The organism is Pantoea sp. SGAir0183 (assembly GCF_043545505.1).
On the sequence record NZ_CP028053.1, the window covers coordinates 3,904,494 to 3,961,122 of the forward strand.

Consider the following 56,629-nt stretch of genomic DNA (forward strand, 5'->3'; position numbering starts at 1 on the left):
CAGTCTGCGCGTTGTAACCGTAGTTACCGTCGCCCGCTTTCACGTTGTTGGCAACAACAGAAGGCTCTTCACCGGCGTTAGAAACGATTTGACGCAGCGGAGCTTCCATTGCGCGCAGCGCAACTTTGATACCCACGTTCTGGTCTTCGTTCTGGCCACGCAGTTCTGACAGCTGTGCTGCCACACGAACCAGCGCCACACCACCACCAGCAACCACGCCTTCCTCAACCGCAGCACGGGTTGCGTGCAGGGCATCTTCAACGCGCGCTTTCTTCTCTTTCATTTCAACTTCAGTCGCTGCGCCTACTTTCAGTACGGCTACGCCGCCTGCCAGTTTAGCCACACGCTCCTGCAGTTTTTCTTTGTCGTAGTCAGAGGTCGCTTCTTCGATCTGCTGACGAATCTGGGTAACGCGGCCCTGGATGGTGCTTTCTTCACCCACGCCATCGATGATAGTGGTGGTGTCTTTATTGATAACCACACGCTTCGCCTGACCCAGATCTTCCAGCGCAGCTTTTTCCAGCTCCATACCGATCTCTTCAGAGATAACGGTACCGCCAGTCAGGATAGCGATATCCTGCAGCATCGCTTTACGACGATCGCCGAAGCCAGGTGCTTTAACCGCAGCCACTTTCACGATACCACGCATGGTGTTCACCACCAGGGTAGCCAGCGCTTCGCCTTCTACGTCTTCCGCGATGATCAGCAGCGGTTTGCCTGCTTTCGCAACGGCTTCCAGCACTGGCAGCATTTCGCGAATGTTAGAAATTTTCTTGTCAGCCAGCAGGATGAACGGGGATTCCAGTTCTACTGCGCCTGTTTCTGGCTTGTTGATGAAGTACGGAGACAGGTAACCGCGGTCGAACTGCATACCTTCAACCACGTCCAGCTCGTCTTGCAGACCGGTGCCTTCTTCAACGGTGATAACGCCTTCTTTACCCACTTTTTCCATCGCCTGCGCGATCAGGGTACCGACGGTTTCATCAGAGTTTGCAGAGATGGTCCCCACCTGCGCAATCGCTTTAGAGTCTGAGCAAGGCACAGACAGTTTTTTCAGTTCTTCAACTGCAGCAACAACCGCCTGGTCGATACCGCGCTTCAGATCCATCGGGTTCATGCCCGCCGCAACGGCCTTCAGGCCTTCGGTGATGATGGACTGCGCCAGTACGGTTGCCGTGGTGGTACCGTCGCCCGCCGCATCGTTGGCTTTAGAGGCAACTTCTTTCACCATCTGCGCACCCATGTTTTCGAACTTGTCTTCCAGCTCGATTTCACGCGCAACAGAAACGCCATCTTTCGTGATGGTCGGTGCACCAAAAGATTTATCCAGAACTACGTTACGGCCTTTAGGACCCAGGGTAACTTTTACTGCATCTGCCAGTACGTTTACGCCACGCAACATTTTTACGCGTGCGTCATTACCGAATTTTACGTCTTTAGCTGCCATTTCAAATTTCCCTTAAATTCGTTTCGTTCAGTGAATTACGCGTAAAACTTACGCTTCAACAATCGCCAGAATGTCGCTTTCAGAGATGATCAGGACTTCTTCATTGTCGATTTTCTCAGTTTTGGCACCGTAGCCTTCGCTGAAAATCACAACGTCACCCACTTTCACATCCAGCGGCTTCACTTCGCCACTTTCAAGAATACGGCCTTTACCCACAGCCAGCACTTCACCGCGCGTGGATTTGCCTGCAGCAGAACCGGTCAGCACGATGCCACCCGCTGACTTAGCTTCCACTTCTTTACGCTTCACGATTACGCGATCGTGTAATGGACGAATTTTCATTTGATAGCTCTCCTTTGAGAAGTCCAATCATTCATTTTTGGGTTGAATACCGGGCTGTGTGGCTTCCGGCCTCGTGACCAGAGAGATAGGGCCGCACTTTCCCTCTTTCAAGGGGGGAACCTACAAATTTTTTTTGCCTGATGATGCGACTGATGACTTTTTGAACAAAGGTGGCAAACGGGCGGGCGAACAAACAAAAAGCGCGACCCGACGTCGCGCAGGGTGGGGATTAACGATCCTTAGGATCGTCATGGTGTTCAAGACGATCGGTATCTTTACGTTCGTACTCGCCATCCATGGTATAGCCACTGTCCGGGCCCGCTCCCGGCCCGCGCCAGACGCGCAAATGCGGCATCAGCTTCAGCGTGAGGTGCTTTTGCACCGGTGGCAGCAGCAGAAGCAGCCCCAGCATATCGGTAAAGAAACCAGGCAGCAGCAGCAGGAAACCGGCAATGATCAGCGAAACGCTTTTGATCATCTCCTGTGCCGGGCTTTCATTACGTGCCAGCTTCTCCTGCATCAGCATAAAGTTTTTCATGCCCTGATTTTTGACTAAAGACACGCCAATGCAGGAGGTGAAAACCACCAGCAGCATGGTGAGCAGCACGCCCAGGACGTGTGCAACCTGAATGAAAAGTGAGATCTCAATCCAGGCCAGTACGAAAAAGATCACTAACGGTAACCAGCGCACCGGATTCTCCTGTGAGTCAGGCTGCCCGGTCGTTAACCCGACAGCGTGGAATATGAATGTGAAAAAGGTAAAAAACAGAGATGGTTATTCTGATCGTCAATTTCAACCGCACCCGGCAAATTTTTGCTTACGGGTTATTTTTGTGAGCAATTTCACATATTGTTAACGTAACGCGGCCAGACAGGTGATCTCTGTTCGCGCTTTGCGTCTCTGTCAGAATAGGATCGTGCTCACCTGCCTGAATACGGATAAAATAGCGGTTCTGGCGCTTCCCCACAAAACAAACACATCATCTGCGATGGTTAGCAGTGACAACAAGAAGGTTATCATGGCGAACAACATTCGTATCGAAGAAGACCTGTTAGGCATGCGTGAAGTTCCGGCGGATGCTTACTATGGCGTTCATACTTTGCGTGCGATTGAAAACTTTTACATCAGCAACAGCAAAATCAGTGACATTCCTGAGTTTGTTCGCGGCATGGTGATGGTGAAAAAAGCCGCGGCGATGGCAAACAAAGAGCTACAAACCTTACCGCGTGATATCGCCAACACCATTATTCAGGCCTGCGATGAAGTGCTGAACAACGGTCGCTGCATGGATCAGTTTCCGGTTGATGTTTATCAGGGCGGCGCAGGCACCTCGGTGAATATGAATACCAATGAGGTACTGGCGAATATTGGTCTGGAACTGATGGGGCATCAAAAAGGCGAATATCAGTACCTGAACCCGAACGACCACGTGAATAAATGCCAGTCCACTAACGATGCCTATCCGACGGGTTTTCGTATTGCCGTTTACAGCTCACTGCTGAAACTGCTCGACGGTATCAGTCAGTTAGCGGACGGGTTTCAGCGTAAAGCGGATGAATTCCAGACCATTTTAAAAATGGGTCGTACCCAGCTACAGGATGCGGTGCCGATGACGCTGGGCCAGGAGTTCCATGCCTACAGCGTTCTGCTGAATGAAGAGACGAAAAGCATTTTGCGCACTGGCGAACTGCTGCTGGAAGTGAACCTGGGCGCAACCGCTATCGGTACGCGCCTGAACACGCCGGACGGTTACCAGCAGCTGGCGGTGCAGAAACTGGCGGAAGTCAGCAACCTCGCGGTCGTGCCCGCCGAAGACCTGATCGAAGCCACTTCAGACTGCGGTGCCTATGTCATGGTGCATTCATCGCTCAAACGCCTGGCTGTCAAACTGTCGAAGATCTGTAATGACCTGCGCCTGCTTTCTTCCGGCCCACGCGCGGGCCTGAACGAAATTAACCTGCCGGAGCTGCAAGCCGGTTCCTCCATCATGCCTGCTAAAGTGAATCCGGTGGTGCCTGAAGTCGTCAATCAGGTGTGCTTCAAGGTGATTGGTAACGATACGACGGTCACGATGGCGTCGGAAGCCGGCCAGCTTCAGCTCAACGTCATGGAGCCGGTCATCGGTCAGGCGCTGTTTGAATCGATCAGCATTCTGACCAACGCCTGCTATAACCTGCTGGAAAAATGCGTCAACGGTATCACGGCGAACAAAGCGGTCTGCGAAGCCTACGTGTTTAACTCCATTGGGATTGTGACCTATCTGAACCCCTATATCGGCCACCACAATGGTGACATCGTCGGTAAAATTTGCGCCGAAACCGGCAAAAGCGTGCGCGAGGTGGTGCTGGATCGCGGCCTGCTGACCGAAAGCGAGCTGGATGATATTTTCTCTGTGCAAAACCTGATGTACCCGGTTTACAAGGCGAAACGCTATACCGATGAAAACGAACAGTAAGGCGTAATTGCGCTTACTGGTGTAAAAGGCACATCGTAATCAAAACGATGTGCCTTTTTGTTTGTTAAAAGGATGGGTTTGCTTTTCGGCTCATCATCATTTCGGGAGTGGCACATGTTCCTGGTTGAACTGTTTATCGTGGTACTGGCGATCTGGCTGGGCGCGCGTCTTGGCGGGATCGGTATTGGCTTTGCGGGCGGCATGGGCGTGCTCATCCTGACGCTTGGCTTTGGTATGAAGCCAGGTGCCATTCCGTTTGATGTGATTGAAATCATCATGGCGGTCATCGCGGCGATTGCGGCCATGCAGGTTGCTGGCGGCATGGACTACCTGGTCAGCCTTGCCGAACGCCTGCTGCGTCGTCATCCCCGTTATGTCACCTTTCTTGCCCCGCTGGTCACCTATGTGATGACGCTGCTGGCGGGCACCGGTCATACCGCCTTCTCTACCCTACCGGTCATCGCCGAGGTGGCGAAAGAGCAAGGCGTGCGTCCTTCTCGTCCGCTGTCGATGGCGGTTGTCGCATCTCAGGTTGCCATTACCGCCTCGCCAATCTCGGCGGCGGTCGTCTTCTTTGCCACGCTGCTCGAACCGCGCGGCGTAAGCTATATCATGCTGCTGGCCATCGCCATTCCGGCTACCATGGTTGGGCTGTTTCTTGCCGCGCTGGTCACTAACTTCCTGGGAAAAGAGCTGAAAGGTTTGTGTTACCGACCTATCCCACACTGTTAGCCGCCGTTGAGATGGATGACACTGGCTCGACCCGAATCGGTAAGTTCGTGTTCAACCATGCCTTTATCATTCCCGGCGTGCTGGCCATCACCCTGTCTGTCGTGTTCGGCTTTATTTTTGGTGGGCTTCTGCTGTAGTCCCGGCCGCACAGTGAACGTGCTATCATCGACGCGATTTTCAACAGGAGCCTCATGATGAATGCCGTTGTCATCCTCTGCACCGCCCCTGACCAGGCGTGCGCGCAGCAGCTTGCCACCCAGGTGCTGAAGGCCAGACTGGCCGCCTGTGTCACCCTTTTACCGGGTGCCACCTCGTACTACGTCTGGCAGGGCCAGTTGGAGCAGGCCAGCGAAGTTCAGATGTTACTCAAATGCGATACAGCTCATCAGCAGGCATTGCTCGATCTGCTTAAGCGCTCACATCCTTATGACGTACCAGAACTGCTGGTGCTTCCGGTTCAACATGGAGACAGTGAATACTTGTCATGGCTGCACGCATCGCTCGCTTAATTACCCTGATACTGGCCCTGTTTATCTGCCTGCAGGCGCAGGCTGACCTGTTTGCCCCCAAAACCACCAGCCGCTTTTTGCCCGTCGACCAGGCTTTTGCTTTTGATTTCGACCAACAGGGCGCACAGCTCAATCTGCACTGGAAGGTTAAAGACGGCTACTATCTCTACCGCCAGCAAATCAGGGTCGTCGCCAACAATGCGCGTATCGCGCCTGTGGCCTTGCCAGCGGGTCAGCCACACGAAGATGAATTTTTTGGTAAGAGCGAGATTTATCCGCAGAACCTGAACGTGCCCGTCACGCTACAACAGGCTGCCAGGGGCAGTACGCTGAGCGTGACGTATCAGGGCTGTGCTGCCGCAGGCTTCTGTTATCCACCTGAAACGCGCAGCATTCCACTCACGCCCGTTGTCGCCAGCGCGGATGCAGACTCAGGGGAGCGCCCGCCCGCCACCGCCAGCCCGCTCCCCTTTTCGCCATTGTGGGCGTTGCTGATTGGTATCGGTGTGGCATTTACGCCCTGCGTCTTACCGATGTATCCCCTGATTTCGGGCATTATCCTTGGCGGTAAGCGTAACAACTCGCTGGGTCGCCTGTTCGCGCTGGCCCTGGTTTATGTGCAAGGAATGGCGCTTACCTATACCTTGCTCGGCGTGACAGTCGCCGCGGCTGGCCTGCGTTTTCAGGCGGCCTTACAGCATCCCTATGTCCTGATCGGTTTATCCGTGCTGTTTGTAGTGCTGGCCATGTCGATGTTTGGCCTGTTTTCGCTACAGTTACCCGCCAGCGTACAAACCCGTCTGACGCTGTGGAGCAACCGTCAGCAGGGCGGCTCACTGCCCGGCGTTTTCCTGATGGGCGCGCTGGCAGGTTTAATTTGTTCCCCCTGCACCACCGCGCCGCTCAGTGCCATCCTGCTCTATATCGCACAGAGCGGTAACCTGCTGGCGGGTGCCGGTACATTGTGGCTGTATGCCATCGGCATGGGCTTACCGCTGATTGCCGTGACGCTGTTCGGTAGCCGCTTCCTGCCTAAAAGCGGCCCCTGGATGCAGACCGTCAAGAAAGGGTTTGGGTTCGTTATTCTCGCGCTGCCGGTTTTCCTGCTGGAACGGGTGCTGGGTGAGCTGTGGGGCGTGCGCTTATGGAGCCTGCTGGGCGTCGCCTTTTTTGCGTGGGCCTTCAGTGCCAGCCTGCGCGCAAGCAGCGGCAAATGGCGTATCGTGCAAATGCTCATGCTGATCGCCGCCCTGATCAGCGCCCGCCCTTTGCAGGACTGGGCGTTTGGCAATGACGCGCCACAACAAACTATCGCGCACCTTCCCTTTCAGTCTGTTCAAACGGTTAGCCAGTTAGATCAGGCGCTGCAACAGACACAGAGCCGCATGACGATGGTGGATTTGTACGCGGACTGGTGCGTGGCCTGTAAAGAGTTTGAGAAGTACACCTTTAGCGACAGTGCGGTACGTGCCAGTCTTAAAGATGTCCAGTTGTTACAGGCTAACGTCACGGCGAACACGGCCACCGATAATGCGCTGTTGCAACATCTTCACGTGCTGGGGCTGCCCACGATTTTATTCTTTGATGCTCAGGGAAAAGAAATTCCCGGTTCACGTATCACCGGTTTCCTGAAGCCAAAGGATTTTGACGAACATTTGCAGAAACTGCGTGAGTAAACAACACTGGAACCTGGACACAGCCCGTTGACCTGAACGGGCCTGCATCGCAGAGGAGAACGGTTTGCAACGTGAACAGATACTTGACCATGCATTAAACGTGCTTGAACAAAATGGCTTAGCGTCCACCTCGTCGCTGAAAATCCTGGCCGAAGAGATGCGACTCAGCGAGCAGCAACTTGAGCAGTTCTGGGCTGACCGCGACGCACTGCTCTACGACGCATTGCAGTTTCATGCCCAGCAAATCGACAGCTGGCGACAAGAGGTATTACAAAACAGCGCACTGCGACCCGAACAGAAGTTAATGGCGCGCTACGAAGGGTTAAATGAGCATGTCACCAAGGGACGCTTTCCCGGCTGCCTGTTTATCGCCGCCTGCAGCTTCTATCCGCATCCCGATCAACCCATTCATCAACTGGCAGAAAAACAGAAGCGCGCCTCCTGGGAATTTACCCACACTATTTTAAATGCGCTGGGTCTGGATAACCCGAGTATGGTGGCCGATCAAATGGAGCTGGTGCTGGAAGGCTGCTTAAGCAAGCTACTGATCAAGCGCAATGTGCAGGATGTGGATGTCGCCAAACGTCTGGCGGAAGATATATTAAGCATTGCCCTGTGCCGTAAAAATGGCGCACTGGCGTGAGTTTCAACGCCTTTGACTGAAATTCAGGCAATCAGTCACGTTTTGCAGGGTTTTTTCATGAAAGCCGTTGACGGCCTGCGGCCTTTACGGTTTAATGCGCCCCGTTGCCCGAATAGCTCAGTTGGTAGAGCAGGGGATTGAAAATCCCCGTGTCCCTGGTTCGATTCCGGGTTCGGGCACCACTCTTCAGAGCCTGTTCGTTAAGAGATGAGATCCTTAACGGGCAAGACAGAGATCCCTTTTCGTCATCGTGCAGGATGAGTCGCATTCGTTCTACACTTGAAGATTATGGGATTAAGAATCCGGATGATGCTGTAACATCATCCGGATTTCTCGCATCCCGAGTATTTCAATTACAGGTTTTTACCTTTTCACAAGGTTTGTGTCAACGATCTGTAAATGAAACCGCGCTAATTTTCCTCCACTGATATCAATCCGTTAGAAATTTGACTTAGGAATAGTCCTAGAGCATAAATGCGCTTTCAAGATTCCTTCGAAGATGATCCATATTCGCTTCAACATACTCCAGAGTGACCGCAACACTTGAATGCCCCAGCAACATTTTCACGTCATTCAGGCTTCGTTCCGGTGTTTTCATCAGGTCTGTAGCGATGGTATGCCTGAAACGGTGCGGGCTGATATCACACTGACACTCGCGTGAAAGCCGCCTGAAAAACGCCCGCATTGGGGGATGATCCATGTTACCGCCTGTGACGGTTTTCTTTTTTAAACGACTGAAACGGTTGATATTAAACAGTTGATCCTTCGGCCTTGCGCCCATTTGTTTAGCCTGACGGTACAGATCTTCAAGGCGAGGCCTCAGCTTGTCCGTGACAGGCACCCGGTGTTCTCGATGATTTTTTGAGCCTTCAGGTCTCAGCTCAATAACACCCTGCTTAAGATCCACATCGCACAGCCTTATATGCAGCAGCTGGTTTTGACGCATGCCCGTAAACTTTAGCGTTTCAATCACTGTCATCCAGAACCATGCGGGTTCAAGCGCGTTCGGCCGGGGATCATGAATACCGATCTGCTCCTGTTCAATTTTTCGATGCATTACGAGATCAATTTTCTTCATTTGTTCCCGGGTAAGCGTTTTCTTTCGTTTACGGTCTGGCTTAACGACCACGCCATTGAACGGATTGTCCCGGGCAGTAACGAGAGAGTGTGTTATAGCGTGGTTAAACAGCGCTCTCATATGTGCAACTTTATTATTCCATGTCCGTTTACTGCAGTTTTGTTCGTTCAAAACGTGACGTCGCCATTTAAGAACATCAAGGCGACATATACTTTCAGGCAATATTTTACCTTCACTGAATTCTGTGAAAGTTTTTACAACCTTTCTGTAGCTCCATTCACTGGCTGGACGGAGAACCTTACTGAAAAAATAGTCGTTCAGAATGTCATCGAAGGTCGTTTTTTCAGACATGGTAACCTCGTATTTTATTAACCCTGTAATTACTCTTTTTTTGGAAAGAGCCATTTGCTGTCTGAAAGACAGCTTCCTTTCTTTAAAATAATGTCAGACTTAATCATGTAGCCCGACAGTTTGGTGAACTGACCGCGTTTATCCGGCGAGTCATATTTATGGTAAGAGTAAAGACCCTTACCATTTCGTGAGTGATGAAGGCCCAGTGATTCAAAGTTTTTCTGCAGCTTGTTTTTTTCGTATTTATTTTCTGGCTGCGAGGAAATAAACCGGAAAAACACATCGGGCGATATCATATAAATAAAACCGGACAGTACATGCAGAAGACTGTCGGACTCATTAACGGTAATTTTTCCGGCCTCCACGCTCTCCCGCAGCCAGTCCAGAAAAACACTGCCCTCAGAGGGTTCACTGTCGTACGCCGGCTTCCCGTCTTCCGTTTGCTCCTGCTTCGTTAACTCAGTAGATTGTCCGGCTGATAAAACGGGTGCCTCCCCTTTAGCCATCAGGTCCAGCACGGAAAGTAAATCTACTCCCTGCTTAACTTCTGTATCTTCCTTTTCATTTCCACTGTCTGAACCATACTCAGTGGCTTCGTTCCCGCCGATTGCAGACTGCAGCGCGGAGCTCAGTACCGGTAATTCAGGTTTTTCTGTTCCGGGACTGGCCTCCTCTCCGGCTGCCTGTGAGGGAGTATACGTTGCCGCTTCGTTTTCAATTGGCTCTGAAACATTTGCTGAAATGATGTGACTCGACAAAAGAACAGGTGCGTTATCTGCTAAATTTGGGTAATTATCAGCATGTTGCATTTCCGGTGCCGGGTTTACAGAAGACGTGCCAGTAATATCTGAAAGACCACCCATTTCCAGACCCGCCCCCTCCCGCGCCTGCATGATGATGCTGTAAAGCACTCCGGCACCGGCACGCTCACCCGACAGAAACTGAAGAAGACAGCGTGACGCTTCCGGCCACTGGTGAAGCCACAGCATGCCGGTCTCAGGCAGCAGCTTTGCCGCCATATACTGACCTGTCAGGGCCTGAGCCCGGGCAGTCTTTGCGGGCCGGACCCGCCACGGGCCGTCCGGCGTGTGCAGCCCCGGATACCAGATTTTTCCGGACTGCGTCGCGCCTTCCACCTGCGTCAGCCAGGGCAGATGATGAAACAGGCCTGCCCAGAATACCGCGCAGACCCAGCCCGGGGCCTGAGCCGACTGCTCTTCAGGTGTGGCGCCGGGCGGCAGCATCATTCCTCTGACGAGCCTGACCGCCCGGACGGCCACGCCGAGGCTCAGGTCGCCAAATCCCCCCGGTGACGAATATGCACCGTTCCATGCGGCCGGGCAGTCCTGCACACGCTCAAGCATTGCCTGCGCTGGCTTCAGCCACCACGCATCAGTCACGGACTGTGAAAGCGGGCTGTTATCTGCCAGCATTCTGACAAACCTGCGTCGCTCCTCCGTCTGCAAAAGCGTACTGCCCTCCAGAACCGGGCGAAAAGCCACCTCTCTGACGACCGTATCCGCCGGCTGCCCTGAATGCCTGTTGTTTCCCCGCCCCGTCAGCCACTTCATCACCCGTTCCATCAACACCCGCTCTTTATCTGAAATGACGTAACGCTAAGAGACGGGGTGTCATTTGCAACGTTAATCCTGGATTCAGTGCAGAGAGATATTCTGCTTGCGTTAATTTTCAGGAACGGATTCAGGATTAACGGCGGACGGTTTTAACGTCCCGTGCTTTTCTTGCGCAACCATCCTTTAATTAAACTGAACACACTCATGCAGCAACGTCTGGTAGCGCTGTACCTTCTGCTGTTGCTGACGCTGTCCGGCAGCATCAGCCTTTTTATTTCATCCATCCGTGACGCATTCTTTTTTGTGTGGCTGCTTACGGCACTCTCTCCGTTTCTGCTCAGACCCCTCGACTGGCTGACCCGTCAGGTGCTCAGGAAGCCCTGCATGCTGAGCCGCAGAAAACGCATCACCGTTCATCTGTCCCCCTGGCAGCCAACCGTCGGGCTCACGCCTGAGCGCGTGCGCTGGTTCTGGTCGGGGGTGTTTGAGTTAACGGAAGCCGCCTTAGCCGGGGGAAAAACCGTCGTGGTTGCTTCGCACCTTCTGACGCCTGCCCGTGCGGCCAGGCTCAGGACATACCTTAAGGTGCGGGGCTGGTCTTACCGCAGCAGGCTGACCAGCGTCCCTTTCCGGGATTCAGCCCGCGCGCTGATGCAGCTGGAAATCCTCTTCCGGCAGTGGCACTGGCGCTGTCCGTCCCGGACCCGGTGGCCGGTGATGCTGCTGAAAAAAACTTCTGAACCGGAAAAATAATTTCGGGTGTTAAGTCACAAAGGGAATGTTCACACTGATTACACATATGTATTCGATCTGAACGATCGAAATATCGCGTTATACAACACGCGGTTTTGCCAGGTACTGTATTCACACCGAATACAGAAAAGATTAACAAAATATTTTCTCATTCAGCCAACACCAGGGCCTTTATGAAACGCATGAATCTGACAGAAGTCCTGTCCCGGGTCGCCTTAGAGCAGACCGATGAACAGAGGCAGCTGCTTGAGCAGTTTGCGGAAGGGAAGAAAACGGTAAGTCCGCCAGTGACCATTCGTTTCCGGCCGGCATCACGGGAATTTGTGAATCAGGTATCACACAAGCTTGGCATCTCCGTTTCAGAGCTGGTCAATGTGATTGTTGAGGGCGTCATGACAGAAACCACAGCGCCCCGCAATGCCTCGGTAAACCGCGTTTATGAGCGCTTCTGGCACCTGATGGACCGCCACAGCCTTAATGTCGCGCAGGTGGCCACAATACTCTCTGAGCTGAACATTGGCATGAGCGTGCTTGAGAACCGGGAGCGCACGCTTGATCACCTTACCCTGCCTGTGCTGGAGCAGATTGCGTCATGGTTCGGTGTTCAGTCCGGCTGGCTCGCCGGAGAAGACATCCTTCCGGTTCCGTCCGTGGTACTGCGTGACTTCTGGCAGGCAGCTGAATGCCTTCTGCCGCATAAAGATACAGTGATTAACTCCTTACGTTTTTACAGACGTCAGCATAATGAAGGTGAGCCAGCACTGAATTTCAGACACGAGATGGTAATCACTGCGACCCGGGATAAATATATCAATGGCGTGTCCTTTGAAAGTAATTATTTAACCGGCGTGGTCCCTCTTGCGGTCAGCAATGAATCAGAGACAAACGCTTTTCTCTCTTTCTGTGAATTACTGCGGTTAAAAGGAAGGGTTGCTCAAATTTCTTTTCGAAAATTACCAGGCAGATTATTTGACAGTCTTAGAGAGGGCTCTGAGTTGCCGTTTTCGGTCTCATGCGTTACTGATGAAAGTATTATGGGCAAGCTCAGACCTGGGAAAAATTTCATGTGGAACAAGGAGGCATTAATACCCTTCATAAATCCGGCGTTTCATATTACGCCTGAATGGGAAGACTATCTGAAAGAAGTCATGAGCTTCGGTTAACCGTATTTAAATAACAAAAACCAGGTCTGTTTATTTAACTGGTGCGTCAGCATCAGGGAAACCCCTTTGTCAAAAACAAGAAAAAGGAAATAAGTGATGAAAGCAAAACTGTTAACCCGCAGCATTATCCTGGCATTACTGGCTTCAGCCGTGCCGTCAGTCAATGCCGCAACAACATGGATCGAAGCACGTAACGACGCCATGGGGGGAACCGGCGTGGCCTCTTCAGATTATCTGGCAGCAGCGTTGGCCAACCCCGCGCTGATGACCGGCCACGCTGCCGGTGACGACGTCGGGCTCATTCTGCCGGGCGTGGGGGCACAAATCAGCGATCCGGATAATCTGCGTGACGGACTGGACAGGGTAAAAAGCACCTTTGACAACTTCCGCGATTCAGCAGGCACCGGCAACAGCTCACGACAGGCGGCCGCGCTTAAACAGGCCCTGCAGGACGTCGACGGCGACAGCGGGCATGCCAGTGCCGGGCTTTCTGCGGTGATTGCCATTCCCAGTGACACCCTCCCTTTCGCCTTTGTGGCCAAAGGCTGGGGACAGGCGAAGGTCCGCACCGATATCACACAGCGTGACCTGGCGTATCTCGATGCGGCACAGAGCGGCATTTTCTCGCCGGCTCAGACGGATACTGACCAGATGACCTCCCGGGCGCAGGGCGTCGCCGCACTGGTCACGGAATACGGTATCGCCGCAGCGCATCAGTTTACCCTGGCTGACACGCCGGTTTCTGTCGGCATCACGCCAAAGGTCCAGCGCGTGGATACCTGGAACTACAACGTTTCCGTCGGTAACTACAGCGCGTCAGATTTTCGCAGCGGCGACTGGAAGCGTTCCGAAAGCGGCGCAAATGTCGATGTCGGCTTTGCGGTTCAGCTGACGCCAGAGTGGACAGTCGGACTGACCGGACAGAACCTTGTGGCACGTAACATCAGTACGCTTGAAATCAACGGCATCACGGACACGTTCCAGATCCGCCCGCAGGCGACTGCCGGCACGGCGTGGAGCAATGGTTTTGTCACGCTGGCCACAGACGTTGACCTGACACCGGCCAGCGGTTTTGCCTCGGATGAAAAAGCGCAGTATGCCGGCGTGGGTGCTGAGCTGAATGCCTGGAACTGGGCGCAGCTGCGTGCCGGTTACCGCGCAGACATGCGCAACAGCGATCGCAGCATGTTTACCGCCGGTGTGGGGATTTCACCCTTCAACGTCGTGCATCTCGACCTGACCGGAATGGCCGGCACAGACCGCAGCTATGGCGCTGCCGCGCAGCTTTCTTTCACTTTCTGATTATGAACAACGCGGGCTGCCGGGTGCAGCCCGCCTGTTAACCGGAGAATAGCATGTCAAAAAAAGCCCTCAAACTGTCTGCCATTGTGCTGGCGACCACGCTTACAGGCTGCAGCAGCTTCATGAGCGGTATCGGCCAGTTTGGTTCGCTGAATGACGGCAATCAGATGCCTTCAGACGTGAAAGACCAGACCACAGTGGAAAAACGCAATCAGGTGAGTGATGCCTACGGCCCCATTGCCATACCAGCCGATACCGTGGCGATGCGTCTGAAAGAAAAGTTTGGCTTCGTATCCGACGGGGATGTGGCTGCAGCACGCAACAGCGGCCAGGAGAATTCGGGCTGGTCAGCCTCAGCCATTTCAGAGGGCACCAGCTGGTCGGCAGATCCCGGCAGTTATTACCGAATGTCCAGGAACTGGGCCGGAAATGACAGGCTGACGATTGAGGTTCGCCGGACGTTCAAAGGCACGGTTGCCACCGGCAACAAAGCCGGGAGCTTTGTTGTATCAACGTATATCTCATCCGATCCAAAGCACGTCACTGATGCATGGACGAAGCGACTTTTCAGTCAGATTCATGCGGGAGCACGCGGTGAAGCGGAGTAAGGCTGTCAGCTGGCACCGGACTATCCGGTGCCTAAGAACCATGAAAGAGCATACTGTCTATGAGGTGTTTTGCACGGATGAGGCTCATATTCATACGGTGATCCGTTTATCAAACGAGACTTTATTTACTAATATCTCAGGGGAGCATCGGGAGGGGTTAGCCCTGTAATGGCGTTTAAGAAATCTGCCGTGCAGCCGCAGCCGGCTGTCCAGGCACCAATCGTCTCCCCTGCCCATTGCGGCGGATTTGCATCTAATTTGGCCAGAAACTCGCTCATGGCTTAGCCTCCCTGCTTATCTAGTAAATTGCAACCGCGACCAGACCACACGACATCGTAAATTCCCGGCTTAAGACATGCCGGGCCGGGCGCTCAGCAGATGATCTGCCTCCCGCATATGTGTACATATCGATGCTGTCACTGTCTGCTTATGGCACAAAGTGGATCTTCAACGCCAATCGTCCGCTTTGAGCGAAAAGCGGACATGCTGGTTGATCTTGTTATTGCACCCCGAGCAACTATTTCACATGCCCCACAGTTATCGTGGGGCATGGCCATATTCACAGTGACGGATGAGAACCTTTAACGGGACTCACTGCTTCGAGCAGAGAAGCAATATGGAGAATAACGTGTTCATCATGCCATTTACCTATAATCTGCACGTTGATGGGCAACCCCTCACGACTCTTACCGAACGGCAGCGCGATCCCCGGCAGGCCGGTTACGTTCAGTGGAACCGTGGCACCCTGCAGATAGGTGGCATCAACGCTCTGACCGTCGATGACAAACCTGTCTGCGCCGTGTTTGTGCGCCGGGATGGGGAGTACATGCGTAATAAGCGCGTCGTAACGTGAAAAGTATTCCGCAAATCCATCACGCAGCCTTTCTGCGGCCTGCTCTGCATCAATGAAGTCCGACATCGGCGTATCAGGCAGTGACAGCATGGTTTTTGCCATTTTATAGATTTCATCGGGGCGGCAACCGACCGTTGCCGCTGCAAAAGCCGGCTTCATCTCCATAACGTGCAAACGGTTGAAGACGTCCAGTGCAAAATCCTGCTCCAGCGCGGGAATTCCGACGTGCTCCACCACAACGCCAGGCTCTTTCAGCGCATCCGCTGCCGCCTTAACTACCGCTGCGACTTCCGGATCAACCGGACCGAAGCCCGGGCCTGTCATCCAGCCAATTCGTAAAGGGCGTGACGGCACTGGCGGCAGACCGCCTGAATGCAGTGGTGCGGCGCTGGAGAACGCATCATGGCCATCGGGTCCGGAAAGCTGAGAGAATGCCAGTGCAATGTCGCGTACCGAGCGGGCCATTGGGCCGACATGCCAGAAGCGACGCGGCGCGCGAGGCCAGATGCCTGTCATGGGCACGCTTCCGTGGGTGGCTTTCATTGAGGTGATACCTGTCTGCGCGGCGGGTCCACGCACTGAAATGGCCAAATCCGTTCCCAGTCCCAGCGGGGACATGCCTGCGGCTATTGCAGCAGATTCGCCGCCACTCGAGCCGCCGGGCGTGCGGGTCAGGTCCCAGGGATTATTAGAGCGGCCGGACAGCAGATTATCGCTTTCAATCCAGTACGAAAATTCCGGCAGGTTGGTTTTTGCCAGCACGATCCCGCCCGCTTTTTTAAGACGCGCCACGCTGGTCGCGTCTGCATCCGGCAGACGACCTTTGAAGATGGGTGAGCCGCGCTGAGTCAGCACGCCGGCAGTGTCGATAGAATCCTTTACGGTGAAGGGAACGCCGTGTAGTGGGCCAAGTTTCTCACCCTTCATCACAGCAGCTTCCGCCGCTTCGGCCTGTTTCAGTGCGTCCTCTGCGAGCGTGACTATCGCGTTGACGTCCGGGTTGGTGGCAGCGATGCGATCGAGATGCGCCTGCATCACTTCAACCGGCGTAACGTCGCGGTTACGTATCATGCTGGCCAGGTCGGTAGCATCTGAATAATAAATTTCTTTGCTCATGATAAACCCTCGGTTCGATAATCTAACTAGCAGTTGGTAGGTTTAATCTAGAACCCTTAAATCAGACTGTCAATACTTACCTAACAAATGTTAGAATTGTTGCCTGAGCTACCGGAGAAAAGAAATTATGAGCAAAACATCCCGTGACGAAATTCTTAACGCAGCCCGGCTGGCGGCGCAGGCGCACGGCTACACTGGCCTGAATATACGCGGACTGGCCGACGAGGTGGGAATTAAGGCTGCCAGCATTTACTACCACTTCCCGAGTAAGGCCGAGCTAGGTGCAGCGGTAGCCCGGCGTTACTGGGAGGACACCGCGCGTGACCTAGAAATGCTGAGGGAAAGTGAAGGTGATGCGCAGAAAAGTCTGCGCCGCTACCCGCAGATATTTCGCCGATCCCTCGAGAGCGGGAACCGGCTCTGTTTGGGGAGCTTTATGTCGGCTGAGTACGATGACCTGCCGCAACCGGTCAGGGATGAGGTGCAAAAGTTTGCTGACATCAACATCGACTGGCTGGCAGGGCAGCTGCATGAGGCCGGTATTGCCGCGTCAGGAGAGAGTAGAGTCCGTGCCGGCTCCATTTTTTCTGCCGTTGCGGGCGCGCAGCTGATGGCCAGAAGCCGTAACAATATTCTGCTGTTTGATGAGCTCATTGAGGGCTACAAGCTTGCGGGTCTGCTACCACAGTAAAAATCAGGCGGCCGTCCGCTTCAGCTGGCGCTGCCTGAACCTCTTTCAGAAAATCCATACGGGCGCGCTGCGGTCTGGTATAAAACGGCTGGCACCACTCTGCCGCTCAGGCGGGCAAATTAACTCAGGCGCCTCACCGGTTACACTCGCGGCTTGTTGCGCTATCGAAACAATAGTACTCCTCCCTGCCGGTCCCTTAATCGAATTAAGGACGTCCCGGAAAGATCGAATAAAAAAAACTAACAATCGTAAGGTAGGTATTGACAGCCATCCGAAATTGCCTCAATCTTTGTCGCATAACTACCTACCGTTAGTTAGTTAGTTTTGCTACTTAGACCTGAACTTACTCACACAAAGGAAACATTTGCTGATGAAAATTTATGACTGGTATGACGGTCCTTATCCCGCACGCGTTCGCATTGCACTTGCTGAGAAAGGACTGCTTTCTGATACAGAGTTTGTGCCTGTTAACTTATGGACGGGCGAACACAAGAAAAACGAATTTCTTGCCATTAACTACTCTGGCACGCTTCCCGTTCTGGAGCTTGATGACGGTACGCTTATCGCAGAGTGTACGGCCATCACGCAGTATCTGGACGCGCTGACTGCACCACGTTCTCTGACGGGCACCACTCCGGCGGAACAGGGCGTCATTCATATGATGACCAAGCGCGCTGAAATTGAGTTCCTTGACGCAGTGAGCGTGTATTTCCATCACGCCACTCCGGGTTTAGGCCCTGAGGTTGAACTTTATCAGAACCCTGAGTGGGGCAACCGGATGCAGGACAAGGCGGTCCGGGGAATGCATTATTTTGACCGCGTTCTGCAGAAACAACCTTATGTGGCCGGTGAGAACTTCTCAATGGCAGATATAGCGGTTATCGGAGGGATGATTTTCTCTGAGTTAGTGAACCTGCAGGTACCTTCAGAGTGCGCCGCGTTACGCGAGTGGTATGAGCGTATGCAGGCAAGGCCGTCCTTCCAGCAGTGGAAGGCGCTGGTAGAAGAGGAGCGTTTACGCAGAAAGGCGTAATTATTCTGCCGGGCAAATCCGTTTAATCCTCCACACCATCGGTGTGCAGTGGCGGGAACAGGACAGGCTAAAATGTAACGGTAACTAAAAAACTGACCTAAATCACGTCACTGTGCACCGGTAATGTCCGCTTCTGGCACAAAGCGGACAGGCTGACTGAGATGAAGGTCCGCTTTGAGCGAAAAGGGAACGTCTGTAGTGTCATTAGGCCTGGAGATTTTGCTTCCATAGCTGTGTATTCGTTGGTCGGGAGCAGATCAATGATTCACCATAATCCGGACTATAATTTTTCTCCGTAAAAAGCTATATTTCTCCAGTTCGTTCTCCCCGTATTATCGCGGCTGCTGACCCGATTAATCTGAGAGAGTGGAACAATGGAAACTAAACGTACTAGAGATTGGCGCAATGCACAGAAGCGACGTAACAAGTCTCGTGATATCCGCAAGACTTTATTGAACTTCCGTGGCGAAAAAAACTGGAAGATGCTTTACACGCGGTCGGATAAATTGTTGCGTGCCGCACAACTCGGGCTTGAGTATCCACGTATTACTAACCAACAGCTTGCCTTGAGAGGTCTGGAAGAGTACTACTATTCTGATGAACGTACTTTTTATATGCAGTCGTAATCAATGGCGAAGCCCCACGGCGGAACAGGTGTTCCGCCGTTATCCATCTCTTGCCGTACTTTCCGCTGGGACTAGCCGGAATGCAAAAAAAAGAGTCTCTGCCGAATTGCTTCAATGGGCAGATGTTGTCTGTGTGATGGAACAGAAGCACAAAAACCGCTTAGTGGCCCAATACGGCAGGATCATCGCATTCAAGCCTCTGCATGTGCTCGATATCGCTGACGAATACCTTTTTATGGCTCCTGAGTTGATAGCAATATTCAAAGATATCGTACCGGGAAAATTGGGACTAACCGATCAAGAAATTGAGAGCCAATAAGCGTTTTATCTTTCTGCTATTTATTTCCCTCTTTATTTTCCAACGTCCGCTTCTGGCACAAAGCGGACAGGCTTACTGAGTTGGAGGTCCGCTATGAGCGAAAATCGGAAGTCAGCATGATAGCGATAGGGACGTTCTGACACATTAAACATAACAACCCAGCCACGTATGAAATGAAAAAACCCGCCATCTTTCGTAGCGGGCTGAACAATGTGATTAACGTTCATAATTATTTCTAAATTCCATGCCGAAACCAGCAGGAACGGCACACTTCAAACCTGGCCAGGAAACCTAGGAATAGCAAAAAAAAGCCCCGTAAAACGGGGCTGAGCAAGACAGAGGCTCTTATAGTTCCCTGGTGTGGGGATAAATGGATTATCGGATATTTTTTATAAAGCATTAGCCCACCTACACAGAAATTTTCCACGTCGGCTCCTGCCCTGAAATCGGATTTATCATAACATCTCTTGGCCGTCCCCCCCTGAGACGCCCCCAGCGCAATTCTGCGGCGAACGAAGCGTTTTAGGCGCCTTTTTTTCCGGCCACAATCCTGAAAATTGCCCCCTGAATATTACGGCGTATCTGAATTGTTATGCAGTGAGATCTACTCTCCAATGATTAGTGCTCGCAGATGTTGAAAGCGTCTGCTTCTGGCACAAACCGGACAAGGTAACTAAGTTGAAGGTCCGCTATGAGAAAGCAGACATTAAGCGTTAAGCATGTCCTCAAAAGCGAGGCTCCACGATAAAACCTCAACCGATGCTCGTAAACCATGGATCCAAAAAGGGTCATCGGAAAATATGGATAAGGCTTCTTCTTCATGCTCAGCCTTAACTACCCATAGAGCTCCGACAGGTTGATCGTTATTTTTTTCACGTAATTAACCAGCAGCAAGAACCACACTTCGTTTTTGCTTTAACCAGTCCAAATGAGGATTAAGATATTGTTTTCTGACATTGTATTCACCTGGGTGATCCGTAAACCTTATTGCGAAAAGCATTCCTTCTCCCATTTTGCAGCATTTTGGATGCCGATTCCTGAATGTTAATAAGCACTAAAGATGACTTTTTATCAAGCGTTGACGTCCGTTTTTGGCACGAAGCGGACTCACGAACAGGCTAATGTCCGCCCCGCTATGAGCGATAAGCGAACATCGGCTTAATGTCATTCGGGGAACCCTATGTGAACGGAGTTTGATAAATCGTCTGGGTGGTTTAGGTATCTCGCCACGGCACAAAATAGACTTACTTCGGTTTTAGCCATCATTCTAAGCAAGTGAAATTTGCATACATTATCTTGAAAACTGCTTTTCCTTTTGAAACCTGCAAAAACCTCTGATTTAATAGATAAAACCACGTTTTATTCTTAGTACTACTTTTGAGGTTTCCTCAGTGTGTTTGATAAGGACTGCCGAGTTAGGAGATGCTCCCTCACTACATGAACTTTTTATTCAGTTGGGTTACAAGACGAAACCTGATGACTTATGCAGTAAAATCAATGGTATAGATGAAAGTTTCAATGTTTTAGTTGCTGAATTCAATGAAAAAATCTGTGGAGTAATTGTTGTGAACTTTATCTGCCCTGTTCATGAAGACGGTTTATGGGCCATAATTTCAGCGCTAGTCATTGATGAATCTTACCGCGGAAAAGGGCTGGGCAAGAAACTTCTTACCACTTCTGAACAACTCGCTCTAGAGAAAAAATGCTCTCGAATTGAACTTGCGAGTGGTGAAAAAAGGATTAGGGCCCATCAGTTTTATGAAAGCAACGGATACCGTGAGGTAAGGAAACGCTTTGTTAAACACCTCGTCGATAATTGAGCTCCTTACTCCTAAGGTGCTGTCTAACAAAGTCCACTTCTGGCACGAATGTGATTAACGAACAGAACGATGTCCGTTATGAGCGAAAAGCGGGCATTTACTGATAACGACTGAAGTTTCATAACAATAAACATAACATCCCTGCCACGCACCGGATGTGCGCAGCCTCAGGCGGTCAGGGCTGCGCGTTCTGGTAGAGATCCCAGCGGTTGCCGTAAATGTCCTCAAACACCACCACCATTCCGTACTCCTCCTCTCGCGGCTCTTGGCAGAAGTGGACGCCTTTTTCCTTCATGGCGTTGTAGTCGCGCCAGAAGTCGTCGGTCTGCAGGAACAGGAATACCCGCCCGCCGCACTGGTTACTGATAAAGCCCTCCTGCCGCTCGTTTGAAGCGCGGGCCAGGAGAAGATTACAGTCGCTTTCCGGGTTCGGCGTCACCACAACCCAGCGTTTGCCAGGCTGCGGCGTGTCTTCAACCAAGGTAAAGCCCAGCTTGTAGATGTAGTACTCAATCGCGCGGTCGTAGTCATCGACCACAATCGCCACGTATCCCATGCATCGCTTTTGCGTTCTCATTTCTCCTCCGTCAGGCTTCAGGCATAACGCTCGGACACTCTCTTTTAACATAAAAGCTCTTGTGAATCTGAATAATTATGGTTATAAAAACAGCAACATAACTCGCAGAATGCAACGAAAGCTCAGGAGACATTTTGCAGCTAGCTACCTCCCGACTACATCTTCGTCCTGTAACCACCTCAGACACAGATGACCTTTTCAGAATTTATGGTGATCCTGCCACGAACACGTTTAATCCCGCCGGTCCGTACCCTGATATTGATTATGCTCGCGATGTCTTGGCTCGCTGGCTTAAACACTGGAAGGACTACGGTTTCGGAAACTGGGCTATCACATTGAATGGGCATCCTGAAAGGATTATCGGCTTTGGTGGGCTAAGTATCCGCAGTTATGCCGATACCACTATAAATAACCTGGGATACCGTTTCTCCACTGATTCATGGGGAAAAGGCTTGGCGACAGAGTTTGCTAAATATGCGGTCAGTTACGGGTTTGGTGAGCTCAGGATGCCCGAAATATCTGCCGTAGTAAGAGCAAATCACCTGGCATCGCAGAAGGTCCTGGCGAATGCCGGACTACGGTATGTACGTGACATTCATGATGTGGAAAATGCGCCTGCCAGCATGCTGTTTACGCTGACCCATACCGAATGGGTTAAAAGTCAGAGTGAGGGAGCTGCTCGGTAGCTTTTAACATAAGACTACTTGCCCGCCCCCCGCAGGGGCCCTCAGTGCGATCCTGCGGCCTTAGGGTCGTTTTAGGCATTTTTACCCCGACTGTATCGTGAAAAAGGACCCTGATAATTTTGGCGCGGTTGCATGGCTATAAAGTGAGAGCTCTTCTCGAAAGTTTAATACATGCAGATGTTGGAAACGTCCGCTTCTGGCACAGAGCGGACTTGCTGACTGAACTGAAAGTTCGCTATGAGCGAGATATTGACATTAAAAAGCTGCGAATCATAGCCTTCCTCAAAGGGTATGCATGCGGGCATGAAAGCTAGCGTGATGTATATCGTAAATAAGCATCCCCTGATAATATAGGGGGGCTTTTCAAAGATGTAACGAGGCAAGTATATTGGAATGGCATGATAAAAATGGAAAATATGACTATGTTCAGAACCCTCGCTTTAGCTCCACTTCTGCTGTCCCAAACAATTTGCTTCGCGGCCTCACATGAACAGGTAATGCTTTTAAATGCAGAACAAAAAATCGGTACCGAGGTTATTTGTCATGTCCCACTGAATATTATTGTGGACCAGAAGCCCGTCACACTGGATTTTAAAAACAGTATGACCGTGATTTCAAACCAAGGAAAAATTAGAACGTATCAGGTCATTGCAACGTTTGTACCCTATGGCACAACTACACCTGTTATCACACAACGCTATCATCTTACCGTTACAACAGACGAAACAGGCCAAACACATAAAATCGATCCGAACAGTGTCAACGTAACCAGTCCATACTCTGTTGAGTTGGCCCATAAAAATGAATCTCAGCTTCGCAATGCCTCTGAAAGTTATCAATCTGATAGCATGGTGTCAGTAACTGATTTTCCGAACTTCACTATTCAGGGATATGAAAATGGTCCTATCACTCGATGCGCTATATTCCCTAAAAACAGTAGTAGTTAGTACATTCCGATGTTAGCAACGTTGGCTTATGGCATATAGTGGACTTTTGCGCCACAACGGTCGCTATGAGCGAAAAGTGGGCGTCAATATGACGGCGACTGTCAAATTCAACATGACTGACCTGCCCCCTACGATTAATACACCGCCAGGGTAGCAATGTCCGCTTCTGGCACGAAGTCGCATGCTGGAAAGAACTTAGGCAGCTGTGAGCGAGAAGCGGGCGTTCGCAGTTATCCGATAGTAGAAGAGTTTGCTGATTAGGTCGTGTATTCATCTGCAGGGGGCAGGTCACCGCTTTGAGCGAAAAGCGGACCTCCGCAGTTGTCATTACATTTAGGAGTTTTACTTCCATTGTTGTGTATTCATTAACAGGGACCTAGTCAAGTTCTTTTACGGCCACTTGAACAAAAGGCCACTAGCACCTCAACGAGGCTGTTAAAATTCCATCATTCAGTGATACACATCTGTAATGTAACTATTTATGACACACATCGACATAGGTTGTCATGTTCATTCTGGTGGCTGCTCCAGTGGATTTATTTATTTCATATAATTCAAAATAGCACATATTGTCGTCATTCCGATTCCTGAATTCATATAGTTTGTCTTTTTCAGGGCGAATTGCAAAAACATTCCCACAAAGCCTACCGTCACTAAGATGTTTTGAAGGCCATACTCCTAATAATTTTCCAGCTCGAACATAATATTCTGCACGGTCAAGAGGATATAATCCCTCTGGCAATTTTGATTTTTTAAAACCCTTGTCAATATATGCAGGGATACTTTCGTCAGTTTTTCTTACTTCAGGATAGTATCCTTTTGGAGGCATCTGATAAGGCTGATTGCAATCAAACCCCCCCCACATCATAGTATCGCTTGTAAAACCAACAATTCTCACTTGAGCGCGGTCTCCCCCGGTAACATCCTGCACATGATTGACTACAACCTCACGCTGTATACATCCAGTAATTGCAAAAGAGATGATGAAGGGAACTAGAACCAACGTTTTTTTTCTTTTAGACATAAATTGAATTTTTTAACCATGATGTGTATTGGTATTACTCTACCAGCCCAATAATATTATTTCCAGCAGTTCTTTATAGTAAACTTTACATAGCCAATGAGACGCAGTGGTCAGAAAATAATAGCAAAAAGGCCACATAATCAGAAGTGCAGAATGATATCCGCGTATGATACAAATAGGAACAGAATTTCTGTTTTGAGCGAACAGCTGAAGTTCGCAGTTGATTTCGTAGCCACACTTTCACGTTACTAATATTGCGGCGTGTTGATCAACGGGGAGCAGGTCAAACCGACCACGAATCACACCGAATTCCACATCGTGTTATGATTCAAGCCCGCCCAGAAAATAAGGACAGCAAATAATGTCATTCAATTATAAAAGTCTATTTATTACTCTTTTTTCGCTCTGCACATCTCAGACTTATGCAGCACAATGCACTGCGGAAATCTTAGCTAAGAACAAACTGAACGACTTCATCCTGAGTAACCGGCAGATAATAACGGGAATACCTAAATCTGTATCAATGACTATTGATAGTCCTGATGGGTATCTCCGCACAGTGTTTCAAAGCAACTTCAGTAAATGTGGTGAGCTGATTGGTGGCCGTATGAAAGAGGTCAAAACCTCCTCAGGGCAGAAAACAGTTTTCACGGCAACCTCTGAAATCCGGTTGAATAAAACGGAATTTGGCTGGCGCATTCAGCTAGACTCATACGGGATCACAGCCGATAAAAACAGTCAGAAATCAAGTCAGTTATATCGGCAGACCCTTGAGGGAATCTATCTGCTTAACGTTAAAGGAATTGTCAGTCGCGCAGTTACTCGTTCGAGTATCGCGTCCACGAAATCGGAAGGTAAAGAAAAAATCGAAGTGAGCATAATCGACTATGCCTTAACTCCATCGGGACTACTGGCAAGCGCGGCGAGCAAAGGAAGTATGGCAATAGATAATAATACGATTGTATATAGTTATGATGCCAGTCATCGGCTGATCAAAACGCAATCACCCTCAACCATTGAAGAGTTTGGCTACGATAACGAGGGCCGTGAGTTGACCATGAGTCAGACTCAGACGTATTTCACCATTGAAAAAAAGTTCGCCACCTGTCAGGAGTGGAACTCACGTGGAGATTGCATCCGCGCTAATATGGATATCACGATCACCCCAAATAATCCTACCGGTAAACAGTTTGTGAACAAACATAACGCTGTAATGACGGCGAAATATGAATACTGGGACTGACTATTTCACTTACTCCATAAGGCGTCAAAAGGGTATGGGATCCGAATCGGGATCCTTTATTTCATTCAGATTCGGAACTGAACCGCCCCAGCGTAGTTTGGTCAAACGGCCGGCTTCCCGTTAACTAATCCGGCATCATTTCAGCAGCGTCCGCTTATGGCACAAAGCGGATGGGCTTATTGAGCTGGAGAGGTCCGCTATAAGCGACTTTGAGCATTGCTAACAGCACTCTGTGTGAATCAACGGGTAGCAGGTCACTCGCAGCGATCAAAGCGCCTGCCAGGTCAGATAGTTTTGCTTCACCTTACACCCCCGAGACAACGTCTTTAGGCGACATGTAAATAATACATGTGCGCGATCCGCATTTAGTTCAGCCGACTCATTCAAATCTCAGTAAAAATTCTCAGACGAAAATTCAGCAAAGGCTGATGGTGATGCGTCCAGAATTTCATCCCGTGAAATAATGATTATTTAGCTTAAGTACTTTGTTTAACGTTACTAAAAGTTTATTCCGTAAAGCAGTAAATCATCAATGCGGTATAAAGTTAATGAATAAATAACCGATAAAAAAGGTTAAGGTGCTTTACAAATGTATCTTTTGTAATTGTCACTATAACGAATTAATTCACCAGGAATCATAAATGAACAAGATTCTTAACAATATAAGTCTTACCGCCAAATTTGCCATTCTGGGACTGTTTTCCCTTGTTCTGTTCTCAGTTCCTACCATGCTTTTTGTGTCCGAAGGCAATAAATACATTCAGGACAAGCAAAGGGAGGTAACGGGTGTACCTGTAGAAAATAAGATTTTAGCCCTGCTAAATTTGATACAGCGCCATCGTGCAGAAACCGCCATTGCCATTGCAACCAAAAATCCCGCAACACCGTCCCGCGTTCAGGTCAGAGATGAAATTAAAAACATCACTGATGTTATTACCAGAGATATGGCCAGAACAGAAGGCAGCGCAGCCATCATCAGCAAAATCAATGATGTGCATACACAGTGGAGCCAGCTACAGCAAAGAATCGATTCTTCACAACTGAGTCTGACAGCCAGTCTTGATGCGCATGCCCTCCTCATCCGCACACTTTTGAACGCGAACCGTGATGTGCTGGATTTTTACGGGCTTTCACTCGATTCAGATATCAACACGTACCGTTTAATTATGAGTAATTTTTCATCACTGCCTGAGCTGACCGAAAGTCTTGGAAAAATACGTGCATTCGGCACCTCACTTCTTGCACGAAATGAAAGCATAAGCGAAGCAGACTCTGTCCGTATGGAGTCTTTAATCAGTAATGGTTCGTATAACCTGAATTTATTTGCTCAGGATTCTGAAAAACTGTTTTTATCTGATAACACACTTAAGCAAAAGTTCAGTGCAGATGCAGATGCAGCCGTTCAGGAGGCAAACAGTGCTCTCAAAACCGCTGAGGCGATTTTTATCAATCGCAGCATGACCAATCAAAACCCGAAGGACTATGCAGCGCTCTTTACGCACGCTATTAATAAATTCAGCGACTACGCCATTGCCGGGGGTAATGAACTGAATGAAATGCTGAATGGGCAGATTAAGGAACACCGGTATGAACAATATGCGCTACTGACCGTTCTTGTTTTTATCGTCCTGCTGGCAGTAATTTTCGCTCTGGTTATCATTCGCTCCGTTACCAGACCTATCAGTGCAGCATCAAAGCTGGCGCTTGAAGTCGCAGGAGGGGACCTTACGTCAACATTTACGGTAACGGGGCGTAATGAAACTGCCGGACTGCTCAGGGCATTACTGCAAATGAGTCAGCGACTTACGCTTACGGTTGAAAACATTAAAAGCAACGCTGTCACTATTGCTACGTCATCAGAAGAAATTGCCCGTGGAAATGGTGATCTGTCTGCGCGAACGGAAGAACAGGCAGCCTCTCTGGCTGAAACCGCGGCCAGCATGGAGCAGTTATCGTCAATCATTGGTAATAATGCAGATAACACGCGTCATGCTGCTGAAATGGCCAGCTCCGCGACCAGTGCGGCCCTGAGAGGCGGTGAGGCGATGGAGTCAGTGCTGGATTCAATGGAAAAAATAAGCAACAGTGCGGGTCAGATAAAAGAAATCATCTCCGTTATTGACGGGATAGCATTTCAGACGAATATTCTTGCTTTAAACGCAGCCGTCGAAGCTGCCCGGGCAGGTGAACACGGTAAGGGCTTTGCTGTTGTTGCATCTGAAGTCAGGGCGCTGGCACAGCGATCGGCTGGAGCGGCGAAGGAAATCAAAGGGCTCATTGAGCAGTCAGTTGAGCATGCCGAACAGGGAATTTCGATGGCCCGGGATGCCGGTGACAAAGTTAAGCAAAGCGTGGAAGCTATTGAGCAGACATCGCAATTAGTTAAAGAGATTTCATCTTCTTCTGAAGAACAGAGTGCGGGCATATCACAGATAAATATTGCGGTGTCACAGATGGATCAGGTTACGCAGCAGAACGCCGTGCTGGTTGAAGAGTCTGCATCGTCTGCTGATGAACTTGCAAACCGGGCCGCAAGCCTGAGAGATGCTGTCAGCGTATTCCGCACAAACGCTGTATAAGTGGTTCAAACGCATTAGTTGTGTGCCATTTAACGCGGCAACACTTTTACAAAACTGCGTCTGTATTTGCACTTGATAAGCCATCTTCATGGATGGCTTATCTCATTTAAAGCCATGATAAACTTATACTGTTGCAATTAAAGGCCCGGCGGACTAATCAAACGCCTGTTCAAATATTTGGCATTAATCACCCAATTACCCTATGAGCTTCGCTCATAACATCCGAAGTGCGGCCTTAAGCGGGTTCCTCTTTAAAGTTGTTTCTGTTGCAGCTGGCCTTGATACTTCCTCTTGTGCCGGACGGCGCGTTACACCTTCCCCCTGGGGCGCTGTTCTGCACTCGCGCCATCCGGCCATTCAGTCAAATCTTTTACTGCGCAGTTTCATCAATCAGACTTCAAAATTGAAAATGCCGATATGCAGCAAATCATTAGATGCGGGGTTAGCTGCATAGAGGCGCTGACCTGCTCCCGGTAAACTAACATTCCATGATGCAAGCAACGTCCGCTTTTGGCACAAAGCGAGCAGGCTGACTGAGTTGGAGGTCCGCTATGAGCGAGGAGCAGACGTTCACAACTATCATCGCCATTGATAAAGCTCTACTCACCTTCCCGTGTGTTAACCGACAGGGAGCAGATCACCGTATTTTACATAGCCCTCCAGCGTTGCATCCGCAACGTCGATTCCGATCACCTCGGAGAACTAATCGACACTACGACCACGGCGTTTAAATGCTTATTTGAGAATTAGTCGCTAAGCCATGACCATACTTTATATACACCATACCCAACTAAAGCTACGCCTCCCGCGGCAAGCACAACGGGGGCCGCAGCTACTGTAGCTGCTGAAGCTCCAGTTAAGCCAACAATAGTACTCGCTCCACCAGAGAAAGCTGCTGTAGTTAACCCTGCACCACTAGCAACAGACGATATACCGGTCAATGCTGAAGTACCGGATGTCATTGCCCCTGATGCTATAGCTCGCGTAGCAACTTGACGGCTTGCGATGGACGCCGCAGTTCTTAATACCGTGGGGGCTGTTTGAGTTATTTTATAATAGCTGTAAGCATTGAACCCCGCCTGCCCTACAGATACTGCCATAGTCTTCACTGTTTTGACCTGAGCGCTTTCACTAACGCCAGTCACACACCATGTCGCAAAATGCTCACAGTTGTTGTTGAATAAATTATATCCATCCTCACCCAGTCTGGATTTAGCCCTTTTCACAATATCTACATTGGAGTAAACACATTTAGCATCCAGATGTTCGATAATGGCAACTTCGCTCTGGTTCTGATTGAAGTCTTCAAACGAAGTCTCACAGATTTTACCTTTGCTTAACCCACTTGCCAGACCTGAATAGTGGATAACTTTACCACTCCCAATGTAAATACCATGATGAGTATATCCGGTACGTTTGGATGAAAGGTGTGCGCCAAGGGTAAACATCGATTACTCCATTTTCAGCTAATCATATCCGCCGAGTTTATACCCGAAAGTATTGTTTGGAAATCACCAAGCGTTCAAATTATCTTGTAAAGACTTTTCCCCCTTATGACAGGAGAAGTTAAACGAGGTTAATGATGTCCGCGTTGAGCGAGGAACGGACGGATTGCTATTGATTGCACCACAAGGTGATTTAAGCGTCTAATGTGGTTGAAAATCACAGGTCATTAAAGTTAGGTATTTTTTTGCCGATGTAACATGGACATCCATTCACGGAGGAAGGAACATGAGAAGTTTGGTTTTATCTGCGTTGCTTCTATTAACTATAGTTCCAGCTTCGTATGGTCAAGAAAATATTCAGCACAAACAAATTAAACCATATGTGATTAATTTTCTTAAAAAAGTAGCGAGTTCATCGGCAAGTTGTGATTTATTCAAAGATTTTTTAGCAAAAGATCCTTCAAATGAAAGTAATAAGAAAATGATGTTGGGTTTTTGCGATAGCGATATTGATTTTTCAAAGCCAATATCATTCTCCGAAATGAGCACTCATCACTTTGAGGGGGCGAATTATGTGTGCGGAATCATTTCTGGCCGAACAAAAATCAATCAAAAAATAGGTGCTCGGTTTATCTCTGCAGAGCCACAACACTTGATATTAGACGTTAAGTACTCACGCCGTCCGATTGCATACACGATTGATGATAAATCCTTAGTTTATGAGTATCACTTGCAGATGAAGTCATTTAATGAGCTTAACAAAAAATATTGCCAGTGAATGATAATTCAGGCTGATGTTCCGATAAACTGTAAGGTGGTTGTATCCACGCATAACTCATATAGTTTTCAGCAAGTGAGATATACTTCGACTTCCGGCACGGAACGGAACGGACATGTATGCTCGGCAATGCCAGCAGTGGGCAAGCAGCAGGTTAATTTACAGTGAATGTCTGCGATTCCACTCATCCACCACATCCCCTAAATTTTTTGGGGCATCATTTCTTATACAGACCATAAACGCACAATCAAATCGAAAATCCGGGCTACATTCATCAATCATGAAACGACGAACATTTTGTGTATTTTTGTAATTTTTATCAACGACAGTGGTGCGGGTTAAAGAAGAACTGTGCCAGTCGATCTTCACTTGTTTACTCCTATATAAACAAACGGTATCAGCCTCAAAACTAGCACTATTGATGTGTCCTCTTATGGCACAAAGCGGACTTTTTGCTCTGAATCAATCTCCTACTTTCAAATGCTGCTTAAGAAGCATGTGAACGGCGCTTAAAGTAAAAGATGGCGCAAATAATGTTGAACGGCGCCGTACGCCCGCCTAATACAGTCACCGTCGCATAGATAGATCGTGCCCTATCCTACCCCCTCTATTCCCTGAGTATTTATGCGGGCTTTCAGCAAAGAAGAAATTCAGGTAATCCTTTCAACCCCGGCGAACGGCAGGAAGTTGATGACCAAGGATTCGTAAAACTCAGAGGCGGTTGCTGAACACAGTGAATAGCCCGGCCCAGTTTAACGATAACTCAAAACAGCCATGCGCTCTCTCCGGCTTTCAGGTCTGGTACAGTCAGAATGAACATTCTTTAATCGCTGCCGATAGTAATAATTCCGTCATATAAAAAGCGGAAATGTGCTACATCGTCCTTCTGCAGCGCAGGAGAGCTTCTGTATCAGCACTGACGCCTCAATACATCAGTGCTGATACCCTACATCAGGGAACCTTTATGAATAATATAAAAATAGGTATAAGACTCAGTGCGGCCTTCGGCTTTATGGCATTACTTGTGATTATCATGGTGCTGATTGGCGTCCTTAAAATTAACTCGCTCGGCAGTGCGAACGATGAAATTTCAGGCAGCCTTTACAGCAAATCTTCCGCCTCCCAGTCTCTGCGCTATCTCACATCAGACATGAGTCGCCTCGCCCGCAATGCAATTCTCCTCAAAGACGAGTCTCAGAGAGAGAAAGCCATCAGCGACTACCGCAGCGAAAGGCATGAGCTTGACAGCCTGCTCGAGCTGCTCCGGAAACAGGTGAGCTCACCCACAGGGCTGGAAATCTTTAAGCATCTCACGGACCGGGCAGACCTCTTTTTACCTTTCCTTGATGAAGTTGTGGCCCTCGCGAAAAACGGTAAGAACGACGAAGCCACGCAGCTGCTTTTCGGTCCGCGCTATCAGAGCCAGGGGGAATTCATGGCCTCCCTGAAACAACTGCAGGACCACCAGGAAGCGCGGATGATTACCGCTGCTGCACAGGCGCGCGCAGACCGTTCGTCAGCACTGATGATACTCATTACCGCAGGTATTGTTGCAGTACTGCTCGCTGCCATATCCGCACTGTTCATTACCCGGAGTATCACGCGGCCGCTTACGGAGGCTGTTCAGGCTGCACGCCGCGTGGCCCTGGGTGACCTGAGTGGCGCGGTGCATGCTGGTCATAATGATGAGACAGGGATACTGCTGTCAGCCATTCGTGACATGCAGGATTCCCTGATTAATACCGTCAGCCAGGTAAGAAGCAATGCGGAGAGTGTTGCATCGGCCAGCAACCAGATTGCGCAGGGGAACGCTGACCTCTCACAGCGAACTGAAGAGCAGGCCAGTGCACTGGAGCAGACAGCGGCAACCATGACGCAACTGGGTATGACCGTCAGGAACAATGCGGAAAACGCACGGCAGGCGGGACAACTGGCAGTGGGCGTACGCGATGTGGCAAATAAAGGCAGTGATGCCACCGGCGCCATTACCGGGACCATGAAGACCATCAGCGAAAGCTCCGGCCGTATTGCCGAGATTACAGCCGTGATTGACGGAATCGCATTCCAGACGAATATCCTTGCGCTCAACGCCGCGGTTGAGGCAGCAAGGGCGGGTGAACACGGCCGGGGTTTTGCCGTGGTGGCCAGTGAGGTCAGGTCTCTGGCGCAGCGCAGTGCAACAGCTGCCGGTGAAATACGTCAGCTTATTGAGGCAAATGCGCAAAGCGTCGAAGAAGGTAACAAACTGGTGGTACACGCTTCTGAAACAATGTCAGGCATCCTCTCTGCGGTCGGAAAGCTGACTGACACCGTGGAGGAAATCACCTCCTCAAGCGCCGAACAGGCCCGCGGTATTGAACAGGTAGGCATTGCGGTAACGGAGATGGACAGCACCACGCAACAGAATGCCTCGCTGGTCGAGGAGTCTGCCTCAGCGGCCGCGAGCCTTAAAGATCAGGCCGAACGGCTTCTCCAGGCCGTATCCGTTTTCAGTCTGGGTAATCAGGTCATTACGTCTTCTGTTAATGCGGCCTCTGAATCCGTAAGGCAGAAATTCAGTGCGCCGGAAACAGGCACCGGCGTAACGAACAGGGACGAAGGCTGGACGCATTTTTGAGCGGAGTGCCGCGCTGCTGACTGGCGCGGTACGACGTAAAAATCCTGCAGTAAGCCTCGTCAGTGTTGGTTTATGAAACAAGTTTCTGGTCTTCATCTCCCACTGTCCGCTTTGAGCGGGGAGCGGACATTCGTATTTTCATTACAGAACACTCCTGAAATATAGCTATATGACTATGTCTTACTGGTGAAGTGTCCGGTTTAAACAGGGCTATTACACCCTGAAATTTATCAATCTGATAGCATGGTGTTAGTAACTGATTTCACGAACTTGATCATTCAGGAGTAAGTAAAATCTTAAAATTTTAAACCGCTTATGCTAATGAATTATCTAAAGTATTGTGCGGTCTGGTGAAGCAAACTGGCTGGTAAGCTATAATTTTATCAGCATTTCAAACATTCAAAGGAAGATGTGATGAAAACGGGACTGATTTCTCTGAGCCTGCTGGCTACCATACTGCTCACCGGCTGTGACGCGGATGCAAAAAGCATTGAGTGGTACAAAACGCATGAAAAAGAGCGCGACGCGAAGGTGGCGGAATGCAGCAAAGACATCAAAGTGAGTGACACCGATGACTGCCGCAACGCCCGCTTCGCGCGGCCCAATAAAAAATGGTAAAATACACAAGCCGCCGCAAGGCGGTTTTTTTATGCTTTTTAGGCAAGCGGTGAACGGCTGGTTCATCGACACTCATTGATTTTTTTGATGATGAAAGAGGTCTGTCAAAAGCGGACGTTCGAAGTTATCCAACACTAAATGAAGAATAGCCACTGAAACAGCGTATTAATTCAAAGGGAACAGGTCACCATTTTAAAGTCTGTTACAAAGCAAAAACTCTGTTGGCGGTAAAACGCATTCGTTTAATGTCTCCGCTGCCGAAGTCTTGCCGAAAGTTGCCGAGGGAAAATGGCGCGCTCTGTCCAGACTTTGGCCGTCTAACCAGTATATCTGGTATATTCAGTTATAGTTCGGTATATAGGATTCAACGCTTCATCAGGGTGATTCGGTAACATTGGCCTTATACCTAATTTCTGAAAAAGGACGTAAAAAAACCGCCTCGCGGCGGCTCATTTGGTTTTACCAGCCCTTTTCTGGGCTCTTTGTAAATTGGCCTCCGTGGACACCGGCATCAATTGCGTTGCGGCAGTCTTCAGTGGCGCGCGGATTGGAGTCTTTACGGCATTCCTCATATTTCGCTTTACGCTCGTTGTCGTGAGCCTTATACCATTCCTCGCTCTTTGCGCCCTCGTCGCAGCCGGTGAGCAGTATGGCAGCCAGCAGGCTCATAGAAATCAGTCCTGTTTTCATCATTTCTTCCTTTAACGTATGGATTGCGACAGACATTATAGCCTTCTGACTGGCCCGGTTGCACGGTTCGGTGGAAAAGGCGTTTCACCGAATCTTTATCAGGCGAGCGGAAGTAAGCACTGAATCATCCACATCGTAAAGCTTCCGGGCTGCCCGGATTGAGAAAGCGTTCTCGATTTTCTGGACGTTTTTTATCTCCCGGGCTAACCAACCTTCTTCATAATAAGATGCGCAAGCGGCAAGGACATCTTCACGTTTAAATTCTCTGATGTCTCCCAATGTGATGATGGCTACTGCTTTCCGCACCGCCTGCTGCCCCTCTTCCATAAGAAAGTTTTCGTTTTCAATCAGTAATATCTTTTCCCCGCTTCGAACGTCAGGAAACCACTTCCTTATTTCCAGCCTTTTAAGTCCGTTTGCTATTTGGGGTTCCGGCAGACCGTACAATGGAGAGGGCTTTCATAATTTTCTCATCAACATACAGTACCTGGCCGATTCTAAAACGCTCCTCCGGATAAGTCATATGTTCGGTCTTAGAGGAGCGCTACCGAATTCGCGTAAGTAGCAAAAAGGTTGTCTGGAAAAAATTACCATCACAAGTGCGCGTTTAGCACAAAGCGGACTGACACGTAGGCCGATGTCCGCCCAGAGCCAGATGAGAACCCCTGCACCCGAGTGATAGCATCTCTTTAAATGCCCGGAAAGTATATGTTAAAACTCTTTATGACATTTTTCATAGACGATAAAAGGGCTGTTAATGACTACAGTTGAGGTATTAAAAGCAAAGTATCCAGGAGCAGTTGCCTGGCAGTTTGGTGACAGCCCAGAGCTGGCAAGCAATCTGGCTGACCTGATTAAAAAAGGGATCAAAACGGCCTCCTGCGGCTCTCTTATCTCTTACCAGCAGGAAGAGCCTGCCCCGAAAATTGGTAGCTATAACATCATCCTTGATGGAGAGAACGTCCCGGTCTGCGTGACCAGACTGGTTTCAATGAAACTGGTTCGTTATTGTGATGTTACTGAGGAGTTTGCCCGCAAAGAAGGTGAAGGCGATTTAAGTCTTGAATACTGGCAGCAAGAGCATAAGAGGTTTTTCTCGGGTGTAGGACATTTTTCTGACGATATGGAACTGATCACAGAAGAATTTGAGGTGGTTGAGTCGCTGTAAGATTCAATTAATACTCTGGCGTTTCAAACCTTATCATTTATTACAATGTCCGCTTCTGGCACAAAGCGGACAGGCTGACTGAGATGAAGGTCCGCTTTGAGCGAAAAGCGGACGTTAGATATACACCAAAACTTACATATACATTGGAAAATATGTTGAGCATTAATGGGGCGAATAGGGTGTTTGTTTGCATCCGCGCTATCATAATTGTATATTATTCTATGGATTGCTATTTAACTATGACTTTAGGCTAATGAAGATGTTAAACACCATAGTCACAACCCCAAGATTTGAAAGGAAAATAGACTTATTAGATAAGCGATTATCACACCTTTTTATTCGAAAATTGAAAAGACTGGAAGTTGATAATCTAAACTCTTTATTTGAGCAGTCCAAAAAATTAAATGGCTTTTCAGAGTCCCATTTATGGATTACTAGAATATCTAATGATTACCGTTTGATTTTCAGAATGGCTGATGAAAATATAATTGAACTTGTTGATATAGTATTCAGAGACGACTTATCAAAGTTCGTTAAGGAACGAAAATGAAAGGATTCAGCCAATTTAAATTTGATGCAAATGGATTAGCAAATGAATCCACTGCTCTTGTAGATTTACTCAAAAAAGGAAATGGTGTTTCATTAAAGGAAAATGAGCATCTTTCTCCTGCTTTAAAGGCAGCGCCTAACCATGTTTCTATAATTGCATCATCATTTTGTGGGATAAACAAACCAGACTTGATAGCTTCAGAATATTGGATCCTTGATAAGCTACGTTGTGATTTTGCGGTTGGCGATTCCAGAAGAAAGAAATTCTGTTTTATTGAAATTGAGGATGCTAATCCGAAAAGCATTTTCGTTGAAAGAAAGCCAGACCAATATAATGGACTGATGGGGCGTGCGCCTTATTATGACTGGTCCGAACGATTTGAGCATGGTGCAAGTCAAATCATTGACTGGATACGGGTACTCCATGATGCAGAAAAAACTGACGATTTTCGAGCTCATTTTGGGTCTGCGAATAAGTTTGAAGCTGAATTCATCCTTGTAATAGGGCGTGATGAATATCTTGATTCCGCCCAAAAGGAACGTCTTGCTTGGAGAACGAAAAATCTAAAAGCATATGATTATAAGATTAGGTGTATAACTTTTGACCAAGTGGTTGATGAAGGGAGGTATGAGCTTGATACATATCTCGCTGCAGCTCAGGCTGCTGCATCAACACACAACCTGTGAGAATGATACCAATAAAAAAACATCATTGTTATATGCCTCATCAATACTTGAAATTATTTTTGTAACGTCCGCTTTTGGCACAAAGCAGACGTTTGGCCTGAATTTTCATCAGGCCTCAATACTGACCATGAAAGTTGGAGCCGGCATTTTAACTGCTGGCTTCCTTTATAAACCCAGTGAGTGGGCTTCTCGGTGCCTGCGAAGTGAAGGGCGTGATTTTTGGGGCCTTGGCGTCGACAGCTTGCTGCTGACGCTTAGGGGGGATGTTCATAAACGCTTTCAGCGATGGATGCGGAACTTAACACGGTAGCTGATATACTTTTGTCAGGGAGGGCTTCATATGTCACACAACATAGCAGCAAAAAGCAAAGATGAGCGGGATAAGGTCAACGTGGATCTGGCCGCATCAGGGGTAGCTTATAAAGAGCGTATGAATCTGCCGGTGATTCCTTCGGAAGTCGAGAGACAGCAACCGGACGAGCTTCAGGAATACTTCAGACAAAGGCTTCAGCACTTCAGAAACGAAGCCTTAAAGTTTCCGCGTGGGACGGCCCCTGTCTATCAGAAGGAGGAAGGAAAATAGTGTACAAGCCAAAAACATGTCCCTTTTGCAATTTCTATGGCCTCAGGAAAAATCCAAACGGAAAATGGTCCTGCGATAAATGCGGACTTGAATGGGCTCCTGATCAGGACAAGCGCGAAACCCCGTAGATACGGGGTTTTATCATTCTTACAAATACCAGTTGCTGAATTGTGCATGACGAGTTGATATGGTGTTCAGTGAGCAACAAGTTTAAGCTTTCCATCACTTTGGTTTTCTCTCGAAGTGAATTCGTTCATTAAGTTCAAAAGAAACCCCCTGATAACCCGGGAAAAGCTTAGAATGGCCATAACCCAGTTGTCTGAGATAAGTCGCCATTTTCTCAGCCTCGGTATTAGGCAATGTCAATTTAAGAATCGTGTTATTAATTCCAACAAACCCTAAAGAATTATTGTAATTTTCTATTTGTCCTACTAAATCATTCCCGTAATCATCTTTCGGGGCATTGTTATTAGCTAGCATTCTAATATTACCGGGTTTGGTTGCCCAGTGAGTGAACAGACCTTGTTGTGCCGCTAAATTGGGATTGCCATTATAGGGCGGGGTAATTATTTTTAACGGAAACTCAGGAAATAGATAAGAATTCATACCATTTTTTGAGTGCTTGTAAGCTTTGTGCATGGTACTAACCGTCTGGGTATTAAGCCCCCAAATACATAAACTACCATCCTTTCTAAAGCCTGTATTAAGACCTTCCAGAGCAGGAGCAGTAGCAAAAAAAGCAGCTACAAAAGGACTGTAGCTCCAGTCAAGCAGGCGAGTTGGTACACCATAGTGCTGTGCTAAAGCCGCCGCTTCCAACATGTCTTCAGGCAACCAGATTGCATCTGGGTCCCATTCAGACATGGTGTCCAACTCGGTTTTTTCGTATAAAATATTGCGCAGGGTTCTGGAGGCGGGTAACTGTAAGCCCTGCATGTCTGCTTGACGATAAAAGTCTCTTATAAGTTGATATTCAATTATAGGCGAAATGCACTGAGAAATAGCATCACCCGGATGCACCTCCAAAAAAATTTTAGTTTTATTAATCATTTCTTTTTGAACTGTTTCTCTTAAGGCATATGGTGTTAGTTTATACTCTGAATTTCCTTGCCCTCTAAAAATAAACATACTGAGGTTGTTATCCCTGTAAAAATTTGACCATGGCGACAAGGCACTCATCAACTCTTCAGCTTTATCAAAATGCTTGCTAAAAATCATTTCACTCATAAATAAACCTCTAAAAGTTATTATCCATACCCAAATTTGAAAGAATTAATAAAGAGTATATCTGAGAAATGTCGATCCATTTGGTTCGGTCAAAGCCTGGCTATGGGTATTTCACTCCAGCGTGTGGTATAGGCTGGGGACAACATTTCGCGCTTCATCTGCCATGCCGGCGCTATTCCTCGGCCGGCAAACCAGATATTCCCCATCCCGGTCTGATTTATATGGTCAATCACCTGCATCAGAGGCTTGCTGTTCGCTCTGGGTTGAACTTCGTCGAAGAGGTTGAGCTGGGCAACACCTGAGGGAGTGAAGTCGTTCAGCATAACGCCTGCTTTGGCATAGCGATGGCCGCTTATCCACACCCGATCAAGTGCTCTTATTGCAGCCTCTATAATGTCTCTGGAATCCTGACTGGGCGACATCAGTGTCTCTGAAGCCACGTTACCGTAGTAAGTCTCCCCGGGCGAAAAAGGTGAGGTTTTGATGAAGGCACAAACCTGTCTGCAGTATTGCTTTTCCCCTCTCAATTTTACGGCCGCCCGTTCGGCATGCTGACAGATTGCCTGCCTCATGTGTTCATACTCGGTGACCCTTTCGCCAAAAGAACGGGAGCACACGATCTGCTGCTTCGCCGGCGGTGCCTCTTCCAGACTGATACAGCTCTCGCCGTTCAGCTCACGCACCGTTCGCTCCAGTACCACGCTGAAGTGTTTACGGATCATTGCAGAATTGGCGCGGGCGAGCTCCAGTGCGGTTGTAATTCCCATGCTGTTCAGTTTTTTGGCTATGCGCCTGCCGACTCCCCAGACCTCCTCAACGGGCTGGCGGGCCAGCATCTTCTCAGCCCGGACGTGCGATGTGACGGCCAGCACGCCGCCAAACTGGGGCCACTCCTTGCTGCTCCACTGGGCTGATTTTGCAAGCGTTTTGGTTTTGCCTATACCGACCCCAACCGTAAGGCCGGTATGTTCACGCACACTGCGCCGTACTTCGCGGCCAAACGTCTCGAAATCCGTGCAAAAATCGATTCCACGAACGTCCAGAAACATCTCATCAATCGAATACTGTTCCACGCGAGGTGACAGAGCCTCTAAAACGCTCATTACCCTGTTCGACATCGAGGCGTTTATGTGGAATGCAATTTAAACAAAAAAAATCAGTTACCATTCCTCTGAAGTTTATTTTCTGAACAGGAATTATTCAGCCTTGAACTACCTCAGTATGCTTACTGACAGGGGGGAAGGTTGAGGGTGGTAAGACATAGTCGGAAAATCGATTTCCCCGCCAGGATTTAATCTGCCACGCTTACTCTGAAGCCCTCAATCGGGCAATGAGTCTTATCCCTTACCCACCCCAATGCAGGAAAAATGATGATAAAAAAATACAGGATCCCGGGACTGACCGCGGTGGCGTTTCTTCTTATCAGCACCCTCGCCGGTGCCGCAGAGGAACGCTGGACGTTTGACGGCGATATCCACAACAATTCCCTTGCTGTCAGTCCCGATGAGAAAACGGCGGTGGCGTCCTACAGTGAGCGCTCTGAGGTGGTGGTCTACGACCTGGCTGCCGGGAAAGTCAGAAAGGTGCTGAAGGGATACGTCACGCCCCGCAATGCGCTTTTCTCCCCCGACGGGAAGGCCGTATATCTTTCAGACAGCAGCCTCGGCGTGGTCAGAAAAATCAGCACCGGGACGCTTGATGTGGAGACCTCGCTGCCGCTGGGGCCCGGGGCATTCGGCACAGCTATCAGCCGTGACGGTCAGCGCCTGTATGTGAATAACGAGGCCGCCAGCACGCTCTCGGTGTATGACCTGACGCACAACCGGCCCGTTGCGGTCGTGACGGGTTTTGCCCAGCCCCGTCAGGGCATAAAAATCAGCCCGGACGGCAAAACCGTCTACGTCACTAACTTTAAGGGCGATAAAATTACCCTGGTTGACGCCGTAACGGGCGAGATTCGCGGCGAGATAACAGGCTTCAGCAAGCTGCGCGCCATTTCAGTCAGCGCCGACGGCCGCACACTGTACGCGGCTAACAGCGGCAGCAACACCATCGCCGTGGTTGACACGCAGAAGCTCGCCATTACGGCAACCATTCCCGTGGGGCAGGATCCTTACGGTGCCGCCCTGACGCCGGATAACCGCTATGTTTACAGCGGCAACCTGGGCGACAACAGCCTCTCCGTTATTGATACCGCCGCCGGTAAGGTGGTCTCCACCGTTACCGGACTGGATGCGCCCCGTCAGGCCATCGTTTTCAGCAAAGACGGTGCCCGCGCGTGGGTGCTGAATAAAGACCTCAGCATTGCGGTCGTTGACCTGAAACAGAACCGCGTCACGGCCACGATTAAAAGCCCGCCGCAGGCCTGATTCAGTCCTTCCCTCACTCCGGCGGTGTGACGGTCCTTCCCGGAGTGGGAGAGTCTAACCACTTTTACTGGTTTATTTTAACTGAATAACCTGTTTTAAAGATTTAACCCGACGTGCCTATACTCTTTCTGTCTACTCAGGAGATTACGGCATGAACGATAAAATATTTACCCTGCATAACGGAGCGCGCCCGCTGAGCGCGCTGAGCAGCCCGAAAGAGGCCATACGTCAGTTCACGCCTAACTGGTTCGCCGCGACCATGGGGACCGGTATCCTGTCTCTGTCTCTGGCGCAGTTCCCCTGGCCGGTTCCGGGATTACGCCTCGTCGCCGAGGGACTCTGGATGTTTAACATCTTCCTGTTCAGCGTCTTTGCCGTGATGTATCTGGCCCGCTGGGTGATGTACTTCGGTGAGGCAAAGCGCATCTTTGGCCATTCAACGGTGTCCATGTTCTTCGGCACCATCCCGATGGGCATGGCCACCATCATCAACGGGCTGCTGGCGTTTGGCCTCCCCCGGTGGGGGGCTGACGTCATTCCCGTAGCGCACGCCCTGTGGTGGCTGGACGTGGCGATGTCGCTGCTGTGTGGCGTGTGTATTCCCTACATGATGTTTACCCGGCAGCAGCACAGCATTGACCAGATGACCGCCGTCTGGTTACTGCCGGTCGTGGCCGCCGAGGTTGCGGCAGTCAGTGGCGGCCTGCTGGCACCGCACATTGCCGACCCCCACGCGCAGCTCGGCATCATTATTACCAGCTACGTGCTGTGGGCGTACTCGGTGCCGGTGGCGCTGAGCATCCTCGCCATCCTGCTGCTGCGTATGGCGCTGCACAAGCTACCACACGAAAGCATGGCGGCCTCAAGCTGGCTGGCACTGGGGCCGATTGGTACCGGCTCGCTGGGGATGCTGGTCATCGGCGGAGATGCGCCCGGGGTGTTTGCCGCGGCGGGCATGCCGGAAATCGGTCATATCGCGCAGGGCGTGGGGTTCGTTGCCGGCATTCTCTTCTGGGGCTGCGGCCTGTGGTGGATGCTGCTGGCCACGCTGATAACCGTGCGATACTTCCGTGAAGGCATTCCGTTCAATCTGGGATGGTGGGGCTTTACCTTCCCGCTGGGCGTGTACACGGTCGCCACGCTGAAGCTGTCCACCCTCGTTGACCTGGCGTTCTTTAAAGGCTTCGGTGCGCTTCTTGTCGTCATGCTGGCCGCCATGTGGCTGCTGGTCGCGGTGAAGACGGTGCGCGGGGCATGGAGCGGGAAACTGTTTGTTTCCCCCTGTCTGGCAGGCCTGGACCGGAAGCCGTGAGTGAAACCTGCACGTCGCTGCTGGACCCGTTTTTACGCGAGGAACGCCTCGCGGCAGTCACCGCGCCGCACGTGGCCGCGCTGAATCGCTGGGTCAGCGGGCTGCGTCAGCACGGCGTGGAGCTGCCGTGGTTTGATCCGGCCGACGGCGGGACCGGGGCCGGACTGCTCGTCCTGCTGCAGTCGCCGGCGCGCAGCAGCCCGTCACCCCGGTTTGTGTCGCGGGATAACCCGGGGCCGGCCCAGCAGAACCTGGGGCGGTTTCTGGCGGAAGCCGGTATTGCGCGCCGGGACAGCGTGCTGTGGAATACGGTGCCCTGGGTCAGCGACGGGCCGCAGAAACGGCCCTCAGCGGCGGACATCCGCAGCGGCTGCGCCTGGCTTGAGGACGTGCTGGCGTATCTGCCCGCGCTGCGCGTGGTGGTGCTGGCCGGTGCCGTAGCGGCTCAGGCCCGCGGGACGGTCAGTCATCAGTGCCCCGGCGTCACGGTGCTGAAGATGCCTCACCCCAGTCCGCTTTCACTTTGCACAAGCCCGGCGGTGCCGGAAAACATCCGCCGGGTGCTCCGCGAAGCACGCGCTGCGCTGGCGGGCTGAGGGTGCCAGCAGAATAATACTGACAGGCTTTCCGTCTGGCTCTATACTCAGAGTACAGGGTGATGGCGTTCCACCTTTCCCAACCGCTCCGTTCCGGAGCTGATGACGCCTGATGTGACTCTTGATTTTCAGGAGGTGCGTCAGGCCGTCCTTACTTTCCTCCCGGCCTGCGTACTTCCCTTTACGGGGAGAGACCCTTGATACACGTTTTTGGCCACATCAATCCTGACAGCGACGCCATCTGCACGGCGGTCGTCACCGCTCACTGGCTGACCGGGCGCGGCATGGACGCCCGCGCATGGCGTCTCGGCGAGGCTAACCGGGAAACCCGCTTTATCTTTGACACCGCCGGTCTTACGCTGCCGCCGCTGCTCGCTATTCCGCTGCAGGATGAACGGGTGTGGCTGGTCGATTTCACCGAGCCGGCGCAGGGGCCTGACGACCTGCTCCGGAGCAACGTCGTGGGCATCACTGACCACCACCGGCTGGGCGGGCTGATAACGCAACTGCCGCCGGAGGTGCATATCCGCCCGGTTGGCAGCAGCGCCACGCTGCTCTGGCTGCTGATGGACGCTGAAGCGCGCCGCACGCTGCCCCCGACGCTCGCCGTGCTTCTGCTGGGCGCACTCCTGAGTGACACCGTGAATCTTCGCTCGCCGACCACCACCGAAGACGATATCCGTTCGGCGACCGAACTGGGCGTGCTGTCCGGCGTAAACCGCAGAGCCTTCGCCCGTGACCTCCTCACCGCCAAAACGGACGTCAGCGGCCTCAGCGCCCAGCAGCTGCTGGGCAGGGACCTCAAGGCCTTCGTCATTGCCGGCACCGACGTGCGCATTGCCCAGATTGAGGTCAGCTCACCGACACAGGTTGCCCCCGTGATGGACGACCTGCTCGCTGCCCTGGCGTATCTGGCGGACCAGTCGGGTGCCGGGCTGACGGTGCTGATGTTGACCGACATTCGCGCCGGGTTTTCAACGCTTTACTTCGCCGGGCGGGAGAGCGTTAACGCGGCCTCCTGCTCCGTACCGGGCATGCTCAGCCGCAAAAAACAGCTTCTGCCGTGGCTTGAGTCCCGCCTTAACCAGAACGGGAGTTCATTATGACCTGCTACACCCACGCACTGATACTTGTGAACGACAAAGACGACGGCACCCTCCTGCTGAAACGGGCGGTCGCGCTGGCGCAGCCGCTCGGCATGAAAATCACCCTGGCCCACATCAGCGACGACTACCGGGAAATGAACTACGTGTCCGACAGCCTGATGGACGACGTCGTGTCGGAAGAGGTGCTGAAAGCCAAAGCGTTTATGAGCGAGCTGGCGGCCTCCGTGCCTGAGGCGGTAGACACGCGGGAGCTGGTGACCATGCGCCGCTTTGAGGACGTGGAGAAGTGCATCAATGAGCTGGGCGTGGACCTCGTGCTTGCCGGGCACCGCAACCGCTTTATGGGAATGCTGACGTCCCGCTCGGCGGAATACATCAACCACCTCACGGTGGATGTGCTTATTACTCACCTGAATGACTAAACCGGGAGAAACGCTATGCACTTTACACTGGATAACGTGACCGCCCGGGAAATTCTTGACTCTCGCGGCAACCCCACCGTTGAAGTTGAGGCCCGGACCCCGGACGGGATGATGGCACGCGCCTCGGTGCCTTCCGGGGCCAGCACCGGGTCGCGCGAGGCCGCAGAGCGCCGCGACGGTGACGCACAACGTTTTGGCGGCAAAGGCGTGCTGGATGCCGTCAGGGCGGTTAATACGGAAATCTGCGAAGCCGTGCGCGGCCTGGACGTGCGCGAGCAGCGGCAGCTGGACAACATCATGCTGATGCTGGACGGCACGGAGAACAAGAGTCGCCTGGGTGCCAATGCCATTCTGGGCGTATCGCTGGCGGTGGCCCGGCTGGCGGCACAGGCCTCGCACGAGCCGCTGTGGCGCTACCTGGGGGGCCTGCAGGCGAATCTGCTGCCCGTGCCGTGCATGAACATCATCAACGGCGGCGTGCACGCCCGCGGTCAGGGCGCGGACTTCCAGGAGTTCATGATAGCGCCACACGGGGCACCCACGCTGCGCGAGGCCGTGCGTCAGGGCAGCGAGGTCTACCAGGCGCTGCGCCAGATCCTGCTGGACAAAAAACTCTCAGCGGCAGTGGGCGACGAAGGCGGTTTTGCGCCCGCCGTGTCGTCGAACCGTGACCCGCTGGCGTTTATCGTACAGGCGATTGAGAAGGCGGGATACAGGCCCGGAGAGGACATCAGCATCTGCATGGACCCTGCCTCAAGTGAGTTTTTCGCTGACGGTCAGTATCATCTGCGCACCGAGGGCAGCGCGCTGAGCGCGGCGGAAATGACGGCATACTACGGCGAGCTGATGGACCAGTTTCCGGTCATCCTGCTGGAAGACGGCCTGGCCGAGGACGACTGGGCGGGCTGGAAGCATCTGCACCAGCAGCTTGCGGGCAGGGCCGAGCTGGTTGGTGACGACCTGTTTGTAACCAACGTGAAGTACATCCAGCGCGGCATTGACGAAAACCTCGCCAGCGCCGCGCTGATCAAGCTCAATCAGATAGGCTCGCTCAGCGAAACGCTGGACGCCGTGGCTCTCTGCCAGCGGCACGGCTGGGGTGCGTTCATGTCTCACCGCAGCGGGGAAACCACGGACACGTTCCTTGCCGATCTGACGGTGGCCCTGCGCGCGGGACACCTGAAAACCGGCGCGCCGTGCCGCGGCGAACGCGTGGAAAAGTACAACCAGCTGATGCGCATTGAGCAGGCGCTGGGTGAGGACGCGCACTACGCGGGGCTTCATGCGTTTGTGCGCCGCACGTAACACATCCGCCGGACGGTCCCCGTCCGGCAAAGAAGGAATGCCTGTGGCCCCTGCAACGCTGATCCTCCTGCGGCACGGCGAAAGCCAGTGGAACCGGGAAAACCGTTTTACCGGCTGGACGGACGTGCCGCTGACGGTCAGGGGGCGGCAGGAGGCCGACCGGGCCGGTGACGCGCTGCGGGCAGCGGGCCTTATGCCCGACCGTGTCTTCACCTCGGTGATGACACGCTGCGTTCACACGGTCTGGCGGGTGCTGGACCGTCTTGACCGAAGCTGGACGCCCGTGGAAAAGAGCTGGCGACTGAACGAGCGCCACTACGGTGCGCTGCAGGGGCTGAACAAGGACGACGCTGCCCGGATGATGGGGGAAGAGACCGTCCGGCTATGGCGCAAAAGCTTCAGCGGCATTCCGCCCGCAGACGCGGAGGCTCCGGCGCAGCTGCGTCGGGATCTGCGCTACCGCCGCGTTGCGCTGGCCGACCTGCCTGCAACGGAAAGCCTGGAAATGACGCTGCGTCGCGTCATGCCATACTGGCACCACGTTGTGGTGCCACAGCTGCGCTGCGGAAGTACCGTTCTGATTGTGGCGCACGGCAACACGCTGCGCGCCCTGACCGCCTTTCTGAACGGCATGCCCCACGACAGCGTGGCACAGCTGCACATCCCGACCGGCGTGCCGGTTGTATATGAAATGGATACGGCCGCACAGGTCGTGTGCCGTTATGTTCTGAATATTAAAAAAAAGGAGTGAACGTGAATCAGCTTTTTGCCGTCATCACCGGCGGTGCTTTAGGGTGTGTTATCCGCTGGCAGCTGGGCGCGCGCCTGAACGCGCTTTTTCCGGACCTGCCGCCGGGGACGCTGCTGGTCAACCTGCTGGGTGGATTTATCATCGGGGCGGCGCTGGCGTATTTTCTGCGCCATCCCGGCCTCGATCCGGCCTGGCGGCTGCTCATTACCACCGGGCTGTGTGGCGGAATGACGACCTTCTCCACATTCTCAGCTGAGGTTTTTGCCCTGCTGCAGTCAGGCAGCTATGCCTGGGCAGCCGCCTCGGTGCTGATACACGTGCTGGGTTCGCTGGCCATGACGGCGGCCGGATTTTATATCATGACGCTGTGTGGTTAACCCGGACCGTACGGCCTCTATCCAGGGGAGACCTCAGTGCAGCGACCGCTGCACTGAGGTCAGACAGTTCAGTATATTGTTCAGAAGCGCTCTCTGCGGGCCTGATCCGACAGGGTTTACGCCTGTAAGGCTTCCCCTAAATCCGGGACACTGTCGTGACAGAGTTTCAGGTCTGCCTGTTCTGGTAAAGGTCCCAGCGATTGCCATAGATGTCCTCAAACACGACAACCATTCCGTATTCTTCCTCGCGCGGCTCCTGACAGAAGTGGACGCCTTTTGCCTTCATAGCATTGTAGTCGCGCCAGAAGTCGTCGGTCTGCAGGAACAGAAAAACCCGTCCGCCGCACTGGTTGCCGATAAAGCCTTCCTGCCGGTCGTTCGACGCGCGGGCAAGAAGAATAGCACAGTCGCTGTCAGGGTCCGGCGTCACCACGACCCAGCGCTTACCCGGCTGCGGCGTGTCCTCAATCAGGGTAAAGCCCAGCTTATCAGTGTAATACTCAATTGCACGATCGTAGTCATCGACCACGACAGCCACATACCCCATACATCGCTTCTGTTTTCTCATCTGCTGCTCCATCAGTTACGTCATAACGCCCGCTATAATCAGATTCATATCAAATACGACGTTCGGTCGTCTGTACTGACTCTGAACTGACACCCTCAGACCGGACATTGAAAGCATTTGAGCACTCAGGATTTTGGGCCCAATTTTGTAAGAGCCTGCTCAACCTTTTCAGCATCCTGCTCCAGTACGGCTTTCTCATCGGGAGTGAGCGGGACCTCTTCGAGGTAACGCCGGATGGATGCTTTACTCTCCAGAATAAGCCCGCGCGCGCTGTCCTTCAGCAGGTTAAAATCGCAGCCGATGCAGGCCATCCGGTGCGGGCAGCTGCTCCAGAACGGATTTGTGCAGTATGAATCACCTAAATCATAATACGTTGCAGGTCCGGTCAGGCTGGCGGCGTCAGGGTCGCGATCAATCAGTACGCTGATCATGTGCGCGACTCTGTCTGCTTTTACAAACGAGGCGGCCAGCTGTGTCGGGCGGATACGGAGATAATGCATGGTGGACTGGGGCGTTGAGTGACCAGCCCACTGCATCAGTTCATACAGTGACATGCCCTGCGGTACGCTGGCCAGTGCGGTCACGGCTGAGGCGCGTCCCCGATGGCTGGTTATCACTCCGCCGCTGTCTTCAGAAGGAACGCCCGCTCTTGCGCAGAGCATCGGTATCACCGTGCGGTTGAGGATAGCGCTGCCGGCAGGCTTCCCCCGGTACTGAAACAGCAGCCGGACCTTCTCACCGGTCCGCTCATCAGCCAGCATGGCCTGTTCTGCCGGGCGTTCGGCCAGCCAGATGTCGACATATTTTTTTACCACTGTCGCCACGGGTTTAACAAAGGCTTTTGATGTTTTTCCGGCGGGGACATGCTGGTAACAAAGGGTTCCGGCCGGGATGACGCTGCCGTCATCTTTCGTTATTTCATCTGCCTGCGGCGCGATGCAACCGGTAGTCAGGCGGAGCAGCTCATTTTTCCTCAGCCCCGCATGGGTCCAGATGACGGCCATCGCCTGCAGCATGGCCAGCGGATAATGTATTTCAGTAAGCAGGTCTTCCTGACGCAGATTGAGGCTGGCCCAGATGAGCTTGAGCCAGACCGGATCGTCGATAACACGGGGATTGACGTCGCGCCGAAACAGGGTGGTATCCGGTGTGGAAAGATGACGGGCAGGGCTGAAGCGCAGGCGACCCCAGCCCCAGTTTTCGTAGTCGACCATAAAACGGCGCAGTGAGTAGATAAAATGCGCCCTTGAATGCGGCATCATAGGCTCACCGGATCGCACCGATTTTCGGGTGCCCCTTTCCGTGCCCAACTGTAGCTCATCCACGTTCATCCCGCCGACCGCAGCGATAAAGCTGGCGCAGATTTCCATGCTCCAGTCTGACGGTTCACGCACCTCCGGATGCGCCTTTGCCAGCCAGAGGCCGCAGCGCAGTATAAAGCTGTACTGGCCTTCACGGGTGCGAGGCCTCAGCACAGACGTTTCCCGCCAGCGCCGGCACCACCTGACCCAGGCCGGATCGATCCCGTCTACGGGTTTTTCATACCATCGGGTATAATTACGCATCCTCATCGGGGCGCTGAAGATGCCCAGCGCAGCAAGGCCGTGTGAAATCCGGCCAATGTACCGGGATGTCCCGCTATCTGTGTTGTTCTGGGCTTCCCACAGCAGTTCAGGCGTAAAGGTTTCAAGACGGGGATCTCTGTTCATGACCATCAGCGTGGCCAGTATGCCCGACAGATGCGTGACCTGACTACCCGCAGCATAGCCCAGCGATTTCAGGGTTTCAGTCAGGCGGTGAAGCTCCCGGAAGTAAATAGCCTGACCAAAAATGGCACAGGTATACAGGGCAGGTTTTCTGATGTCTGGCAGGCTGAGGGGATCATACCGTCCGGCGAAATGCCATGCAAAGGCGGCCATCAGCGGCCGTCCTTTTCCGTCCGTCCGGCTGAATGTCTGCCAGCGTTCCTGCGGCCATCGCCAGTACGGTATACCCGAAAGGTGCATCTCACGCAGGAGGTCCAGTATTATCAGGTCAGCAACCTCGCGGCTGCATCCGCTTTCTGCTGCGATGTCTTTCAGCGGCCTGATAAACTCAGGAGCAGGTTTCATCCGCAGCAGCCTGCCCCGGCTGTGAGAGGTGGCCAGTGCGGCCTTTTCAGGCTCAGTCAGTAAAGTATCAAGCCTGTAAGCGGAGAGGTCGAAGGGAAGCCACACATTCTCAGGCTGTTCAGACGCTGCCATATTATTCCTCCGTGCCGAAAATGAGGTTCGCCATCCTGATATCTGCCGTTTCAATTGCTCCTGCCATCCGGGCGGCAAGATCCCTGCCGGAAAGGTGAATATAAATCTGAGTGGTGCGCGGATCACGGTGACCTGCGTAGGTGGCAAGTTCGTGCAGTTTCCAGCCCGCACGGGCCAGATGCGTCAACCGCAGGTGGCGGAAAGTATGGGTTGAAATGTCGGGCAGCCCTGACTCAAGCGCCCATTTCCGTACCGTTTTGCTCCAGCTCCAGTAAGAGAGCGGTGCCCCCTGATTACGATCGGACTCAGAGCGGAACAGGGCTCCTTTTACCATCCCCGACAGCTTCATCTGTAAAAGATGAGCCGCCAGCACCGGCGTCAGGGCGGGACTGTAACAGACGATCCGTTCATGACGGTTCTTGGTGGTTTCAGCCCGGACGCGGATGAGGCGGTGGGCAAAGTCAAGGTCATCAGTACTCAGCGCGGTGACTTCCGATCGTCGCAGCGCACCGCAGTAGGTTAACGCCAGCATCAGCCGGTCACGAAGCGGAGAATCCGCGGCATGAGCCTGAAAAAGCTGCCACTGTGCATCGTCAGGAATACGCGGCAGCTTTACGATACGGGGAACCAGCCCCCGTGCGGAACACAGCATGCCCGGCGTGCCGGAACGGGGCAGCGGATTTACCTTACACAGGTCAAGATACATCAGGAAGTCGTACCAGAGACGGACAGCCGACAGGCGCAGCTGGAGCGTGGCGCTTGCGGCCGGGAAAGGCATACCGGGTAACTGAGGACGGATGTAGGCAGCCATGTCATCAAACCTGACCTTTTCAGGTTCAATCCTGTTCCGGCTGCAGAACGCAAAATAATGACAGAGGGCTGCGCGGTAGGCGGTCAGGGTGGCGGGTGCCCGCCCCAGGTCGGACAGCAGCTTCAGCCAGCGTTCCGCCAGTAAAATGGCACTGTTGTTTAGTGGAGTCGTCATTGCGTTTACCTCTGAGGTCAGCGTTGCTGTTCAAAGTCTATACGATCAATGTTGCATTCCACTTAACTTACTATAACGCATAGTTAGAGCTAAACGCATGAATTTTAACAGGGAAATTTTCGTTTTTAATCTTAAACCAGGGTTCACCCATTCGTACAAATTTTTTACTTTCAGCACTACGGGCGATGACGCAACCATCGTTGTTACTCAGGACGACGACAGCCTGGTTACGCAAATCAGGTCTGAAGACTTTTTCACAGCTCGCATAAAAGCTGTTGACGTCCACAATGGCGAACATTACTCACCCCGGGTTTTATGAATAAACGAGGTGACCACGCCGAAAATCTGTAGCGTTTCCGGATCGGGATATATGGGAGGAAAGGAAGGATTCATGGGTTGAAGCGTCAGCCTGGGGCGGAGCAGCAGGCGTTTAACGGTAAACTCACCCTCAATCTCAGCAATGACTATGTCGCCGTGCCGGGGAGATTCGGCCTTATCGACCACCATTAAATCACCGCTGTTGAGACCAATGTCTGTCATAGATTGTCCGGAGGCGCGGACAAAAAACGTGGCAGCAGGACGCATGACACAATATTCGTTGAGGTCTAACTCGCGCTCAACGTAATCCTGAGCAGGGCTGGGAAAACCTGCCTGACAGGTTTCGAGGAAAAGTGGTGCAGCTATCGAGATTGGGGATAGCGGGTATTTGTATAAAATGAGCATGTCATGGCACCTCCTGTTTTTACTGTTTAAATATACAGTATAAACAAGGCGGGTAACAGTCAATCTCATCATTCGACTTGTTGCATAATGTCTTGAATTTTGTATGTTTAATCAATTAAGAGATTTGTCAGTGCTTCGGCGGGATGATTTTAGTATCACTAATTCAATGTAAGAATTATACTCTTTTCATATCTACTACAAGGGCTGTTCACAGGCCCCTCATACGTACAATCCTGGGTTCCGCAATGGAACTCGTGCGGTAGCTATTGTCTATCGGCTCCGCCACCTACTTTCCTACATGGATAATCAATGCACAAACGTATACCGACTTCCCTTGAGAAGCAGCCCCTTATAGAGGCTGTTTTCGAACTTCGCTATTCAAAACGAAAACAAATATCAGAAATCATGCCTGGTTTTCTCTTTCATGCTCTAGATTGTAAGAAACCCATAACCAACACTCAAGCCAGTCAAATCCCTAAAAATGTCAGGGAAGCAGATGAAGACATGCATTATGCTGTCATAAGCAGACTTGAATTTGAGGGGCATTCTATAGGCCTTAGTGATCATGGGATAACTATATCTTCGATCTCAAGTAACTATGAAAGTTGGTCTGCATTTAAAAAAGTTATTTTGAGAGTAATTGAAGAAGTTGGTAAATTGAAGGTCAACGAAGATGTAATACGTTATGCCATCAAATATGTTGATTTCTTTAAGGCTCATCAAGATGGCAGTAGTCATTTAGATAAATTAAATTTAAATATTTCTCTTGCTGGGGATGATATTTTGAACGCCCCCATAAATTTAAGAGTTGATAAAGATGATGAAAATTATTCTACTATAATACAAATTTTAAGCCATGCTCTAGTGCTAACCGAAAGCGGCGCATATGAGGATAAAGGCATGATTCTAGATATTGAGACAGCTCGGTATATTAAAAGTGATGCTGAACTTGAAGATTTCATCTCAAATACTGATTCAGCACTTGATAATATCCATGAATGTAATCTAAAAACATTTTTTAGTTGTTTAAAAGATTCGACTATCGAAGAGTTAGGTCCTAAATACAATACTCCAAGAGGTGAATGATGCAAAATAATGCTTTGAGCTACAAGCCCACCCAAGCTACTAAGATTGCGCCTATTCTACTATGCGGACTATTGTATACAAACGATCCTTCATCAATTACGAAAGAGTATGAGATGTCTGGCCCTCAAATGACCAACTCTTTTAAAGAAGAGAAGGTAATTTCCATTAGAGCTTTGGCAGTAAAGGCTGGTAATGCAAGGACTTACATTTCAAGATATAATGATTTCACTGCAGCTGAATTTGCTAAAGGAATATCAAAATTTTATGCAACTTTAACAGCTAACCAAACGTCACTAGATAAGAATATCGAGATAATTACTTCTGAATCCTTATGGGATCTGTATCTGGATTAAGTATGATTCAAAATAAGTTAGACATTGAGGACCTTAAGGAACAAATCCCCTACTATCTTACACAAGATCAACAGATTGGACTGCTTAGAGCTCTAGAGGATTTTCCCGACAAAACTGAGTATTACTTAGGAAATTACCATCAGGACTTGAAGGATATGGTCTTGCAAGGTGACATTTTCCAAGAACTACCAGTTTTTAAGTTTACTCAAGGCGAAGTTGCAGAATCAAAGGGCATTAAAGGTATTATCATTAGTAATAGCTGCGACATTGCTCCAGAAAACACACGAAGCAGACCGATGAAGGTTTTGTTTGCCCCATTGGTTGATTTTGAAAAGTGGCGAGCATATCTTTTGAGTAAAGGTGTACAGCCACAATCTGTAGAATCTCAGCTCGAAGCTATCAAAGAACAGAAGGTTACAAATATAATTTATCTTCCTCAAAGTACCGCATTTCCTGATAGTGTTGTTTTTTTGGACGATGTTTATCAAATACCTTCTAATGCGCTAGCAGAAAAAATACAAAAAAGTGATAAGTTAATAACCCTTAGTCAAGTCGGTTTTTATATATTCCTCTTCAAACTATCTATACACTTTTGTCGTTTTCATGAGAAAGTAGAACGTCAAAACCATTAAAAAAACGGGGTGCCTCCCCGTTTTTTTTCTCATTCCCTCCTGTCCTGCCTTATATAATTTTTATTATTCCGATATTTCTCTCCGCATATTTTTACCTAATACATTGCGAACTCAAACGGTTAGCCCATTGTTCCCAGTAATGCACAGGTGTCAGCAGTACCCTCCGCCTTTCGTCACACAAGGCATTCCCGATAACAACTTCACCGGGTATGCCGCAGAGTGACAACTGGATATAGGCCATGCCCGCTGCCAGCGGATCAATGTCGGTTACCGACACCCACAGATATCGGTGAGGCGAGTAACCTGCCTGCTTTAGCATGCTGGCAAATGCCAGCGTCATGGCGCCAGCGCCGCAGGCCGGTTCAGCAAAAGTGATAAACGGCTTGTCTCTGAACACCTCTTCAGGCTTGCTGAGTTGCGCGCCGAACTGCAGCTGCGCCATCATCAGCGCCACGCTCCACGGAGTAAAATACTGCTCTTTGTCTTTGTCACCGAGCTCCAGCAGCATGTAAATGCGCCCGAGAAAGTCACAGGGTTTTTCTTCCAGTCCGTTGACCACGCAGGCCAGCAGTCTGGCCATTGATGAAACGTCCTCTTTTTTGTATCTGGCCACGATGGCCATGTATTTCTTTTCACGTTTCTCACAGAACTGCAGGCCATTCTGAATCGCAATAACACTGCAGCTGATAAAGTCAGTAAACACCTGAATACGTCGGGTGCCCCGGGAGATGGAGTTGAAAAGGGAGATGAATTCTTTCTCATGGTCGGTACGGATGCTCATGCGTGTTTCCTCAGTAAAAAAGGGGAACACGCCCCGTAAGGGAAACGATGTTCCCCCTTCGGGTGAAAAAGCGGCCACAGCAGATGCTGTGGCCATTGTCTGACAGACCTGAGATACAGGTCTGTCGGTTGGTAACGTCATGCGCGAACGCCGGCGTAATGTGCAACGGCCGGAGTGGCAGGTGCGCCCGCTTCAGCACTGAACTGATACAGACGCGCTCCTTCACTCACCGGATACTGCACTTCATCCTCCGGATAAGGGCCGCTGTCGACGTGGTCACCGCGGTCAAAACAGTTGTAACCCGACGTGCCGGCATCCGGAGACAGCCAGTAGTGACGGATTTCACAGTCAAACTTCTGCGACATCTGCCCCATGACTTCCGCGGACGGCGGATACCAGGCAGAAGAGAACGTCAGCTTCAGCGACCCGATATCGTTACGACTCCACTCCATCCGGTGCCCCGCCGGAAACTCCGTCCCGTAGAGCTGGGTATAGAGTTCTGATGTGGTGTTGAGGCCACTGAACAGACTGCTGTCCCCGTTGAGCTCGGTGGCCAGACGTGACGGCATCACCATCAGCATGTCACACGGACAGGTTGTGTCCGGTTTTATACTGAGCCACTCCCAGCGCTCCTGCGGGTCAAACTGACCGCCCGCAGAGGCGACGCCAAACCAGTCGGCGTAATGTACGGCCATAAGCCGGGAGATGGTCTGGCGGGCTGCATGAGGGATACTTTCCCACTTAATGTCGCCGATGCCGGACTGAACCCAGATTTTGTCCATTCGCGAGAGCGTTTTGCCGTCAAGCCAGGCATCCTTCTCAAGCAACTCCAGGAAATGCTGAAACGCCTGGTTGGGTGATGTGCCGACGCCGGTGCCCGATGAAACCAGCTCCGGATAAGCACGGTATTCCGTTGCCTTGACGGGTTTGAGCATACCGGCACAGCCGGCGAGAAACAGCTTTATGGCCTGCCGTATGGCGTGGCGGTAAAGCGGCACTTCGGTTCCGGCAATCCACGACTGCATAACGTCGATGCAGTCAGACTTACCGGTGATTTCCAGACGGTTTTTGCACCATGAAAACATCGTTGTACTCCTCTTTTACGTTTAAAAAAGAGGGCATCTCCCTGAGGAGAGTGCCCTCAGGGGGATGATGGCGACTGACGTCGCCGGGGTTAATTACGCTGCTTCACTCCGGGTTTCACCCAGCGGCTTCAACAGATATTCCGATGCTTCCCGGGCAAACCGGCAGGCACGGAAAAACGCCTTTTTGTCATTACGTAAAACGCTGAGCCAGCCGTTCAGGTAGCTCTCGTGCTGTACCTCACCAAAAATGCCGAGATGCGCACAGAGAAACGCACTGCCGGTTTCCGCTATCAGCTCCTCAAAAGCGTAAACGGGGTCACCAAACTCTCTTGATGAGGAAGTTATCCCCTCACGATCAAGGCGGCTGCGGTGGCCGGTCGCGTGTACCAGTTCGTGCAGCAGCGTGGACCAGTAGTCTTCAGGTGAACGAAACTGTGAAGTTGTAGGCAACACAATCCGATCTGCCCCCGGGCTGTAATACGCCCGGTTCTGCCGGTGAGAAGAGCACTTCACGCCGGTTGCGTTGAGTATCTCCAGAACTTGTTGCTGCTGTACGGTTGAGAACCCCTCAGGGGGAGTATCCGGTTGCATCATCGTGGGTGCATACACCTTATCGGGTAGCCCTTCACACTGCGCAACGTTGAACAGCTGCAGGGGTTTCATCATGGCCAGCTTTTCCATCACCGGCACGCCGTCTCTGAACACCGGACTGTCATTGCCGTCGCGGAGCTGCTTTTCAAACGGTTTGAAGATGATGGCCATTGAGCTGCGCTCGCCTTTTCTGACCTGTCCGCCGGCAGCCTTTGCCTGCTGATACGTGAGCCATCGATCGGCGCTGTAACCCGCTTCCTCTGCAGCCATCCACAGCAGCGGCACGTTGACGCCGCTGTAGTGCCTGCCCGTGATGGCGTTGACCGGCAATCCGCTGCCGTAGACCTTCTGCGCAGAGCGCCATGGCCGGCGCCAGGGTGGCACGCCGTTTTCCAGCGCGATAATGATTTTGTCGGTGACCTGCTGATAAAGGTCAGTCTGTTGTTCCTTTGTGGCCTTACGGCCGGCAGTTTTTTTCTTCATGGGATGCGCCCCTAAAAAAACGGCGCATCTGTCCCGGTGGCGGACAGTGCGCCACCGGTGAGTGGGAAAAACGTTATGAGTAAAAACGTAACGATCCGTCTGATGAAATCTGGCTGATACGCTTGCGAACATTCTGCACAGTGCTGGCCAGCATCTGCCGGTCAGAGGGTTTAGCCCGCCTTGAATCGAGCCGGATAACCCTGTCGAGCACGTTCAGTGCCTGTGAGCGCCAGCTGAGGCGTTCCGCATTACCGACACAGGAATGAAAGTGACGTAATGACTGGTCGTAAAGCCATGAGATCCTCTCACGGTAGATGCCGACAGGAAGATAAACCTTCTCAGGCTCACCAG

Annotated in this window: 56 protein-coding genes, 1 tRNA gene, 3 pseudogenes and 1 riboswitch (2 of these 61 only partly in view); of the genes and pseudogenes, 36 read left to right on the forward strand and 24 right to left on the reverse strand. The window is 51.2% G+C overall.

The window, feature by feature from the left end; all coding sequences use genetic code 11:
* The 3 genes from groL to C1N59_RS18160 form a co-directional block, all read right to left on the reverse strand.
* A protein-coding gene (groL, locus tag C1N59_RS18150) for a chaperonin GroEL (protein ID WP_394550001.1) crosses the window boundary here: on the reverse strand, positions 1-1,447 show its 5' portion. It extends 203 nt beyond the left edge of the window; the window shows 1,447 of its 1,650 coding nt (coding positions 1-1,447); its start codon is at positions 1,445-1,447; its stop codon lies beyond the left edge, outside the window.
* A 48-nt stretch (positions 1,448-1,495) separates the two neighbouring features.
* Entirely contained in the window at positions 1,496-1,789 is a 294-nt protein-coding gene (locus tag C1N59_RS18155) for a co-chaperone GroES (RefSeq protein WP_006121709.1), read from the reverse strand.
* Positions 1,790-2,018: 229 nt separating this feature from the next.
* Positions 2,019-2,480: an FxsA family protein gene (locus C1N59_RS18160; protein ID WP_006121708.1), complete on the reverse strand. Its 462-nt coding sequence runs from the start codon at positions 2,478-2,480 to the stop codon at positions 2,019-2,021.
* Between the two features lie 328 nt (positions 2,481-2,808).
* On the opposite strand from C1N59_RS18160, the gene aspA reads away from it, so the two are divergent.
* The 6 genes and pseudogenes from aspA (at position 2,809) to C1N59_RS18190 (ending at position 7,987) form a co-directional block, all read left to right on the forward strand.
* Positions 2,809-4,245: an aspartate ammonia-lyase gene (gene aspA / locus C1N59_RS18165; protein WP_283788087.1), complete on the forward strand. Its 1,437-nt coding sequence runs from the start codon at positions 2,809-2,811 to the stop codon at positions 4,243-4,245.
* Positions 4,246-4,359: 114 nt separating this feature from the next.
* Positions 4,360-5,114, forward strand: a pseudogene (locus tag C1N59_RS18170) (anaerobic C4-dicarboxylate transporter family protein).
* 57 nt (positions 5,115-5,171) lie between these two features.
* A complete protein-coding gene (gene cutA, locus C1N59_RS18175) occupies positions 5,172-5,486 on the forward strand; it encodes a divalent cation tolerance protein CutA (protein ID WP_394550908.1) in 315 nt (104 codons plus the stop codon).
* Positions 5,462-7,162, forward strand: coding sequence for a protein-disulfide reductase DsbD (locus tag C1N59_RS18180; protein ID WP_394550002.1), 1,701 nt, complete (start codon positions 5,462-5,464; stop codon positions 7,160-7,162). Before cutA ends, C1N59_RS18180 begins: the two co-directional genes overlap by 25 nt.
* A 64-nt stretch (positions 7,163-7,226) precedes the next feature.
* Complete coding sequence (locus C1N59_RS18185) at positions 7,227-7,805, forward strand: division control transcriptional repressor DicD (RefSeq protein WP_006121703.1); 579 nt, start codon at positions 7,227-7,229, stop codon at positions 7,803-7,805.
* A 106-nt stretch (positions 7,806-7,911) separates the two neighbouring features.
* Positions 7,912-7,987: transfer RNA gene (locus C1N59_RS18190), tRNA-Phe, on the forward strand.
* Between the two features lie 281 nt (positions 7,988-8,268).
* Here C1N59_RS18190 and C1N59_RS18195 read toward each other — a convergent pair.
* Complete coding sequence (locus tag C1N59_RS18195; protein ID WP_022622363.1) at positions 8,269-9,234, reverse strand: tyrosine-type recombinase/integrase; 966 nt, start codon at positions 9,232-9,234, stop codon at positions 8,269-8,271.
* A 29-nt stretch (positions 9,235-9,263) separates the two neighbouring features.
* Positions 9,264-10,817, reverse strand: a complete 1,554-nt coding sequence (locus C1N59_RS18200; protein ID WP_394550910.1) for a TraI domain-containing protein — start codon at positions 10,815-10,817, stop codon at positions 9,264-9,266.
* A 195-nt stretch (positions 10,818-11,012) separates the two neighbouring features.
* Here C1N59_RS18200 and C1N59_RS18205 point away from each other — a divergent pair, with 195 nt between their 5' ends.
* From C1N59_RS18205 to C1N59_RS18220, 4 genes are all read left to right on the forward strand, one after another.
* Positions 11,013-11,561 (forward strand): pili assembly chaperone, encoded by a 549-nt coding sequence (locus tag C1N59_RS18205; RefSeq protein ID WP_394550003.1) that lies wholly within the window; start codon positions 11,013-11,015, stop codon positions 11,559-11,561.
* A 173-nt stretch (positions 11,562-11,734) separates the two neighbouring features.
* A complete protein-coding gene (locus C1N59_RS18210; RefSeq protein WP_394550004.1) occupies positions 11,735-12,724 on the forward strand; it encodes a conjugal transfer protein TraE in 990 nt (329 codons plus the stop codon).
* A gap of 96 nt (positions 12,725-12,820) precedes the next feature.
* On the forward strand, positions 12,821-14,026 hold the full coding sequence (locus C1N59_RS18215) for a conjugal transfer protein TraF (RefSeq protein WP_394550005.1): 1,206 nt from the start codon (positions 12,821-12,823) through the stop codon (positions 14,024-14,026).
* Between the two features lie 53 nt (positions 14,027-14,079).
* A complete protein-coding gene (locus C1N59_RS18220; RefSeq protein WP_394550006.1) occupies positions 14,080-14,634 on the forward strand; it encodes a hypothetical protein in 555 nt (184 codons plus the stop codon).
* 559 nt (positions 14,635-15,193) lie between these two features.
* Here C1N59_RS18220 and C1N59_RS18225 read toward each other — a convergent pair.
* Positions 15,194-16,603 (reverse strand): amidase, encoded by a 1,410-nt coding sequence (locus C1N59_RS18225; protein ID WP_394550007.1) that lies wholly within the window; start codon positions 16,601-16,603, stop codon positions 15,194-15,196.
* A 127-nt stretch (positions 16,604-16,730) separates the two neighbouring features.
* Here C1N59_RS18225 and C1N59_RS18230 point away from each other — a divergent pair, with 127 nt between their 5' ends.
* The 4 genes from C1N59_RS18230 to C1N59_RS18245 all read left to right on the forward strand — a co-directional run bounded on the left by C1N59_RS18230 (position 16,731) and on the right by C1N59_RS18245 (position 19,272).
* The gene (locus C1N59_RS18230; RefSeq protein WP_394550008.1) at positions 16,731-17,294 is read left to right on the forward strand and encodes a TetR/AcrR family transcriptional regulator; all 564 of its coding nucleotides are present in this window, start codon (positions 16,731-16,733) and stop codon (positions 17,292-17,294) included.
* 370 nt (positions 17,295-17,664) lie between these two features.
* The gene (locus C1N59_RS18235; RefSeq protein WP_394550009.1) at positions 17,665-18,327 is read left to right on the forward strand and encodes a glutathione S-transferase; all 663 of its coding nucleotides are present in this window, start codon (positions 17,665-17,667) and stop codon (positions 18,325-18,327) included.
* 374 nt (positions 18,328-18,701) lie between these two features.
* Positions 18,702-18,953, forward strand: coding sequence for a hypothetical protein (locus C1N59_RS18240; RefSeq protein WP_375094280.1), 252 nt, complete (start codon positions 18,702-18,704; stop codon positions 18,951-18,953).
* On the forward strand, positions 18,925-19,272 hold the full coding sequence (locus C1N59_RS18245; RefSeq protein ID WP_324030705.1) for a low molecular weight protein tyrosine phosphatase family protein: 348 nt from the start codon (positions 18,925-18,927) through the stop codon (positions 19,270-19,272). The genes C1N59_RS18240 and C1N59_RS18245 overlap by 29 nt, the downstream gene beginning before the upstream one ends.
* 706 nt (positions 19,273-19,978) lie before the next feature.
* Here the strand turns inward: C1N59_RS18245 and C1N59_RS18250 are convergent.
* Positions 19,979-20,074 (reverse strand): YciI family protein, encoded by a 96-nt coding sequence (locus C1N59_RS18250; RefSeq protein ID WP_394550912.1) that lies wholly within the window; start codon positions 20,072-20,074, stop codon positions 19,979-19,981.
* Positions 20,075-20,663: 589 nt separating this feature from the next.
* Here C1N59_RS18250 and C1N59_RS18255 point away from each other — a divergent pair.
* Positions 20,664-21,092 (forward strand): GNAT family N-acetyltransferase, encoded by a 429-nt coding sequence (locus C1N59_RS18255; protein WP_394550010.1) that lies wholly within the window; start codon positions 20,664-20,666, stop codon positions 21,090-21,092.
* A 175-nt stretch (positions 21,093-21,267) separates the two neighbouring features.
* Here C1N59_RS18255 and C1N59_RS18260 read toward each other — a convergent pair whose 3' ends face one another.
* Positions 21,268-21,669: a VOC family protein gene (locus C1N59_RS18260; RefSeq protein WP_394550011.1), complete on the reverse strand. Its 402-nt coding sequence runs from the start codon at positions 21,667-21,669 to the stop codon at positions 21,268-21,270.
* A gap of 134 nt (positions 21,670-21,803) precedes the next feature.
* Between C1N59_RS18260 and C1N59_RS18265 the strand changes: the two genes are divergently transcribed.
* Together C1N59_RS18265 and C1N59_RS18270 are read left to right on the forward strand one after the other, a co-directional pair.
* Positions 21,804-22,355: a GNAT family N-acetyltransferase gene (locus C1N59_RS18265; protein WP_367144278.1), complete on the forward strand. Its 552-nt coding sequence runs from the start codon at positions 21,804-21,806 to the stop codon at positions 22,353-22,355.
* A gap of 407 nt (positions 22,356-22,762) precedes the next feature.
* Positions 22,763-23,302, forward strand: coding sequence for a hypothetical protein (locus tag C1N59_RS18270; RefSeq protein WP_324029156.1), 540 nt, complete (start codon positions 22,763-22,765; stop codon positions 23,300-23,302).
* 475 nt (positions 23,303-23,777) lie between these two features.
* On the opposite strand, the gene C1N59_RS18275 is transcribed toward C1N59_RS18270, so the two are convergent.
* Positions 23,778-24,326, reverse strand: a complete 549-nt coding sequence (locus C1N59_RS18275) for a hypothetical protein (protein WP_394550012.1) — start codon at positions 24,324-24,326, stop codon at positions 23,778-23,780.
* Between the two features lie 361 nt (positions 24,327-24,687).
* Between C1N59_RS18275 and C1N59_RS18280 the strand changes: the two genes are divergently transcribed.
* Both C1N59_RS18280 and C1N59_RS18285 read left to right on the forward strand, forming a co-directional pair.
* A complete protein-coding gene (locus C1N59_RS18280) occupies positions 24,688-25,569 on the forward strand; it encodes a hypothetical protein (protein WP_394550013.1) in 882 nt (293 codons plus the stop codon).
* 641 nt (positions 25,570-26,210) lie between these two features.
* The gene (locus C1N59_RS18285) at positions 26,211-28,148 is read left to right on the forward strand and encodes a methyl-accepting chemotaxis protein (RefSeq protein WP_394550014.1); all 1,938 of its coding nucleotides are present in this window, start codon (positions 26,211-26,213) and stop codon (positions 28,146-28,148) included.
* Between the two features lie 746 nt (positions 28,149-28,894).
* On the opposite strand, the gene C1N59_RS18290 is transcribed toward C1N59_RS18285, so the two are convergent.
* Positions 28,895-29,596, reverse strand: coding sequence for a lecithin retinol acyltransferase family protein (locus C1N59_RS18290; protein WP_324030703.1), 702 nt, complete (start codon positions 29,594-29,596; stop codon positions 28,895-28,897).
* Between the two features lie 283 nt (positions 29,597-29,879).
* Between C1N59_RS18290 and C1N59_RS18295 the strand changes: the two genes are divergently transcribed.
* Entirely contained in the window at positions 29,880-30,371 is a 492-nt protein-coding gene (locus C1N59_RS18295) for a hypothetical protein (protein ID WP_324030702.1), read from the forward strand.
* 159 nt (positions 30,372-30,530) lie between these two features.
* Here the strand turns inward: C1N59_RS18295 and C1N59_RS18300 are convergent, their stop codons facing one another.
* Positions 30,531-30,740, reverse strand: coding sequence for a DUF6434 domain-containing protein (locus C1N59_RS18300; protein ID WP_394550015.1), 210 nt, complete (start codon positions 30,738-30,740; stop codon positions 30,531-30,533).
* A gap of 595 nt (positions 30,741-31,335) precedes the next feature.
* Between C1N59_RS18300 and C1N59_RS18305 the strand changes: the two genes are divergently transcribed.
* The gene (locus tag C1N59_RS18305; RefSeq protein WP_394550016.1) at positions 31,336-32,988 is read left to right on the forward strand and encodes a methyl-accepting chemotaxis protein; all 1,653 of its coding nucleotides are present in this window, start codon (positions 31,336-31,338) and stop codon (positions 32,986-32,988) included.
* Between the two features lie 414 nt (positions 32,989-33,402).
* A complete protein-coding gene (locus C1N59_RS18310; protein ID WP_394550017.1) occupies positions 33,403-33,606 on the forward strand; it encodes an EexN family lipoprotein in 204 nt (67 codons plus the stop codon).
* Between the two features lie 459 nt (positions 33,607-34,065).
* Here the strand turns inward: C1N59_RS18310 and C1N59_RS18315 are convergent, their stop codons facing one another.
* Both C1N59_RS18315 and C1N59_RS18320 read right to left on the reverse strand, forming a co-directional pair.
* On the reverse strand, positions 34,066-34,332 hold the full coding sequence (locus tag C1N59_RS18315) for an EexN family lipoprotein (protein WP_394550018.1): 267 nt from the start codon (positions 34,330-34,332) through the stop codon (positions 34,066-34,068).
* A gap of 48 nt (positions 34,333-34,380) precedes the next feature.
* The gene (locus C1N59_RS18320) at positions 34,381-34,743 is read right to left on the reverse strand and encodes a hypothetical protein (protein ID WP_394550019.1); all 363 of its coding nucleotides are present in this window, start codon (positions 34,741-34,743) and stop codon (positions 34,381-34,383) included.
* Between the two features lie 310 nt (positions 34,744-35,053).
* On the opposite strand from C1N59_RS18320, the gene C1N59_RS18325 reads away from it, so the two are divergent.
* The 3 genes from C1N59_RS18325 (at position 35,054) to C1N59_RS18335 (ending at position 37,283) form a co-directional block, all read left to right on the forward strand.
* Positions 35,054-35,464 carry an ASCH domain-containing protein gene (locus tag C1N59_RS18325; RefSeq protein ID WP_394550020.1) on the forward strand — a complete coding sequence of 137 codons (411 nt, stop codon included), beginning with the start codon at positions 35,054-35,056 and terminating at the stop codon, positions 35,462-35,464.
* A 546-nt stretch (positions 35,465-36,010) separates the two neighbouring features.
* On the forward strand, positions 36,011-36,700 hold the full coding sequence (locus C1N59_RS18330) for a Shedu anti-phage system protein SduA domain-containing protein (protein WP_099257614.1): 690 nt from the start codon (positions 36,011-36,013) through the stop codon (positions 36,698-36,700).
* A 340-nt stretch (positions 36,701-37,040) separates the two neighbouring features.
* Positions 37,041-37,283 (forward strand): DNA polymerase III subunit theta, encoded by a 243-nt coding sequence (locus C1N59_RS18335; protein ID WP_394550021.1) that lies wholly within the window; start codon positions 37,041-37,043, stop codon positions 37,281-37,283.
* A gap of 222 nt (positions 37,284-37,505) precedes the next feature.
* On the opposite strand, the gene C1N59_RS18340 is transcribed toward C1N59_RS18335, so the two are convergent.
* Positions 37,506-38,510, reverse strand: a complete 1,005-nt coding sequence (locus C1N59_RS18340) for an FRG domain-containing protein (protein ID WP_394550022.1) — start codon at positions 38,508-38,510, stop codon at positions 37,506-37,508.
* Between the two features lie 89 nt (positions 38,511-38,599).
* A pseudogene (gene umuC / locus C1N59_RS18345) lies at positions 38,600-39,652 on the reverse strand (translesion error-prone DNA polymerase V subunit UmuC); the annotation flags it as partial.
* Between the two features lie 228 nt (positions 39,653-39,880).
* On the opposite strand from umuC, the gene C1N59_RS18350 reads away from it, so the two are divergent.
* The 8 genes from C1N59_RS18350 to crcB all read left to right on the forward strand — a co-directional run bounded on the left by C1N59_RS18350 (position 39,881) and on the right by crcB (position 46,748).
* Positions 39,881-40,879 carry a YncE family protein gene (locus tag C1N59_RS18350; protein WP_014606787.1) on the forward strand — a complete coding sequence of 333 codons (999 nt, stop codon included), beginning with the start codon at positions 39,881-39,883 and terminating at the stop codon, positions 40,877-40,879.
* Between the two features lie 151 nt (positions 40,880-41,030).
* Positions 41,031-42,191, forward strand: a complete 1,161-nt coding sequence (locus C1N59_RS18355) for a TDT family transporter (protein WP_014606788.1) — start codon at positions 41,031-41,033, stop codon at positions 42,189-42,191.
* Positions 42,188-42,787 (forward strand): uracil-DNA glycosylase family protein, encoded by a 600-nt coding sequence (locus tag C1N59_RS18360; protein ID WP_014606789.1) that lies wholly within the window; start codon positions 42,188-42,190, stop codon positions 42,785-42,787. The genes C1N59_RS18355 and C1N59_RS18360 overlap by 4 nt, the downstream gene beginning before the upstream one ends.
* 49 nt (positions 42,788-42,836) lie before the next feature.
* A riboswitch (Fluoride riboswitch) is annotated at positions 42,837-42,906 on the forward strand.
* A 78-nt stretch (positions 42,907-42,984) separates the two neighbouring features.
* Positions 42,985-43,893 carry a DHHA2 domain-containing protein gene (locus C1N59_RS18365; protein WP_014606790.1) on the forward strand — a complete coding sequence of 303 codons (909 nt, stop codon included), beginning with the start codon at positions 42,985-42,987 and terminating at the stop codon, positions 43,891-43,893.
* On the forward strand, positions 43,890-44,315 hold the full coding sequence (locus tag C1N59_RS18370) for a universal stress protein (RefSeq protein ID WP_014606791.1): 426 nt from the start codon (positions 43,890-43,892) through the stop codon (positions 44,313-44,315). The genes C1N59_RS18365 and C1N59_RS18370 overlap by 4 nt, the downstream gene beginning before the upstream one ends.
* A 15-nt stretch (positions 44,316-44,330) precedes the next feature.
* The gene (gene eno / locus C1N59_RS18375) at positions 44,331-45,620 is read left to right on the forward strand and encodes a phosphopyruvate hydratase (RefSeq protein WP_014606792.1); all 1,290 of its coding nucleotides are present in this window, start codon (positions 44,331-44,333) and stop codon (positions 45,618-45,620) included.
* Between the two features lie 43 nt (positions 45,621-45,663).
* Positions 45,664-46,371 (forward strand): 2,3-bisphosphoglycerate-dependent phosphoglycerate mutase, encoded by a 708-nt coding sequence (locus C1N59_RS18380; protein WP_028722238.1) that lies wholly within the window; start codon positions 45,664-45,666, stop codon positions 46,369-46,371.
* Between the two features lie 2 nt (positions 46,372-46,373).
* Positions 46,374-46,748: a fluoride efflux transporter CrcB gene (gene crcB / locus C1N59_RS18385; RefSeq protein ID WP_010260804.1), complete on the forward strand. Its 375-nt coding sequence runs from the start codon at positions 46,374-46,376 to the stop codon at positions 46,746-46,748.
* 166 nt (positions 46,749-46,914) lie between these two features.
* On the opposite strand, the gene C1N59_RS18390 is transcribed toward crcB, so the two are convergent.
* From C1N59_RS18390 to umuD, 5 genes and pseudogenes are all read right to left on the reverse strand, one after another.
* The gene (locus tag C1N59_RS18390; protein ID WP_014606795.1) at positions 46,915-47,316 is read right to left on the reverse strand and encodes a VOC family protein; all 402 of its coding nucleotides are present in this window, start codon (positions 47,314-47,316) and stop codon (positions 46,915-46,917) included.
* Between the two features lie 125 nt (positions 47,317-47,441).
* Complete coding sequence (locus C1N59_RS18395) at positions 47,442-49,559, reverse strand: tyrosine-type recombinase/integrase (protein ID WP_394550023.1); 2,118 nt, start codon at positions 49,557-49,559, stop codon at positions 47,442-47,444.
* Position 49,560: 1 nt separating this feature from the next.
* Positions 49,561-50,544, reverse strand: coding sequence for a tyrosine-type recombinase/integrase (locus tag C1N59_RS18400; RefSeq protein ID WP_014594566.1), 984 nt, complete (start codon positions 50,542-50,544; stop codon positions 49,561-49,563).
* 73 nt (positions 50,545-50,617) lie between these two features.
* Positions 50,618-50,842, reverse strand: a pseudogene (locus tag C1N59_RS18405) (DNA polymerase V subunit UmuC); the annotation flags it as partial.
* Entirely contained in the window at positions 50,842-51,267 is a 426-nt protein-coding gene (umuD, locus tag C1N59_RS18410) for a translesion error-prone DNA polymerase V autoproteolytic subunit (protein ID WP_394550024.1), read from the reverse strand. The gene umuD and the pseudogene C1N59_RS18405, both read right to left, overlap by 1 nt.
* A gap of 309 nt (positions 51,268-51,576) precedes the next feature.
* Between umuD and C1N59_RS18415 the strand changes: the two genes are divergently transcribed.
* The 3 genes from C1N59_RS18415 to C1N59_RS18425 are packed head-to-tail and all read left to right on the forward strand — an operon-like array spanning position 51,577 to position 53,338.
* Positions 51,577-52,353, forward strand: a complete 777-nt coding sequence (locus C1N59_RS18415) for a TIGR04255 family protein (protein ID WP_394550025.1) — start codon at positions 51,577-51,579, stop codon at positions 52,351-52,353.
* Complete coding sequence (locus C1N59_RS18420) at positions 52,350-52,706, forward strand: hypothetical protein (RefSeq protein ID WP_394550026.1); 357 nt, start codon at positions 52,350-52,352, stop codon at positions 52,704-52,706. The genes C1N59_RS18415 and C1N59_RS18420 overlap by 4 nt, the downstream gene beginning before the upstream one ends.
* A gap of 2 nt (positions 52,707-52,708) precedes the next feature.
* Complete coding sequence (locus C1N59_RS18425) at positions 52,709-53,338, forward strand: hypothetical protein (protein WP_394550027.1); 630 nt, start codon at positions 52,709-52,711, stop codon at positions 53,336-53,338.
* A gap of 91 nt (positions 53,339-53,429) precedes the next feature.
* Here C1N59_RS18425 and C1N59_RS18430 read toward each other — a convergent pair whose 3' ends face one another.
* The 4 genes from C1N59_RS18430 to C1N59_RS18445 form a co-directional block, all read right to left on the reverse strand.
* A complete protein-coding gene (locus tag C1N59_RS18430) occupies positions 53,430-54,119 on the reverse strand; it encodes a DNA methyltransferase family protein (protein ID WP_394550028.1) in 690 nt (229 codons plus the stop codon).
* 137 nt (positions 54,120-54,256) lie between these two features.
* Positions 54,257-55,204: a DUF1281 domain-containing protein gene (locus C1N59_RS18435; RefSeq protein WP_394550029.1), complete on the reverse strand. Its 948-nt coding sequence runs from the start codon at positions 55,202-55,204 to the stop codon at positions 54,257-54,259.
* 93 nt (positions 55,205-55,297) lie between these two features.
* Positions 55,298-56,278: an ArdC family protein gene (locus C1N59_RS18440; RefSeq protein WP_394550030.1), complete on the reverse strand. Its 981-nt coding sequence runs from the start codon at positions 56,276-56,278 to the stop codon at positions 55,298-55,300.
* A 73-nt stretch (positions 56,279-56,351) separates the two neighbouring features.
* Positions 56,352-56,629: the 3' end of a hypothetical protein gene (locus tag C1N59_RS18445; RefSeq protein ID WP_394550031.1), read on the reverse strand. It continues 334 nt past the right edge of the window; 278 of the gene's 612 nt are visible here — the last part of the coding sequence; its start codon lies beyond the right edge, outside the window — the gene reads right to left on this strand; its stop codon occupies positions 56,352-56,354.

Excerpts from the sequence above, each read along its gene's own strand:
- C1N59_RS18330 (WP_099257614.1), top strand. The coding sequence starts at position 36,011 with ATGAAAGGATTCAGCCAATTTAAATTTGATGCAAATGGATTAGCAAAT.
- C1N59_RS18370 (WP_014606791.1), top strand. The coding sequence starts at position 43,890 with ATGACCTGCTACACCCACGCACTGATACTTGTGAACGACAAAGACGAC.
- C1N59_RS18325 (WP_394550020.1), top strand. The coding sequence starts at position 35,054 with ATGACTACAGTTGAGGTATTAAAAGCAAAGTATCCAGGAGCAGTTGCC.
- C1N59_RS18310 (WP_394550017.1), top strand. The coding sequence starts at position 33,403 with ATGAAAACGGGACTGATTTCTCTGAGCCTGCTGGCTACCATACTGCTC.
- C1N59_RS18350 (WP_014606787.1), top strand. The coding sequence starts at position 39,881 with ATGATAAAAAAATACAGGATCCCGGGACTGACCGCGGTGGCGTTTCTT.
- C1N59_RS18235 (WP_394550009.1), top strand. The coding sequence starts at position 17,665 with ATGAAAATTTATGACTGGTATGACGGTCCTTATCCCGCACGCGTTCGC.
- C1N59_RS18215 (WP_394550005.1), top strand. The coding sequence starts at position 12,821 with ATGAAAGCAAAACTGTTAACCCGCAGCATTATCCTGGCATTACTGGCT.
- C1N59_RS18285 (WP_394550014.1), top strand. The coding sequence starts at position 26,211 with ATGAACAAGATTCTTAACAATATAAGTCTTACCGCCAAATTTGCCATT.
- C1N59_RS18430 (WP_394550028.1), bottom strand. The coding sequence starts at position 54,119 with ATGAGCATCCGTACCGACCATGAGAAAGAATTCATCTCCCTTTTCAAC.
- C1N59_RS18260 (WP_394550011.1), bottom strand. The coding sequence starts at position 21,669 with ATGAGAACGCAAAAGCGATGCATGGGATACGTGGCGATTGTGGTCGAT.
- C1N59_RS18355 (WP_014606788.1), top strand. The coding sequence starts at position 41,031 with ATGAACGATAAAATATTTACCCTGCATAACGGAGCGCGCCCGCTGAGC.
- C1N59_RS18245 (WP_324030705.1), top strand. The coding sequence starts at position 18,925 with ATGAACGTACTTTTTATATGCAGTCGTAATCAATGGCGAAGCCCCACG.
- eno (WP_014606792.1), top strand. The coding sequence starts at position 44,331 with ATGCACTTTACACTGGATAACGTGACCGCCCGGGAAATTCTTGACTCT.
- C1N59_RS18335 (WP_394550021.1), top strand. The coding sequence starts at position 37,041 with ATGTCACACAACATAGCAGCAAAAAGCAAAGATGAGCGGGATAAGGTC.
- C1N59_RS18315 (WP_394550018.1), bottom strand. The coding sequence starts at position 34,332 with ATGTCTGTCGCAATCCATACGTTAAAGGAAGAAATGATGAAAACAGGA.
- cutA (WP_394550908.1), top strand. The coding sequence starts at position 5,172 with ATGAATGCCGTTGTCATCCTCTGCACCGCCCCTGACCAGGCGTGCGCG.
- C1N59_RS18200 (WP_394550910.1), bottom strand. The coding sequence starts at position 10,817 with ATGGAACGGGTGATGAAGTGGCTGACGGGGCGGGGAAACAACAGGCAT.
- C1N59_RS18210 (WP_394550004.1), top strand. The coding sequence starts at position 11,735 with ATGAAACGCATGAATCTGACAGAAGTCCTGTCCCGGGTCGCCTTAGAG.
- C1N59_RS18340 (WP_394550022.1), bottom strand. The coding sequence starts at position 38,510 with ATGAGTGAAATGATTTTTAGCAAGCATTTTGATAAAGCTGAAGAGTTG.
- C1N59_RS18155 (WP_006121709.1), bottom strand. The coding sequence starts at position 1,789 with ATGAAAATTCGTCCATTACACGATCGCGTAATCGTGAAGCGTAAAGAA.
- C1N59_RS18280 (WP_394550013.1), top strand. The coding sequence starts at position 24,688 with ATGTCATTCAATTATAAAAGTCTATTTATTACTCTTTTTTCGCTCTGC.
- C1N59_RS18305 (WP_394550016.1), top strand. The coding sequence starts at position 31,336 with ATGAATAATATAAAAATAGGTATAAGACTCAGTGCGGCCTTCGGCTTT.
- C1N59_RS18395 (WP_394550023.1), bottom strand. The coding sequence starts at position 49,559 with ATGGCAGCGTCTGAACAGCCTGAGAATGTGTGGCTTCCCTTCGACCTC.
- C1N59_RS18425 (WP_394550027.1), top strand. The coding sequence starts at position 52,709 with ATGATTCAAAATAAGTTAGACATTGAGGACCTTAAGGAACAAATCCCC.
- C1N59_RS18240 (WP_375094280.1), top strand. The coding sequence starts at position 18,702 with ATGGAAACTAAACGTACTAGAGATTGGCGCAATGCACAGAAGCGACGT.
- C1N59_RS18275 (WP_394550012.1), bottom strand. The coding sequence starts at position 24,326 with ATGTCTAAAAGAAAAAAAACGTTGGTTCTAGTTCCCTTCATCATCTCT.
- C1N59_RS18230 (WP_394550008.1), top strand. The coding sequence starts at position 16,731 with ATGAGCAAAACATCCCGTGACGAAATTCTTAACGCAGCCCGGCTGGCG.
- C1N59_RS18225 (WP_394550007.1), bottom strand. The coding sequence starts at position 16,603 with ATGAGCAAAGAAATTTATTATTCAGATGCTACCGACCTGGCCAGCATG.
- C1N59_RS18435 (WP_394550029.1), bottom strand. The coding sequence starts at position 55,204 with ATGTTTTCATGGTGCAAAAACCGTCTGGAAATCACCGGTAAGTCTGAC.
- C1N59_RS18390 (WP_014606795.1), bottom strand. The coding sequence starts at position 47,316 with ATGAGAAAACAGAAGCGATGTATGGGGTATGTGGCTGTCGTGGTCGAT.
- aspA (WP_283788087.1), top strand. The coding sequence starts at position 2,809 with ATGGCGAACAACATTCGTATCGAAGAAGACCTGTTAGGCATGCGTGAA.
- C1N59_RS18440 (WP_394550030.1), bottom strand. The coding sequence starts at position 56,278 with ATGAAGAAAAAAACTGCCGGCCGTAAGGCCACAAAGGAACAACAGACT.
- C1N59_RS18400 (WP_014594566.1), bottom strand. The coding sequence starts at position 50,544 with ATGACGACTCCACTAAACAACAGTGCCATTTTACTGGCGGAACGCTGG.
- C1N59_RS18220 (WP_394550006.1), top strand. The coding sequence starts at position 14,080 with ATGTCAAAAAAAGCCCTCAAACTGTCTGCCATTGTGCTGGCGACCACG.
- C1N59_RS18180 (WP_394550002.1), top strand. The coding sequence starts at position 5,462 with ATGGCTGCACGCATCGCTCGCTTAATTACCCTGATACTGGCCCTGTTT.
- C1N59_RS18270 (WP_324029156.1), top strand. The coding sequence starts at position 22,763 with ATGGAAAATATGACTATGTTCAGAACCCTCGCTTTAGCTCCACTTCTG.
- C1N59_RS18195 (WP_022622363.1), bottom strand. The coding sequence starts at position 9,234 with ATGTCTGAAAAAACGACCTTCGATGACATTCTGAACGACTATTTTTTC.
- C1N59_RS18415 (WP_394550025.1), top strand. The coding sequence starts at position 51,577 with ATGCACAAACGTATACCGACTTCCCTTGAGAAGCAGCCCCTTATAGAG.
- umuD (WP_394550024.1), bottom strand. The coding sequence starts at position 51,267 with ATGCTCATTTTATACAAATACCCGCTATCCCCAATCTCGATAGCTGCA.
- C1N59_RS18205 (WP_394550003.1), top strand. The coding sequence starts at position 11,013 with ATGCAGCAACGTCTGGTAGCGCTGTACCTTCTGCTGTTGCTGACGCTG.
- C1N59_RS18420 (WP_394550026.1), top strand. The coding sequence starts at position 52,350 with ATGATGCAAAATAATGCTTTGAGCTACAAGCCCACCCAAGCTACTAAG.
- C1N59_RS18290 (WP_324030703.1), bottom strand. The coding sequence starts at position 29,596 with ATGTTTACCCTTGGCGCACACCTTTCATCCAAACGTACCGGATATACT.
- C1N59_RS18295 (WP_324030702.1), top strand. The coding sequence starts at position 29,880 with ATGAGAAGTTTGGTTTTATCTGCGTTGCTTCTATTAACTATAGTTCCA.